The organism is Microcoleus sp. w1-18aA5, from assembly GCF_036701705.1.
Classification (GTDB): Bacteria; Cyanobacteriota; Cyanobacteriia; order Cyanobacteriales; family Microcoleaceae; genus Microcoleus.
This window is the reverse complement of record NZ_JAUPTE010000001.1, coordinates 1-57,671: the sequence shown is the minus strand read 5'-3', so window position 1 is coordinate 57,671 and position 57,671 is coordinate 1. Positions and strand designations below refer to the sequence as shown.

The window sequence follows — 57,671 nt, the reverse complement described above, 5'->3', positions numbered from 1 at the left end:
GAAATTCCGAAAAGTATGGTAAAGTTCAAAATCAGTCTTACTTGTCTTCAGCCCGGTCCAACTCTGAAATATTCAATCCCGAAATTCGGATTCGGACTTCCCTGGTAGGGGAAAACGAAGTTGCGATCGCCATTAGTGACAATGGCCCTGGCATGACTGAAGAAGTCCTCGACTGCATCTTTGACCCTTTGTTTACCACTAAATGTCCAGACACGAGCACAGGTTTGGGTCTAGCAATATCCCAGCATTTAGTAGTAGAAAAGCACGGTGGTAAATTGCACTGTGTTTCGCGTCCGGGTGAGGGAACTGAGTTGATCATTAAAATTGCGATCGGCAACGATTAATTAGCTATTTACAAATAGGAAATAAGATGGTAATTGAGTGGCTCAAATTTAAAGTACCTCAAGAAAAGTGGGAGCAGTTTATTCAGCGAGATCAGGAAGTTTGGACTGAGGGACTAAAAAATTGGGACGGTTTTTTAGGCAAAGAAATTTGGGTAGATCCGGTGGAAAATGAGGTGGTGATGTTGATTCGCTGGGAAACTAGGGAGAAGTGGAAGTCTGTGCCACAAAGTACAATAGATGAGTTGGATGCCCAAATGGGGGATTTGCACATTGCGATCGCCGAAAGTCGCGAATATCAAGTTCGCAAGTTTTTGCATTAGTTAGTCAGCAGTCAGTTGCTCGTGGTAATTTTTGAAAGATTAATCATGCGTTTTACCTTGATTTTACCGCAGACATCGATTTGGTATTTGGTGTGAAGGGCGATCGAGCAGGGTAGAATCATCGCAGTGTTGGGTATTTGGTGTTAGGGGCGATCGCACTTTCATTTTACGCGATCGGTCATCAGAAACAAGAAAGGGCGATGTTATGCGATGTTATTTTCTTTAACTTCTGCTATCGGCTCAACAATAGCTACCAAAGCAACAGGAATCGGCACGAAATAACTTGACTCTTCATCTAAGAAATCATCACCACCCATGCTGAAAGAATCTTGAACCCATTGAGAGATATCCCGCCCTGCTAATTTTGCCAGCTCGATTTCTTCGGGTGATAGAGAGACTACACCTTGAACAATTTGCGCCTCCAAGAAAGTAATCATGTCATGTACTTCAATAGCAGAAGCACCATCGGGATTGACTGGCTGACTAAAATCAGTTGTAAAAATGTAGTATGTCAAGTATTTAGCTGAGTCTGATGATTTGTTTTTCTCCAATTCTCGTAATGGATGGGTTGCAAACAGCAAGTAAGAGCAGCCTTTAATATCTGGAAAATGTTCGCACAACTTTTGTGCAGAAACCGCCATAAAATCCGCTTGTCTTTGTCTAGCAAGAGACTGGGTTAAGGCTCCAATTGGATCAATGTCAAAAAAAGGTTGATGTTGTTGTTTTGTATCTCCCTCACTTTTTTTCTGGTTCCAAGGCAACAACCCTGCTAATCGATCGGGAGTTTTTTCTTGGCTAAAAAGAGCAAATTCTGGGTCAAAGTTAAATTTTCTATCTTTTTTGTTTTTCTGCTTGATTACGAGAACTTCAGAAACTGCTGACTCCATCTCTGTTTTCTCTTCTCCAAAAACAGGACGTTGCCATTCTTTGGATTCAAAAACTAATTTATGCTTGTAAGTATCGTATTGAGTAACTTCCAAATTATGCCAATTTTTGAGGCGTTTAAGTAGCTTATCGCGATCGAGAACCTCAATGGGTTTTAGCTGTTCATTTAACTTACGAAGCTCTGTCTCCATGAGATCACTGCTTTCCTTTGCTACTTGTAGAATTTTGTCTACAGTTTGTCCATCACCACTGTCATCTTCAATAGCACTTGCAATTTTGCCCTCTTGCTTATTATCAAGCTGTCCCAAAATTTTCAATTGCATACGCGGATCTGTAACTCCTGCTGTTTCGAGACGCTTTAGTAAGGCTGTATCTCTTTTTTCGGCTAATGTACCTTCTAAAATGAGATAATAGGCAGTGACATCAGAAATTTGACCTAATCGAGCAACCCTCCCATTACGTTGCATTAAAACAGCAGGATCGGGACTGAGATCCCAATGCACAACTTTATTGGCTACTTGAAAATCTAATCCTTCGTCCGCCGCAGAAGTTGCGACAAGGATGCGGTATTTTTGGTTGCGATCGTAAAATTCCTTAACTACATTCTTTCGATCATCAGCACTCATCTCCCCAGTAAGAGCCCGACTTTGTTTAGGAAAAGTTGCGGTAATAATGGCAGTAGTTTGTAAGACCTCGGTAAAAACTAGAAAACGAGAATCGGGATGTTCTTCTAGCATAGCTCTTAGCCAGTTTAGCTTGGCATTTTCAACACTTCTACCTGATGCCAACAAGTCTAAGGCTAATTTTGTCAGTTCTAATATTTCCTCTATCGTTGCTTCTAAATCTGTATCATCGTCATCATCTCGATCATTTTTTTGTTTTGCGTTCTCCAGTAGTTTTTTCTGAAAGTCACGAATAGCAGGTATATTGCCATCCTTCAAGTGGGCAGAGTCAAATGAAAAATTACTGTCAGAAGGAAATATAACCTTTTTGGCGTATCCTGTAACTGTATCCCTCTCAGTATCAAATTTCGCTAGGTGTTTGGAAATCTCGCGAATTAATTTCCTTAAATCTTGAGTATCAGCGAAGTTATCTGTCTTATACTTGTGCTCATTTTGCCATTTTGGATGATGGCGGACACACCAACGAAATAGCCAACAAGCACCTGCAAGGGAACTACTGGTTAAACGTGTTTCAAGATGTGCTGTAGCAAACCCTCCAAAACTACCCCTATGATCTCGATAAATACGCTGTACTGTCCTTTTGATTTTTTCTAGCGTTGACAGATACTCTTCATCAGTTTTTTCGAGACTTGGCTCACCTTCGCGGTGGGGACGAACTATCCTTAATTTCGGAAATAATCTCTGATCAGACCAATTACGAATCTCATCCTGTTGCCGCCAGATGACTGCTACGGGTGAATCATCTTTTGATATTGCTGCTAAAAGTTGTTCCTGGCCAATATCGTTAGCATAGGCATTTTCCAAAGCAGTTTGGTGTACCAGTAATCGCAATAAATTTGTAAATTGATTGGCAGAGCGAAAAGGTGTAGCACTCATCAAGATAACTAGCTCTGGCGGTTCTGAGTCTTTCCAGAACTTACCTGCGATCATTTGATATGCAGTTTTATAAGCTTGTGTTGTATCAATTGCCGATTCTACATATGACTCCCCATTGATGAGGTTAGCATTGCTGGCACAGTGATGACATTCATCAATGATGATGATATTTGGTTTAACTCCTTTAGGTAGCTCTTTCTTATCATTAAGATATCGTCTAGCAGCGTGCATACTAGCAATCCGAATCCCTTTTTGACTAATGCTATCGCCATATTGTCTAAAAGAATCTACAACACTAATAATGCTTCCATCAACAGAATCTTTAATCACACTACGTAGTTTATCTCTAACATCTTCGGTTAAGCCGCCAGAAGTTAGATAAAGACAACGCAAATCCTCTTTTTGTGCAATCAGCTTGTCTCTTAATATTAAGCCTATTTCAATTGTTTTACCTAAACCTACTTCGTCGGCGATCAGAATTCGCTTAATGCGAGACTGATGATTCTTAACATACTGTTGTAATGCTAATTGATGAGGAAAAGGATCTTTGTCACTAGCGGTAATCCGCCCCGAATAGATATTTGCGAGTAGCTCTAATGCACCCAACCTTAGAACAGTTTTAATATGATGCTGATGCTTTAGCTCATTTTTTTCGAGGACGCTTTCACCTGCATAGTATGTATGGTTTTCCTTGAAACGTAACCACACGTCAGGGAATTCTTCCTTAATTTTTTTCCATTGGCGTAAGTTTTTGAAGCGGATACCTCGCCCATCTAGTATGCTGTTTTCGCTGTCAGTTGTTTCGATTGTATAGGCTAAATGGGTATAGGCATTACGATCGACACTACTGGGATCAGCCCAGACAACATCTGCATGATTACCGCTCTCAGATGGGATCTCAAACAGCCTATACGTCATGCGTCTGTCCTCAGAAGTTTTTGATTATGCACAAGTTCCCAATGCCTTTTAAAGAAGTAAGCTTATTTTGGAAAGCAGTAACTACATTTTTTGAGGGCATAGCTTCCAATCATTTCGCCAGTATCAATATCGTAAACTGGAAGTCTTTTCCCATCACGAAAAACGTCAACTGGTATCATCCCAATATTATTAAGACCAATGAAAATGCTTAGGTCTGCATCTGCGAGATTGTGAGAACCCCCAAAATTATCTAGACCAACACGATGTAGTTCGCCAGTGTCGGGGTTGAGGATATACTCAAAGCCAATTTGTTGCGCTTTCTGATAAAGGGAAAGATTTGTAAGTCTCTTGCCCAAAAGCTTTAAATTTGACATGATTAATATTTTTTGACTATAAACAAGTTTTTCAATAATTTAATACTTGTCCCATCATCCTTACAAATCCAAGATTTGTCTAGCCCAAAAATGTTCAATTTTGTGAGCTGTTTTTCACCACTTTCAATCTTTTTAATCTAGTTTTGTACAAAAATGTGGAAAAATGTATTAAACTGTTCTTAAATGTGAGCTATAATACAAAAAATTCACCTCTCCCGGCCCCGATGAACCTAAAAGAAGCTTTAAAAATCGCCGATCGCATAGTCTTCGAGAAAACGGGTCAACACCTTGACGATTTACAAGCAGCGATACTCCGGGGAACTCTACAACGCGAGACATACAAGCACATAGCCAAAGACTTTGACTGTTCGGAAAGTAGTGTTAGGCAAGTTGGTTCGCAATTATGGCAGATACTTTCAGAAGAGTTGGGAGAAAATGTTAGTAAAACAAATTTTCGATCGGCAATGGAGAGATTGCAAAACTCTAATATTTTAAACTTTGCACATAACGTGAGCGGTAGTTTCAATATCTGTGGAGAAGGTAGACAGCCGCCAGATATATCAAACTCACATAATGACGAAATATCTAACCCAAAACCAATTAAAACTCCACATCAAGATTTAAGCGAAATGCCGGAGTTGGGCAATTTCTTCGATCGCACTTCCTCACTCCAAACCCTCACAACCTGGATTCTACAACAAAACTGCCGCCTCATCACCATCACCGGTATCAGCGGCATCGGCAAAACATCCCTAGCAGTAAAACTCGTACAACAAATCAAACACGAGTTTGAGTACGCAGTTTGGTACACACTAGACGAATTCCCCACCATAGATAAATTTCAATCTAACCTAACACAGCTTTTTTCCCAGTCAGAAAACCCTGATTCATCCCCAACAAACCAGAAACGCTTACCGCTGATTAAGTATTTACAAAACCATCGCTGTTTAGTAGTCTTGGATGACGTTCACAACCTTTTTTCTAGCGGCGAATTCGCAGGAAAGTATAAACCAAAATACGAAGAATATCGCTCCCTATTCAAACAAATAGAAAAATTATCCCATCAAAGTTGCTTTCTGCTACTCGGTTGGGAACCGCCGAAAGAAGTTCCTCAACTCACCAGCGAAAATACTCCCATTCGTACCTTACAACTCACTGGTTTAGACAATGCGGCTGCACGGGAAATTCTCAGAGATAAAGGATTAACAGAAATCGATAACTGCGAAGCACTCATTCACCGCTACCAAGGCAATCCGTTATGGTTAAAAAGCGTGGCGACTTTGATTCAAGAGTTGGGAATCGGCGCGACCGAGTTATTAATAGATGATACCATATTGTTACCAGAAGATGTAAAAGATGTTTTACACGAGCAGTACGATCGCACTTCCGAACTAGAAAAACAAGTCATGTCATTGTTGGCGACAGAAAACCAGCCAGTCAACTTCGCCAAATTGCTACAACATGGACAAATATCATCATCAGATTTGCTAAACGCATTGCAATCTCTATCGCGGCGCTGCTTGCTCGAAAAAGAAGCAAGTCTTTACACTTTGTCACCTGTACTGAAGCAGTATATCAAAACTAGACGATCGCACTTAACAAACATCGACAGTGAATAAACATTTCAAACAACACCGCTTGTCAACTCTTGTTTTCTCAAATTCGGCAACAATGCCAAAACATCCAAATACCACCACCAACGCTGAGGTGTAATCTCCTCAAATTTGCGCTTCTGCATTAAATCCACAAATCTCGACAACTCCTCATAAAACTCCCTTGCTTGTTCAACTAACCGTCGATCGGCATTGGCTAATAAACCTTTCTCTTCCTCACTCAGTTGAGATTCAACTTTTGCCAACTCATCTCTAAGTTGCAACATTTCTAAATGTTCAGCCCCACTCACATCAGGAAATTCAACCATTACACAATAGTTTTTTACCAAAGTATTCATAACAAATCCTTAACTAAACCTACATAAATAAACATTGAATTAGCCAGGTAGCTTTCCGGTTCCTTTGGAGGAAAAGCCGTTTCTAAAACTCCATCCAAGCCCATCATTACCAGCCATATTGTGTTATTTACACTGCTGGTAACTGTCGGATAAAACGTTTCTTCGTAGACATACACATAAACTTTAGCATCAGCATCCCTGACAATTAAACTGATAACTCCATTATATTCTTCAAGGGTCGCATCCGGCCCTAAATGACCTAAATTAATCCTTTTGAGTAAATGAGACATTCCTTTTCCAGGTTTCCAGAAAATTCCGTCTCTCACCCGCTCAATTGCCTGCACAATCTCTAATTGCCTACCTTCATCAAAAATCAACTTTAACCTTGCATGAAAAAAAGTTAACTGCAAACAAACATATTATAACCTATAATATTTAACTGTTAACAGTCTGTGCTATCATAGAATACAAAACTTATTGAGTCGAGTTATATGACCACAATAACTACAGTCACAACAGCCTCAAAACTCGCTGATTACTACATCTGGTTCGCGAATGATGTAGGCTCCTATCTCAGCAACCACAAGCTACAAAAACTCTTGTACTACGCCCAAGCATGGTATTTAGCCTTTGAAGATACACCGCTTTTTGATGAAGATTTTGAAGCTTGGGTGCACGGGCCGACTATCCCGGCTTTATTTTATGAATACAAAGAACAATTTGACTGGAAGCCAATTCTGAAAGAAGTCGAAAAACCAGAGTTTCCCAAAGAAGTACAAGAGTTTTTAGACGAGTTAGCTGACGATTATTTCTTCCGGGACGCTTATGAGTTAGAATTGATGGTGCGACGTGAAGACCCTTGGATTAATGCTAGAGGTGAGTTGCCAAGAGATGAACCTTCTCATGCTATTATTACGAAGGAATCAATGCGAGAATTTTACAAAACCCGTGTCATCGAAGAAGCATAAAAAAAGACAAGATACAGATATTCGTCGTCAGCCATCTTCAGCACCGAGAGAGGTTGTGAAAATACAAATACCGGAAGGAGTTAGTTTTTCTTTCAGGTATTATCAGGATGACAAAGATAAGTTTTCACTAGGCGGTAGAGATGCTAAGTATCTAGCATCTTTACTGAGAAGGCTGCGCGATTTGTCACAATTGAACGCTCAAGAAATTATCAACAATCAAAGTAAAAGTCTGCGCTGTCATGGCATAGTTTGGAAAAATACTACTGAACCTAATGGCTTTGGGATTCCCAATGAAGATATCCTAATCAATATCCCCTACCAGTTTCAAATATCTGCTAATGAATACGGCAGAGTGCATGGATTTTTTAGTGAAAATGTTTTTTATATTGTTTGGCTAGACCCCGACCACAATCTTTACAGTTGAAATTATAGCCGCAGGAAGAAGGAAGAAGGAAGAATGCAATCCAAACAAGTGAAATCGTACTGAAGATGCGAGACTTCTTGAAGAAGTTGGGAATCTCAAACAGTCCGGGACTCACTCCGACTAAATAAACCGGGTTTTTTACCTGATCAGGAGGCTGCGACGAAGTATTTTTGTAAAAAAACTTGGTTTCTGAACCCCATGCGTCCAGGACTAATTTTAAGAAAATTTTGCATAGAGAGCTGAAATAAAATTAACGCTTAAAAAGCCTACTCCTAGTACAAGAATGATAAAGATACCGATACTGAAAATAGACTTTAGCCGATCGCCAATTCCGGGTTTTTCTGAGTTCATTGGTCAATTTTTGCAGTAAATTTGAGAGGGACAATTCAGAAATAGTAGATTATACCAATGGGCGAACAAAAATGCAACTCCCGACAACCTCCAAACGACGATCGCCCTGAGTAGGTCGCATTTTTTAACTTTTAATCTAAAATCTAAAATCTAAAATAGTCTTGGGCATTTTTCGGTTAGCCTGGGCAGCTATTGTCGATCGCCCGAACCCGATCGCGCTAACTCCTGTAAAATAGAGAGCGCGTTGGGGCGAACCTTTTAACAGCCGGAATTGGGCGCGATCGCCACAGGCTCCCAAATACATAATAATATGGCAGTCATCCTTAACTTACTCACAAAGGTAAAAATAGAAGAGTGCCAAGAAATAATCTAAAACATATAACTGAAAAAAGGATAGAAATCGATGCTCCACCCAATCTCGCAACCTTACCCACAACGAGTAAATACTATGACCCAAAGAGCCGTGCGGAAGCCAAAACCCTCTGTTGCAAACCACTTGAGGCAAAGTTTTCCTCAAAGACACTGGCTGGAGCTGGCAGAGTACGCCTCTCTGGCGGCCTCTGGTGTGGGTTCCCTGGCGGTGGCAGTGTCGGGTCAAGCTTTTTACGGGGTGGCTCCCCTAACTTTGGCTTTGTCGCTGAATGTTGCTAACCGGTATCGATTCGAGCAGCAAGTGCGGGTGCATCAAAATTCGGAAATGGCCCAAGTCCAAAAGTCTGTCAATAAAGTCGAAAAAACGGCGGTGACGGTAATTGTTAAATTACGCAAGCAGTTGTCAGCAGATATTGCAGCGCTGCGCCAGCAAATGGCTGCCATGCCTAGGGCTGAGGGCTTTGAGGAGTCAATGGACATCCAGCGGCAGTTGGTGAGTTTAGGAGAGTCTGTAGCTTCTTTGCAAGAAATCGTGGCCTCTGCTGTGCTCGATGTCCGCCAGCAGGTGAGCGCACAACTACAAGATTTATCGATTGGCCAACAGGCGAATCTCCAAGCTGTGGAAGAGGCTATAGAGCAACTGCAAAGCGCGACGCAAGGCTTGACAGAAACTTCTATCACCAGAGACGACTGGGAAGTAGTAAATACTAGATTTTTGGAAATCCAGAAAGTCATGGCCAATTTGCAAAGCCAACTGCTAGCTCCCGCGCACCAATCGACTGCGGATTTGTCTCTGGTCCAAGCTCAAATCCACCGTTTGGAACACGAGCAGCAAGAAGTTGTCAAACCTCACCTCAAGCGCTTAATCTCAGTTGTCAAGGAGTTGCAGCACACACCAGAGAATCGTCAGTAGTCATAAGTCAGCAGTCATTAGTCATCAGTCATAAGGAAGATTTTTTGACTCTGAGATTCTGCGACTCACGCCTGATCGAGTCCTACTTTTTCGACAACTGTGTTAAAAGATTAAAAGCTAATCTGTCTAGTTCACCTGTTTTCAACCTGTTACAAGAAAAATCAATGACTGCAACCGTAACTATTGCTGATAACCCGTTACTAATCGGTCAAGGATTGCCTCCATTTGACGCGATCGAACCAGAACACGTAGTCCCCGCTGTTACCCAACTGCTGACCGAACTAGAAGCCTCGCTAGCTGACTTAGAATCGTCTGTAGAACCGACTTGGAGCGGCTTAGTAGAACCATTGCAGCGACTCGGAGAGCGTTTAAATTGGAGCTGGAGCATTGTCGGACATTTGATGGGTGTGAAAAATAGCCCGGAATTGCGATCGGCTCACGAAACAGTGCAGCCGGAAGTAGTAAAATTTTGGAGCAAGCTCAGTCAAAGCAAACCGCTTTATGAAGCTTTTAAAGCACTGCGGGCTAGCGAAAATTGGGACAGCTTAGAGTCAGCTCAAAAGCGAATTGTCGAAGCCGCTCTCCGAGACGCCCAACTCTCCGGCGTCGGTTTAGAAGGCGAGCAAAAAGAGCGTTTTAATGCCATTCAATTAGAATTGGCCGAAATTACTACCCAATTTTCCAATCACGTCCTCGACGCTACCAAAGCATTCAGCATCACCCTCACAAACAAAGACGAAATTGACGGTTTGCCTCCGAGTTTGTTGAGTTTAGCAGCTCAAGCCGCTCGCAGCGCTGGCGAAGAAAATGCGGATGCCGAAAACGGCCCTTGGCGGATTACTTTAGACTTTCCGAGTTACGGCCCTTTCATGCAGCACAGCACCCGCAGTGACTTGCGCGAAAAGTTGTACAAAGCTTTTATCGGCAGAGCAAGTAGCGGAGAATTGAATAACTGGCCGTTGACCGATCGCATTTTAGCTTTGCGCCAGGAAAAAGCTGCATTGCTCGGGTTTAGTAGTTATGCCGAATTGAGCTTGGCGAGCAAAATGGCTCCCGACGTGACAGCAGTGGAAGCTTTGTTAGAAGAATTGCGCCAGGCTAGTTATGATGCTGCTGTCAAAGATTTAGAAGAATTAAAAGCTTTTGCTGCCGAAAAAGGCGCGGCGGAAGGTGGAGATTTGAAGCACTGGGATATTGGTTTTTGGTCGGAACGGCGTCGGGAAGAAAAGTTTGCTTTTAGTGCCGAAGAATTGCGACCTTATTTTGCTTTGCCACAGGTATTAGAGGGGTTATTTGGATTAGTAAAACGCCTGTTCGGCGTGACAGTAACTGCGGCGGACGGTCAAACTCCTGTCTGGCACAAAGATGTGCGCTATTTCCAAATAAATGATGAAGCAGGAAATACGATCGCCAATTTCTATTTAGACCCCTACAGTCGCCCCGAGGAAAAGCGCGGCGGTGCTTGGATGGACGAGTGCGTGGTGCGCGCTAAATTTGTGGAAGCCGGAAAGACAACCACGCGGTTGCCGGTGGCTTATTTGGTGTGCAACCAAAGTCCTCCGGTTGACGGCAAACCGAGTTTAATGACTTTCTTGGAAGTCGAAACTTTGTTTCACGAATTCGGTCACGGTTTGCAGCATATGCTGACAACGGTAGACTATCCGGGGGCTTCGGGCATTAATAATGTTGAGTGGGATGCAGTGGAATTGCCCAGTCAATTTATGGAAAATTGGTGTTACGATCGCGCTACTTTGTTCGGGATGGCAAAGAATTACGAAACCGGGGAAACTTTGCCGGAACACTACTACCAAAAACTGCTAGCAGCGCGCCACTACATGAGCGGCACCGTCATGCTCAGGCAAGTACATTTTAGCAGCGTTGACATCGAATTGCACCACCGCTATCGATCGGGTGGCAGCGAAACTGTGGCCGATGTCCGCAACCGTATCGCTAAAACTACGACTGTTTTGCCTCCTCTGGAAGAAGACGCATTTTTGTGCGCTTTCGGACACATTTTTGCGGGCGGGTATGCGGCGGGGTATTACAGTTATAAATGGGCGGAAGTGCTCAGCGCGGATGCTTTTGCGGCGTTTGAGGAAGCTGGTTTGGAAGATGAAAGTGCGATCGCGTCTACAGGTAAGCGCTTCCGAGATACAGTGTTAGGATTGGGCGGCAGTTTGCACCCGATGGAAGTGTTTAAAACTTTCCGGGGACGCGAACCGAGCACTAAAGCTTTGTTGAGACACAGCGGTTTAGTTGCCGCTTAATTAAGTGTGGAATAACTGGGGATTAATGCGGGTGAATTTATCTGCATTAATCCCTTTTTTTTGTTTAATAAGATTTATACATACATATCCTGTATGTTTAGGGTGCGGTGTGCATGAAGTCTTACCGCTATAATTCATATCAAATCCGGTAGCATCGGAATTATTCATCTCTCTGTTCTCTCTCTGACTCTGTGTTCTCTGTGTCCTCTGCGGTTTAATCATTCCAATTCAACCGGAATTGATATCATGCGTAAAACCACTTTTTGCCTAACTTGTGCTGAATTCAAAATGTTTGTAGTAAAAACTAAAATATTCAGATTTTTATACTAATTCCCCCATTTTTGCTAGCTAGAATCCTGCGACCATCTGTAGGAAAAAAGCACTGCAATTTCCGGCGCGAGACTAGGCAAATTTTCATAATAGTTATAAAATTGATAACTCTAGCCACACTTTTTTTATTTGTATTAATAGGACTAAAGTCCTCACTAAAAACCACTTTTATTGGTATAACACGATCCAAGAAATATCTGTAGTTTGACACATCATCCCCAATCTTTTGGTTAAAAATCGGGCAGAAAGTGCGTTAGCGAAGCCCTCGAAGAGGATCGCCAGCAGCTTTTAGTTTAAGTTGAAGGCTGATACAACCAGCATTGGCGAATATTTGCTGTCATCGATCACTGATTATACTTAAGTTTCCCTTTCCCTAAAATTAAATTTATATTTCGCAACATTTACGGTTTTTTTCTCGATACAGCTAATGCTTTTATTTGCAACTAAAAATCGACGCTTTTACCGAATCTTTAAGATAGAGTGGCAACAGCGAGCTTTTTTTAAATTTTTGATAAAGAACCGGGTACTCGGCGTCAAAACGGTAAAAATTTTAGGTAGAAACTAAAAAAATTAGTTGGGATTAATTTGAGGATTGTAATAAAAAATATTTGTATATATGATAAAAAGTAAGGATTGATAGTCAATCGTTCACCTACAGATTAAGAATTTCATGGATATTCAATTAATTAATATCGGTTTTGGTAACATTGTGTCTGCTAATCGAGTGATTGCCATTGTCAGTCCAGAGTCAGCGCCAATTAAGCGGATTATTACTGATGCGCGGGAGCGGGGACAACTGGTTGACGCAACTTACGGCCGCCGCACGAGAGCGGTAATTATTACAGATTCGAGTCACGTCATCCTCTCGGCGATTCAGCCGGAAACGGTTGCTAATCGTTTTGTGGTGAGCAAAGAAGGTCCAGGTCGGGATGATTGAGGTTTGTCAGTTGCAATTTGAGCGTTTACAGTCTAAAGTAAGCGGAAACTTAAATTGTTACACGTTTCTATTCTCAAAATGAAATCTGGTAAATTAATTGTTCTGACGGGGCCTAGCGGTGTAGGGAAAGGCACCTTAGTACGATCGCTCCTCAATCGCCATTCCGAATTGTATCTTTCGGTATCGGTGACAACTCGTGAGCCCCGTGAGGGAGAAATTGAGGGACAGCACTACTATTTTGTCAGCCGCAGCCACTTTGAAAAAATGGTTGAGGCTGGAGAGTTGGCGGAATGGGCCCAGTTTGCCGGTAATTTTTACGGTACTCCTTATTTTGGTCTCAAGCAAGGAATTGGTGAGGGAAAATGGGTAATCCTCGAAATTGAGTTGGAAGGGGCTAGGCAAATTAGGAATAATTTTCCAGAGGCGCTGCGAATTTTTATTTTACCTCCTTCTTGGGAAGAATTGGAACGGCGGCTGCGGAGTCGGGGTCAAGATTCCGAAACTGCGATCGCCCGTCGGTTGCTGCGGGCTAAAGAGGAAATTGAAGCGGCAGGGGAATTCGATTTCCAAGTTGTTAATGACGAGTTGGAAGTTGCTTTGAAAAAGCTAGAATCAATACTTAATTTGGTTGAGCTTTCAGGGGTAACTAATGACTAATGACTAATGACTAATTACCCATTTCTCCGTCCTGGCTAAAACTTCGCTACTTTGTTTGATAGCAACACAAACTTTTAAATTCAATTCCAGAATATTCAATGAAGGCGAAATTTTTCTCAACGGTTCAATTTCGCGAGCAGAACAGCCCAACATTTCCATATAAGCTAGCGTCCAGCCAATAGCTGCAATGTCCCCTACATTGCCTTCTCCGGCGCAAAGGTAACAATCCAATTCGCCCTCGGGCCCACACTCAGGACAAACCCAATTGCCCAGTTGTGAATTGGGCAGATTTATGCGGGAGGCGGATGCAATTGTTAATGCTTTAATATGATTTTGAACTACTTGTTTAAAACCTCGGTTTTGGTCGCTGCGGTGGTCGGAATTACCGTGCGATCGCCCGATTGCTACTGCTTGCTGTTGTGGCGAAGCAACAGAGGCTGTTTGGTTCTCCCTGGTTACTCTAGATTCGCCTAGATTCGCAGTTAGCTGAATACCATAGTCTTTCGACTCTTCAGTCTGAGAGTGGTTGAGTGCGCTGGAGGAATCGGGTTCGGAAGTTGTGAAGGATTGTTCTATGCGATCGGCAAAATCTTGCATTGAGAGATGATGTTCGATCGCCAAAGACCAAGTTCTTTTATGTCGGAGGTCGCCATATTTTCTGGCTTCTTCCTCAGTAATGCCGATCGCCGCAGCCTCTTGGCGCAGCACATTCATCGAAGTCATAAAAACCTCGCGGTAGCTTGGAAACCCAGTGGCTTTAGCCCTGGGAGGAAAAAGGACACGGGATACTTTAGTATCCCGTCAACAGTCTTAAAATCCATAATTGTACCCATCCTTTTGATGAATAGAAAAACAATATTTGTGATTGATTCCTTCGACTAATCCTTGGGCTGTTGACACATTAAAACTGCCAGATGAGCGGACAGCCACTCTGCCCGTATAAGTACCCATCTTTTTGCCCGAAGTAACAACGGCTTTTACAATATCCCCTGTCTGGAAACCCTTAACAAACTTAAATCTAGGAACGTACCTAGAAGGAAATCCCAATTTATCCGTGCGGCACATTTGCCTTGAACCATGCCCCGTCGCTTTGATATTTAAAGGCTGATTCGTTGATACGGAAATTTCAGGTGTATTGCCTACGCAAGCAGCATCAAAGAAGTGGGTTTTTGGCAGTCCCAGCCGTATGCGATTGAATTTAGTCAACCCGCCAGAACCTGCAATAATCTCTTTACCTGTCGCTTTTAAGCGATTAAATAAAGCCCATCGAGTCGAGTTAACAGCAGTGGCATCCTTCAACGGACGCTTAGCTTGTGCCACGATTTTTTTCAAAACATCGGTTTTTTTTGCCAAGAATATCTTGATGTCTTTAGTCCCTTTTTTTGTGTTGCAAGGTTCGCAAGCTAAGCACAGGTTAGATATTCTATTAGTTCCGCCCGACGCTCTAGGATGAATGTGTTCAACTTGTAGCGCTACATTCTCTATGCCACAGTAAGCGCACCGCCTATTCCATTTAGCAAGAAGATACTCGCGGACTTCGTAGCCTTGCAGCTCTCCTTGTTGATACTCAATCCCTGAAATCTCCGGGTTTTCCATTTTTTGTAAATCAAACCTAACCAATTCCTGAAAAATCGTCTTAACGGGTGCAAGCTTTGATAGTTTGTTGACCCAAGTTAAAGTCGTATCTACTCGGTGTTGGAGGCTGGGAGCTAACCAGGCTTTGGATCTAGTTCGGTTCAAAAATCTCGCTTGGCGATACCTTGTCTGCCGACTTCTGCGGTTGCGCCGCAGAGAACGACGCGACTCTAGCAATGCCTTGATCGTTTGCCCGCGATGGGTTAATTCGGCTACCCAGATCAGATTGGAATTCAGAAGTAGACCAAACCCAGTAACTTTTGAACCGGGGTCAATCTTTAAAGTGACAGGCTGTGGGTCTTGAGCTACCTTTTTTTTCAAAATTATAGTGAAAGGATAAAGCCTGAAAACTTTACATTTGCCAACCTTTAACAGTTTGCGTGCCAAAGATGGTTTGCATGGTGTTAGTGGTTTGCGGTTAGCATCTAGAACGAAAACGTAATTTGGTTGGATAGACATTGTTGTGTCCCTTCGATTTCTCGTAAAGTTCGCTTTGCCAATGTTATAAGGGCTTTTTACGCTTGCAACACTATTCCAGTGACCTTAGAATTGTTTAATTGCAAACAACAGAGCGGAAAACTAGCGTCGCATTTTCCGGTGTTTTGACCCCCATAACGTAGCCAGTTAAGGCTTAGGCGGGTAAGCACGGCTTCAGTTTATTTGCTGAAGCCCCGTGTCTTTAGACCGGGGTTGCTTACTGTATCTGATATCATTAGTTTGTTTGCAGTTAAAATTACGATCGCCGGCTCAGCCTACAAATAAATTACCTTAGATATACTACAATAGTCCGGACTATTTTGAGATCCTAGTCGGAAACCCTTGATTTTCCGTTAGGAAGTCGATTATGCAATCGCCCTGAAACCCTTATTTTACGCTTGGCAATCACACACTGTCCGAAGTGTTGATAGTAGCCTAAATCTAAAATCTAAAATCTAAAATCTAAAATTGGATGACTTCAATTCTTCCCGATACAGCTTTATCTGTTGCCGGACTAACATCATACCTGCAAGACTTGTTGGAGGGCGATCGCAACCTGCAATCAGTTTGGCTGACAGGCGAGGTGTCGAACGTTTCGCACCACCCCAGCGGCTGCTTTTTCACTCTGTGCGACACCGACAAAAGCGCTGCTATTCGCTGCGTGGTGTGGAATTCTCAGCGGCAAAAATTGGTGCAAATCCCGGAAAAAGGGGAACAGTTGCTGGTTTTGGGAAGCATCCGGGTTTACAAAAATCGCGGCGAGTACCAGTTGACAGTAGTGCAATCGCTACCGGCTGGGGAAGGATTGCAGGCTTTGCGGTTGCAGCAATTGCGATCGCGCTTGGATGCTGAGGGTTTCTTCGATCCCGCCAGAAAGCGCCCGATTCCCGCACACCCGCAAATTGTGGCCGTGGTGACATCAGATACAGGCGCTGCTTGGGGAGACATTCAGCGGACTCTAGCCCAAAGATATCCGGGTTTGCGGGTGTTGCTGTCGCCGACAGGAGTGCAGGGAGAATTGGCTGCTGCTGCCATTGCTAGGGCGATCGCCCGCGTAGAATTGGACGGTAGGGCTGATGTGATCGTTTTAGCGCGCGGCGGCGGTTCTGCGGAAGATTTGGCTTGTTTTAATGATGAGAGAGTTGTCAGGGCGATCGCGAATTGTGCGATTCCAATTATCACTGGTATCGGGCACGAAAGAGACGAATCTCTTGCCGATTTAGTAGCAGATAAACGAGCCCACACTCCAACAGCGGCGGCGGCTCAAGCTGTACCAATTTTAGCCGATATTTACTTTGAACACAAGCAGCGAATGGTCAATTTAGCAAACGCTGTACGGGCCAGATTTCAGGCAGAAGAAGAGCATTTACAACTATTACAAAATCGATTAAAACGCTTGCCTGCGACATCCCGAACTTTGCGGCAAGCAACTGGTAAACTGGAGGTATTGCAAGAAAAGTTATCCGCACTGAATCCGGCTGCCGTTTTGCAAAGGGGTTATGCGGCGGTAATCCAAAGTGACGGTACGATTGTCCGCACAACTGACGGTTTGGAATTGGGAGAAGAATTGACTGTGAGGTTGAGTCGGGGCGTGCTGAAAGTTAAGATTGTAGAAGTATTGGATGCGGCAGAAAAGTTATGATTGATTCGCAGTTGCGCCAGTCTGACTGGAATTATGAGGAAACGGTCGATCGAATTGAAGCGATTATCGATCGGGTGGAATCGGGAGAGTTGCCTCTAGAGGAGGTTTTCGAGCAGTTTGGGGAGGCTGTGGAGTGTTGGCAGGAGTGCGAAAGATTTTTGGCGCGGGGGAAGGAACAGATGGATTTGTCGATCGAGCTTTTGGCTGCGGAACCCGATTTTTAAGCGCAGATTAACGGGGATTAATGTGGATGAAATAGCGCGTTTTGTCGAAAGTCCGACAGCGGATTAATTCCCTGTCTAATAGCGAAAGTCCTCGCTATTAGGAGTGTTAAACTCATGATACTAAATCTGGGTTGGCTACCCCCTTTCTCCTTACCAAACGCCGAATCAGCATCGACATTCTTTGCCTAGAAACCGGGTTACTTTGCATAACTCTTTTATTTGAATCTTTTAGTCAGATTCATCTTCCGATATTGCTTGATACTCCAAAAGCTGTTCCCCTCGGATAATCCACAATTTACCCGTAACTTCTGCCGCCTCCAATCCGCGAATTAATATTTCTACTGCCGCTTGCAAATCTTGCGGTTTCGCTTGAGAAGGCAGACGCAGTAACACAACCCCAGAATAATCAGAAGGATTGTAGCGGAGGCGATTGCCAAACCCCCTATCCAAAGTCACCAAACATCTACCTTCCCTCCGACAGATATCAATCAACAATCCATCCGCTGTTGAACTCAAATTTTGTTCCCTTCCCGTACAGTCGCAACATCGTGGCCAGCTAAACGTAACAGCGAAACAACGCGGATGCTGCCCAAATTTTCATCAAGTTTTAACTTCACTTTAAAACTACCTTTTTTTCACCCACAGGAATTTCGACATAACAATCTCTTGCCAACTCAGCCCCATAAGCAATACAAGCCAAAACGTCTTCTCGTTCAATTCCCGGATATTCCTCAAGCAATTCTTCAAAAGTCATTCCACTAGCGAGAAAGTCAAGAATCAGAGAAACCCAGATGCGATGACCGCGAATACAGGGTTTGCCAAAGCAGATATTCGAGTCGATTGAGATGCGAGACAGTAAATTATTTTGAGTCATGTCTTTTCAATTACATATTTTCCATTGATTCATTTTAATGAATTTTACGATTGAGTTGCGGGGGCCCATAAACCGGGTTTGATGGACGACAATATTTCGTTTCAACCCGCAGATGTCGCCAAAAACCCGGTTTCTTCTGTCGGTGGGAATTCATAAACCGGGTTTGATGGACGAAAATATTTCGTTTCAACCCGCAGATGTGGTCAAAAACCCGGTTTCTTCAGTCGATGGGAACCCCTACAAGTCATCACCATCTCCCCAAATCTCCGCTAACTTCTCCAACAAATCTTCAGCAATCAGATTCAGTTCCGCTTTCACATCCTCCTCAATATCTGAAGCTTTCTCAACAGGTGAAGATTTATCACGAGAGAAAGATATATCTCTATTTCCCAAACCTCCACTGCTAGAACCACTTCCCGCTAAAGCCTTCCCCCCTTCATATCCCCAGTCAGATTTCTCACTACTGTGCAAAACTTTATTCAAAATTGCCACAATTTCAGAAATAGATTTGTTTTGCAAATTCTCCCGAACTTGTGCTTGTACGGGGTCATCTTCTCCCAAATCAGATAGCAACTCTTCAATTTCACCTTGCAACAGCGGAATTGCCAACTCAATCCGATCCAAATAATCCCACAATTCCTCAACTGGTTTGAGATTAGTTAGATAAATTTCTTCATTTCCCTCCTGAATTTCCACAGCCGGAATAAAGCCCAAAACTTTCACCTTATCGAAAGGTTCGGCAAACTGAACGACGATATATGCAATGCGGTTTCCTCGCACTTCCGGCAGAGAAATCGCCGATTCTCCAAGCTGAACCGGACAGCATTCTATCTTGCCAATCCCCGGCAAAACCAAATCGCCGACATCCAAAACCGCCCGCATTGCTGGATTCCAACTATCACCGCCATCAATATCGGTTTCCATTTCCATCCATTCCAAAAAATAGTTAACCGCCCAAACCGCCAGGGTGTTGAAATAAACCCGCTTGCCTTTTTGCGGATTAGCTTGCTCAGAAGCAAATTGCAGAGCTAAATTGCGGGCAGTTTGCTCCAGAGGAATTTGTAACAAATAAGTATCCATGCTATTCACCATTATTCCTCCGGTTGATATCCACATTCTTTAGCAATTCTATTGCCAATCTCTTTGACGAGTTCAAAACCTGTTCTTTTCCAGTGAGAGTTGAGCGTTTGATAGTCAATATTTAAGTCTCTGGCAATTACCGATAATTTATCAGGAGGGCCTTTCAGCAGCAATCGCACTGCCAGTATGTGACAATTGGCATCCGGTCGAGGGCGACGATTTTCGGGAGTGTTTGGCTGAGTCTTATCTATTTTTTCATTGGGATAACTGTTTCGCAGTTCTCCCGTCGGATCGTCTTCAATACACTGCCATAGTTTGCGACCGATGCGCTGCTTATTGTGAGCTTGTTCTCTCTCGATGAGTTGCTCAATCCCATTTTTTGTGGTATCGTCTATCGGTTGTTGAGCCTCAAATTTTTCCCCTGGGTTGCTCGTAATCGGAGTATCAAAACTAACAGTAAAAATCTGTTGCTGCATCCGGCGATATTGGTCATAGACCTTGTTCTTGAGAGTTTTATTGAACCGCTGAACTACTCGGGTTCGCAACACATCAACAGCGAGATTGTCGAGGTCAATTGCCCGCAAAAATACCGAAAGCGTTTTGATAAAACCGCAATAAGCTTCCTGCATCATTTCCTCTAAATCAATATTAGGATAAGGATGCTTGCGAATTCCGGGCAAATCGGGAATGAGTTGGCACAATTGATTTTTGAGTCTTTCTTTTTCCTGACTCCCCTCTGGCGAGTCTTTCAAGAGTTGTAGAAGTTGGCGTAACTGTTCGTCGGTGTTCACTGGCACGTTCGGATGACATCGAGATAATTCGATTTTCCCAGGGAAAATAGCGCTGTAACGTGCCAACAGTAACAAAGTCAACGAAATCGGTTTGAGTTCCCAACCCGTGGGTGGAAGCAACAAGCTGAAACTTGCCGCTACAGGAACTAAACCTGCTAAGGGTTCGACGGGGGTATCATGTCTCGTCATAGTCCAGTTTTTGCGTGTTGATACTCTGATATCGCAGGTTTTGGCGGCTTTATGCAGAATTGAGCAAAAATTTTTCGTAAAGGCAATGCGATAAGGACTGAAGTCCTTACTACGAAATTAATCCGGTGTAAAATTAACAATCATAGGGACTTCTCCACTGCGCTTTTGAAGGGATATCGCAGGAGTCACCCAGTTTATGCACATTCCAAAAATAAATCATATCAAACCCTATTGATACCAAAGGATTTGATATGAAGCGAATTCTATTAGCCAGGATTTGGTATAACGCAGTTTCTACAATTTGTCGATCGACCTTTTGGCTTGATCGGCCAGATTTTTCACCGCATTTTTTGCATCTTCTGCTGCGTGGCGGGCGGCAGCTTCGGCTTGTTTGGCTTTACCTTCAACCTGGTCTTTTCTGTTGCCCGTGATACTACCGAAAATTTCCTGAGCTTTGCCTTCTAAATTTTTGCCGATCGCCTTAGCTCTGTCTTCTGCACTCATAATAAGCTCCGTTTGGCAAGTTGCTATAGTAACATTGTAAAATCAACTCGCCTGCAATTGCCTTTAACTTCATATTAATTTATATTCTGCTTGACCTCGGTCTTCTTCTGATGACTTACTTAGTGCAAATTCCTCCCTCAAAAAGCGAAAGATTCCTTTTTTTTACCACTGAATACGTCGGCAAAATTCGTCATAACTGAGATGTTGCACCATTCTCCAGAACGGGCAAGATGCCCGTTCCACAAAAGATAAATTTTCTTGTGGAACAGACCGGAAAGCCTCTTCATAAAAGCCTAATTGAGAATGGTGCAAAATTAGTCCTAAAAAACTATTTCAAACTCGCCGCAGCAACTTTAATTGGTTCCAGTAATTCTAACGGCAAATGCAGCATATTCAATTGGGTGCTATCGGCTGCTTTCCTTTCAGGATCGGGGCCGTGATAATCGCTGCCACCAGTTGCCAGCAAACCGTAATGAAGACACAAATCTTTCAACTTTTGGATTTGGCTAGAACTGTGGGTGGGATGGTATACTTCAACTCCCATTAAACCCGCATCTACTAATTCTTGTAAAACTTCCTCAACACCGCCGCCGCGAAATAAATAAGGGTGAGCCCACACCGGTACTGCGCCGCAACTTTTCAGTAAATCAATGCCTTCGACGATCGAGAATTTCTCGTAATGAACATAAGCCGGGCCGTCATCTCCCAGCCAGCGATCGAATGCTTCCCGCGATGATTTCGCGTGACCCGCTTTTACAAGTGCAGAGGCAATGTGAGGCCGTCCCGGTGCCATTCCTGGGGATGTTTTTGGCAGTTCGATCGCGTATCCCATTGCTGCTAATTTTTCGACCATTTCCTGCGATCGGCGAAACCTTCCTTCCAGGCGATCGTTCAAAGGAACTCGCAACTTATTTGCATCGGGATAAAAACCTAAAATGTGCAGCGATCGGCCGTTGTGAACGGTGCTGAGTTCGAGTCCGGGGACTATTTCGATACCGTGCAAAGCAGCAGCGGCGAAGGCTTCATCCCAACCCGACATCGTATCATGATCCGTGACGGCCAAGGCGCGAACCCCCGAAGACGCAGCCGCGGCTACGAGTTCGGCAGGGGTGAGAGTGCCGTCGGAATAAGTAGTGTGACAGTGGAGTTCTAGCATTTTTTCTGGTTAGTTAAAGTCTGCGAAATCGGCAATTATTTCCCTCACTCACGCGACATATACCGTCCCTGCGATCGACAAGTTTTTGGGTTATTTCAATCTGTTAGCTGTAATAAGTTGTCGCGCCTTTAATTGGAATATTGCTGTTTATTAAAAGCTGGCGTGGGGTGGGCATCTTGCCCGCCTTTTCAGTTGAATTAAGATGCAGAACAGCTTAGCTATTTCTAGATTTCTCGCATTGGGTGAAGGACACCCTCTGGCAATTTGGTAGGAATCGGCGATATTTCAATACTTTGTATGTTGTGAACTGGGATAACTACCAGTTTATCTGCCAATTCGAGAATTATCGGGTCTGCCGTCAACATTTTGTGCAGGCGAGTGCCTAAAGTTGCTTGCTCTCCTACTGTTCCCTCTGGCGCAATGAACTGGAAGTGTTGCTGTTTGCCGTTGGTATAGTGGATTATCAGATCGATTATTCTTTCTTGGTTGGTTGGTTGCATAATTTTTTTTCCCTAACAGTCGATCGGGACTTCGCAAAATTAACAATAAATCAAAACTGGCGATCGCACCACCGTTGGAAAGCTCGTTGCAAAGCTTTTGACCAAACGAGGCTGTCGATATGAAAGTTCGCGTGCTGCTAATTTTATCACAAAAACTGTACGGAAACTCGCCAACTTACCTAGTATACAATTGGCAGTCGCGCTGTCTTTGCTCCTCAATGCGCGAGAGCCTTCGCCAGCAATATTGGGTCGATCGGGCTTTCTTCTATGCCAGTTGGCAAAGTGGCTCAATTTAGCCTCTCTAGCGACTTGACTCAAAGCGGTCTCAAGTCATACAGCAGCAGCATTTGAGCGCTTTGGCTGTCAAGGTTTTTCGAGGTGGGAACTGTGGAGGTTAGGATAGTGGCATTCTGCTGTCACTGCCGTAGAGGATTTTTTTATAAATTAATAACATAACATTCAGGTACAGCTTATGAAATCCACACTTTGTTTTCCCGAAACTTCTCTTCACTCTAACGCAGTCACTGTTAATAATAATGCTATTGACTCTTGTATCCTTACAGCTTGGATTGACTTAGTAGGAGGAGACTTTGATAATTTGGGAGGAGATGATTGGCTTCCCTTGTGCGGCGACATTGATGACGGCGAAATTTACCGCGAATGGTTTTTGTGGCAAGACAGCCAAGTAACTCAAGAGTGGGAAGCTTACGATCCCATTACTAATTATCGAGTTGTGGCACTTAGCCGAGAAATGATGATTGCTAAAATCGACCAAATAGAAGATTCCAGAAAAGTTTAGCTGTTCGGGATAACGTTAAATCTTGATGTTCAACTTTAATATAAATTCTGTAAACCCACCCGGTTTCTGTGCCTAAAAGCATTAAAGAGACCGGGTTTTTAAGACCACAACAGTAGGTTTGGGTTTATTTATACGGGCAAGACCTAATAATTTATGTCGCTACTGTTTTTTGTTTTTCTCGTTCTAATTTGCGCTGCTTCAACGCTGACAGATTTTGTTTGATTGTGTCGATCGCAAATCCAGCCTCTTGCTGTTGATATAATTCGCTGGCACGGATAAAATCTGCAACAGCCTCGTCATCCGAGCGCAAATTTGCAAAAGCTAAGCCGCGATTGTGGTAAGCTTCTGCCAAGGTTGAAACTTGTTCTACAGCGCTGGTAAATTTATCTTTTGCTTTGCGGTACTTTCCTGACTGATAAGCCTGAATTCCTTGTTGAAAATAAACGGAAGCTTTACTACCGCTGTCGGTATCGGGAAATTCTGGGTAAGTTAAAATTGGTTCTTTAAAGAGTACAGAAATGCTGCCCTTGCCGAAGTAAGCCCAAGTCATTGTTCCAAACCCAATCCCCAGCACGAGGGCAATAATGACAGACAGAGCAATAAAATTGGTGAGTTCCATAGAGCAATATTTGTTGTATTATAATATGATAAGTTAATTCTTAACTTCTGCACCAATGGCTGCGCGGATTTACCTTAACTGGAAATGGTTTTTCGGATCGCTAGCTTTAGTATTGTCGATCGGCTTAATGATTGCAACTACAAGTTCTGACGCAGCAACCAACCCGCAAACTCAAGCAGGGTGGCAATTTTTGCAGCGGGGTGAGAGGGGGTTGGTGGTAGCAATGCGACACGCGATCGCCCCAGGCACCGGAGATCCTGCTAACTTTAAGTTGGGCGACTGTTCCACCCAGCGCAATTTATCAGCACAGGGACAAACCCAAGCCAAGCAAATTGGAGCAGAATTTCGCAACCGCAACATTAAAGTTGCCAGAGTTTTATCGAGTCAGTGGTGTAGGTGTTTGGAAACAGGAAAATTGATAAATTTAGGCAAAGTCGAACCGTTCCCAGCGCTGAACTCGTTTTTTAGGGACAGCAGCACAGAAGCCAGACAAACAGCGACAATCCGCAAATTAATTGTTGACAACCGCAACACTAAAGGCGCGATTATTATGGTAACTCATCAAGTAAATATTACCGCTATCACTGATATTGTACCGCAAAGCGGCCAAGCTGTAATTCTCAAAGGAACTCCAAAAGGTAAAATTCAAATAGTCGGACGAATTGGAGGATTTTAAAGAGATAGAAAGTTATAATATTACCAATTCCCCATTACCAATTTATATGAGTTTCCAATACAGCGCCGCCCTAGTTACTTTAGCCGACCTTGATAAAGAAGTTCTCGTTAAATTTTACACAAAATTTCTCGACATAGAACCAAACCCTTACATTCCCAATACTTATGCTGAATTTCAACTCCCAGGCTTAAGACTCGGCATATTCAAACCCAAAGATTCCCACAAATCGGAATTTGCAAATCGAGCAAAAACAGGCATGAGTCTGTGTTTGGAAGTCAGCAATCTCGAAACTGCGATCGCCCGAATTTGGGCTTTAGGTTATCCGCCCAGCGGAGAAATTATCAAAGCTTCTCACGGTCTAGAAATCTATGCCTTCGATCCTGCCGGGAACCGCATAATTTTACATCAATCTCAGGAGAATGTAGGATGATGGCTAATTATTGGTGAACTCTCGCTCTTGGCTTCTTTTCCTTCGCGTCCTTTGCGTCTTCGCGGTTAGTTCAAAAAAACATCTAATTCACAACCCGCTGAGGATTGCTATATAAGTTATGCAATTGCTTCACCACCTTGGCAATCACCTTGTAAAACCCGCCTCTACCAATCAAAACGGCTTTAACTATCTAATCAGTTCAGCAAAACTATAAAAACTGATAATTAATAACAGCAAGGCTGTCAGGTGAGTTAGTTGAAATTGAGGCCGCGGGCCGATGGATTCCCGCACCAAAATTGAAAAAGACGAACCAATTATATAACTCAAAGACAGCGTTAAATACTGCCACTGCAATGTTACACTCCACAGCCCCAGCAACATCATCGCCAAAGTCAACATTACCAACTCAACAAAGCGAGGCGGATTGTGCTGAGTAGACAGAATCAAAGTGTCCAACCAATATTGCCAAGGTCTCATGTTTTAGCGATCGAGCTTTTGGATTTAGCCTTCTAGCTTAACCTACGATCGCCATTCAGTTTGTTGCTGCAAACACCTTAAAGCCTCCGCCGTCTCAACCTGCGGAAATTGCCCATAAAAGCGACTGACACTGTAAAAAGGGTGAGGAGTCTCCAGAACGATCAACTTATCGGCCATCTGGGCCAAAAATCCCATCAAATCTGCCGGGGCGACAGGCGCGCAAATCCACAAAGCCATCGGTTGCTGCGACTCCAAAGCCTTAGCCGCCACAGCCATCGTCATCCCCGTCGCAATGCCGTCATCTACCAAAATCGCCAAAGCCCCAGCCGCGCTGATATTTGGGCGTCCAGGAGACAAATCTGCCAGCAGAGATTGAGCATTATTTTGAGCCAGGGGCAATGCTGATTTTTGCAAGCGTAAATTGTGCTGCTTTTGCTTTTCCCAGAGGACGTGACCATCAGCAGTTGCAGCGCCGATCGCCAATTCTAAATTATCTGGGCGAGTAATTTTCTTCGCAACAACCACATCCAAAGGACAGCCCAAGCGGCGCGCAATCGGCACAGCAACGGGCAAACCCCCGCGTGGCAAGGCGTAAACAATCGGTTTCACCGCCTGCTGTGTCATTAAACTCAACTTGCCGAACTCGTCCACAACTGCCTCGGCCAGTTTTTCGCCTGCATCGGCGCGATCGTCAAAAAACGGGTTAGAGAACATATTTTTGCCTGTACGAGCTCAACCAAACAATTGGAGATTGTGCCAGTGTTAATTGGAGATGATACGCGAGCGTAGCTATCCCGTAGCGAATCGACAGCATCGCACACAAGCATCTAGCCAATCTCAAATCACCAAACCCGATCTAAACTATAAACTCTAGACTCCAAAATATCTCCCTAATTGTAAAATGTATGTCCAGCGACTTGCAACTCAGCCTTTTTGACAACAATCAAAGTGCCACTTTCCAAACAGACTCAATACCAGCAAATGCCAAAATTCCCATTCCTCCCGGCACTTATCAAAATATGGAACAAATCGGCGAGCACTGCAACCGCTGCTACCGCTGTGAATTGGGCAACAGCCGCACTCACGCCGTCATCGGGCGCGGCAATCCTCAAGCCTCAATTTTGATTGTGGGAGAAGCGCCCGGACAAAACGAAGACGAAACCGGATTGCCCTTCGTCGGGCGATCGGGCAAACTGTTAGATAAGATTTTAGAATCCGTGGGATTGAGTGCAGAAACCGACGTATTCATTGCCAACGTCATCAAATGTCGCCCTCCCAACAACCGCCCTCCGACAGCAAAAGAAATCGAAGCTTGCAAACCTTACTTGCTCGAACAAATCCGCATCTTAGACCCCAAAATTATTTTATTAACCGGTGCAACAGCCCTCAAAGGTTTGCTAAGCGACAAGCGACCCATTAGTAAAATCAGAGGTCAGTGGATTGAATGGGAAAATCGTTTGTGTATGCCAATTTTTCACCCGTCGTACTTGTTGCGAAATCCCTCCCGTGAACCGGAAACTCCGAAATGGTTTATGTGGCAAGATATGCAACTAATCAAGGCTAAACTAGACGAATTCAAAGAGCAATTATAATATTTTTTGTTTGTGCTTTGTATGGGCGGGTTTCACGAACAATAATTGCCTAAAACAGATAATCTCTCTCGTAAACCCGCCCCCCACGGTAAATCCCTCAACCGAAAATTCCTGGCTTTTCTGATACCTCTGTCAGGAACAGGCAAGATGCCTGTTCCACAATAAAATTATTTTCTGTCAGGAACAGGCAAGATACCTGTTCCACAATAAAAATTATGTCATGTGGGGAGTAGGGGTTGGGCGTCTCGCCCGCCCGCAAGATGGGGAGCGTGTCATTTTTGCGATGAGTATAAATACTGGTTAACCCCACCATGACTTTTTTGCCGATCATCAGTATCAATAGTCGGGACAGTTTTTATATAGCCCAATGGCTTATGCTCGCTTGACTTTGAGCCACTATGGATAATTAAATTAATGTCAGCTCCACGCCTGACTTACATTTAATTCGACTTTTTTATGATCCTTGCCCCGCGTAAGCTTGTAGTATCGTTCCAAAAACTGTCCGGAGTATTGCAGTATAATAGGGAATAATTATCATCTCTTCCCACTTGATATATAATCATGAACAACTTTATTGAAGCTATTGGTGGACTAATAGGAATCCTAGCTTTTGTGAAAGGCATTCTTGAGTTCGTAGAGCTCAATAGGATAAGTAGATATGAGAAGTTTCATGAGATGAGCAAAAGATTCGATGAGAACGAGTCAATCCAGAAAGTCTGTGAGCTTTTGCATGATAGCTCTAGCAGCATATCAGTCACAAAACAGGAAAAAGAGGTATTTATCTGCTTTTTGGAAGAGATTTACTTTATGATTATGTCTGGTATAATGAAAAAGGAAATTGCACTGTACACATTTGGCTATTATGCAAGAGAAGCAATGCACAGCCAAAGATTTTGGCACGATCTTGATAGGGGGGAAGAGTATTACACAGTATTCCATAAATTCTGTCGAATGGTCTCTATCTTTGAGCCAAGCAAACTGGGAGTCAAGGAAACGCTGAAATACTGAGCACCATGAAGATAAATTCTTAGGTCACAATGTATTTTTGACTGTTATCATTTGATTTAGAATTGAGTATTTCCTAATTTAGAAGGTCAAACATATTCGGAATTTCCAACTTATCTATTTCCAGCTCGTGATTTATTAACAGCGGACATTATACTAGATATTATAAAAAAAGGTGTTATCAAAAAAAGAGGTACAAGTAATGACACAGGTATAAGTCCTACAACCATCGGCACTCCAACCCAAGGGTTAGAACTAACAAAAGACATGAAGCCGCTCCAATCCAGACTGTTAATTAGACCCCAACCAACAACCAACCGCAAGATGCCTGTTCCACAATAAAATTATTTTCTGTCAGGAACAGGCAAGATGCCTGTTCCACAATAAAAATTATTTCATGTGGGGTGGGCGTCTCGCCCTCCCAAAAAATGCAATTTAGTTGCGAGATAACTTATTTTTTGCATGACAATCGCGCAACCACAAACGAATAGCCTCAGCAATTTCGCTTTCACTATCTTGACTTAATAAAGGACGAATATCAGCCGCATTACCAAACCGAGAAACAAGTTTTGCCAATTCCCAACCGTTTTCCGTTTTAGTTAAAAACAACCAATGATATTGCTGAACTTCTACTCGTTTTCCCCCGCGATACTGCCGTTCCAAAGTAGTAATAAAAACTTGACTAGCATTTTCAGGAAGTGCATCTTCAAAAGTTAAAGGTAACGGTTCAAACTCCGGGCGGCCGGCTAAAATTATTTGAGGCAGCGCGTAACCGGATGGTGTGTTTTTGTTAGGAGAAAAGTGCGATCGCACAATTACGCGATTAGCATAACTCGGCAAATCTTGCAACAGGCGATCGACCAAAGTTTCTAAATCAGCGGGACAGGGCGATCGCGCTAACAAACCATACCGACTGGCATTTATACTGTTAGCATGATTTGTCACAAAATTAACTGCCAAAGTCGGGGTTGCAACCGCAGATATCAGCAGATAAACACAGATGAACGCAGATACAATTCTATTGGCGTTCATCGGCGTTCATCGGCGGTAAAAAACAACATTCATATTGTTATTCAATCTCTTCACAAATACGCGCAAAAGCCGCCGCCGGATCATCCGAAGCAGTAATTGGCCGCCCAATCACCAGATAATCCGCACCAGCTTTCAAAGCAGCTTTTGGAGTCATCGATCGCTTTTGATCGCCTCCATCAGCCCATTTCGGACGCACACCGGGACAAACTAACACAAAATCATCCCCGCAACTCATCCTTAACTGTTCCACTTCTTGCGGAGAACAAACCGCACCAGCTAAACCCGTTTCCTTAGCCAACAATGCCATGTGCAAAGCATATTCCGGCAACTCCAAAGGTATTTTCAACTCAAAAGCCAACTGTCGCGAATTCAAACTCGTCAACAGAGTAATTGCAATCAACTTAGGACTCGGTTTATCCACAGCCGCCGCCCCTTCAGTCAAAGCCAACTGTGCAGCTTTCAAAGCATCTTTACCACAAGTAGAATGGATAGTCAATAAATCCACATTGTACTTAGCAGCAGCCCGACAAGCACCAGCCACAGTATTCGGGATATCGTGAAACTTCAAATCGAGAAAAATCCGCTTTTCCCGCTGTTTTAAAATTTCCAAAATCCCCGGGCCGGAACTCACAAACAGTTCCAAACCCACTTTCCAGAAAGATACTTGCGGGAGTTTGTCAAGAAGTGCGATCGCCTCTTCTTGACTCGAAACATCCAAAGCAACAATAATTCGATTATCAGCGTTCATCAGCGTTCATCTTCAGTATTCATCTGCGGTTAAAAAAGAGATTCAAGACACCAATCGCACAAACTTATTCTTCCCCACCTGCAAAACCTTACCGCATAAATCAGCAGGTGATTCAAAAGTAAGATTAACATCAGAAACCCGATCGCCCTCCAACTTCACCCCGCCACCCTGCATCAACTTCCGCGCATCACCGCTGCTTTTACAAAGCCCGCTAGCACTGAGAATATAAAACAACTTAGCCGGAAACTGCACACTTGCCAAAGAAAACTCCGCCACAGCATCAGCTTGTCCTGCAGCACCTTTAACCAGCGCAATTGCATCTTGTTGTGCGCGTTCCGCCGCTTCCGAACCGCGATACTGGCGCACCACATCCACAGCCAAAAGTTTCTGTTTTTCTCGCGGATTTTCGGGCAATCCATCAAGTGGCAAATCTGTCAATAGTTCAAAATATTGGGCGATCGAACTATCAGCAATTTTCTCCAACTTAGAATACATCGTCAGCGGATCTTCCGACAAACCCACATAATTGTTCAAAGACTTCGACATCTTCTGCACCCCGTCAGTCCCGATCAAAATCGGCATCAGCAAACCAAACTGCGGTTTCATCCCAAAATGCCGCTGCAAATCTCTCCCCACCGCAATATTAAACTTTTGGTCGGTTCCCCCCAACTCCACATCAGCCTCCAAGACTACTGAATCGTAACCCTGCATGACTGGATACAGAAACTCGTGGAGGAAAATCGCATTTTCCTGCTGCATCCTGTTATCAAATCCCTCTTTAGCAAGCATCTGCTGCACCGTCATCGTGCCTAGCAGTTCCAAAATCTTCGCCATGTCCAATTTTGACAACCACTCGGAGTTATAGCGAATTTCCAAACGTCCGGGCGTCTCAAAATCTAGAATCGGACGCACTTGGTCTAAATAAGTCTTGGCATTTTCCGCCACTTGTTCGGCTGTCAACTGGCTTCGCATCTCGGACTTTCCTGTCGGATCGCCAATTCTTGCGGTAAAATCTCCGATGACCAGTACCGCTGTGTGACCGGCATCCTGAAAAGCTCGCAGCTTGCGGAAGCAAATGCTGTGTCCCAAGTGAATGTCCGCCCCTGTGGCGTCAATTCCCAGTTTGACTCGCAACGGTCGATCGACTTTTGCCAGCAGTTGGGCTAAATTTTCGTCAGGGTTGCTAGAATCAGGTCGATCTGGAAAAATCTCGCTGACGCCGCGGTAAAGCGCTGAAAGGTTAGGAGTTATCATCGGGGAACGATCGTCCATCATATTATTTTGCCAAAGTGCAGCAGAATTAGTTACACTCACTGGTTGACGCATAAAAACATAACTATCAAGCTACTATAATCCCAAAGCTGACCGGCTTTCATTAGCTGACCCCGCCCAAAAACGGATACCAGCCCCCGACAACAGTCGTGGAGATCCCCAAATTTTAGACTCTTGTTCAAACCCCCAGATTCATCTGTGGAATAAATCTAAAATCTAAAATCTAAAATCTAGAATCGACTGACAGTCTCTAGGGTTCGCATCTAAAATAAAAAGTCTTAAACACCAAATCGAGTGAGGAAGTGAAATCCACGTGTCAACCAACGCAGTCCGCAATAACACGGAAAACTCAGCCCCCGTATTTGAGTTTGTTCAGTCAGTCAGTAAAGTGACCGCCGGAACCATACTCAGCATGACAATGCTTGCCAGTTCCGTAGTCGCTGGTGGACTGGTTGGCTTAGCGATCAGCTTCCGCAATTTGCCAGATGTTCGGATCTTGCAAACCTACTCTCCCACAGAAACTACCCACATTTACGACATCAACGGCAAGCCGCTAGCCAGTATCCACGACGAAGCCAACCGGGATGTCGTACCCCTTGACCAAATCTCCCCGAACCTGAAACGAGCTGTTCTGGCGATCGAAGATAGCAACTTTTTCACCCACAAAGGCATCAACCCCGGCGGGATAGCCCGAGCTCTGATGGTCAACCTAGAGAAAGGTAGAACCGTTGAAGGCGGCTCGACTATGACTATGCAGCTAGTCAAGAACCTGTTTCTTTCTCCCCAGTCAAAATTTAGTCGCAAGGTAGCTGAAGCGGTAATGTCTATCCGCTTGGAGCAAATTCTCAACAAAGACCAAATTCTGCAACTATACCTGAATCAAATCTACTTAGGTCACAACTTGTACGGCGTAGAGACAGCCTCTCGAAGCTATTTCAACAAGTCCGCAAGTAATTTGACTCTTTCAGAAGCAGCGATGCTGGCCGGCTTAATTTCTGCCCCCGAAGAATACAGTCCTTTCGTCAATTACAAGTTGGCAAAAGAGCGGCAAACAATTGTTTTAGGCCGCATGAAGGATCTTAAATGGATTACGCCCGCCCAAGAGACTGCTGCCCGCCAGGAAAAAATTAAGCTAGGCAAAATTACCTCTTTTGGTGGCTCTCAAGTTCCTTACGTAACACAAGCCGTAGTCCAGGAACTGACGAGGCGTTTCGGGCGAGATGCCGTGGTTAAGGGAGGAATGCGCGTTCAAACCACGATCGACCTCAAAATGCAGCGCATAGCCGAAGAAACCGTCAAAGCGTGGCACAATCGGCTTTACTACCAAGGGCTGTTTTACGATCGCGAGGAAGGTCAAATTGCCCTAGCCGCCGTCGATCCCCGCACCCACTTCGTCAAAGCAATGGTGGGCGGCGTCGATTACGAAAAGAGTCAGTTCAACCGCGCCATTCAAGCACGTCGCCAGCCCGGATCTTCTTTTAAACCTTTTATCTACTACGCTGCCTTTGCTAGCGGCAAATACAGCCCCGATTCAGTTGTCTACGACTCCCCTGTCGGCTACCGCGACGGCGACGGCTATTACTACCCTCAAAACTACGGCGGCGGCTTCTCCGGTGCAGTCAGCATCCGCAGAGCTTTGGAAGTATCTCTCAACATTCCCGCTGTCAAGCTTGGCCAAGAAGTCGGATTGAATAAAGTGATTGAGATTTGCCGCGTACTCGGCATCAGAAGTCCGATGGAACCGGTGATTTCTTTGCCCTTGGGTGCCGTTGACCTCACTCCTTTAGAAATGGCCGGAGCTTTTGCTACCTTCGCGAACAACGGCTGGCATTCTGACACCACGTTTATCGTACAAGTTACTGACAGCAGCGGCAACGTCTTGCTCGACAATACCCCCAAACCCAAATTAGTTCTCAACTCCTGGGCGGCCGCATCTGTCAACAGCGCCCTGCAAGGGGTAATTAACAGCGGAACGGCAAGGGCTGCTCAACTTGGGCGACCGGCTGCTGGGAAAACTGGTACAACTTCCTCAGAACGGGATATCTGGTTTGTGGGTTACGTGCCACAGTTGTCGGTGGCTGTTTGGATGGGCAATGACAACTATAGACCGATGAGCTACGGTGCTACTGGTGGTACTATTGTCGCCCCTGTTTGGCGTGATTTTATGAGCCAAGCTTTGGAAGGCGTTCCCGCAGAAAGTTTCAAACCTGCTTCATCTTTTGAGCGGCCTTAATTATCAGTCATTAGTAATTGGGCATTGGGCATTGGGCATTGGGCATTGGGAATACTTTCTTTTTCTTCCTTCTTCCCTCTTCCTTCTTCCTTCTTCCTTCTGACACTAGGATTGTTTTTCCAGCTCAGATTTCATCCGCTCCAGCGTTGAGTTCATTTGCTCAAACATCTGCTGGGGCGTGATGCCAAATTGATTGAGCTGTGTTTTTAACTGCTCTACAGTCATCTGAGCCATGAAGTCCTCCGACAGCTCAAAGCGCTTCATAAAAATACGGTAGCGCTCCATCATTGATTCCATCTGAGCGATGAACATTTTCTTGCCTTCGCGATCGAATTTGCCGTAATTCCCGCCTAGTTTGATGAGAGATTGATAGTCTTCAAACAACAGCTTGGCTTCTTGCTGAACAATTTCTGAATCAAAAAATCCCATAGCTTTCCTAATTTTTTAATATTCTACTAATTTTGATCTAGGCGAGAAATCCCGCTGCTTTTTCTACTATTTTATCAGTTGCCGGAGGAAGTCCCTACCCCTTAAGGCGCAAGAATAAGTAGAAATTTCCGTACAGGATAAGGCATGGGAATGGGGCATTGGGCATTGGGCATCGGGCATCGGGCATCGGGCTTGCGATGACAACAGTCAACTGTCAACAGTCAACTGTCAACAGTCAACTGTCAACAGTCAACTGTCAACTGTCAACAGTCAACTGTCAACTGACTTTAAACTTCCCCGATGCGTTCTAGAGGCCAAAACCGCACTACAGCGCGGCCGATGATATTCTGCTTAGGTAAAAATCCCCACCTGCTGGAGTCGTTGCTGTTGTTGCGGTTGTCTCCCATCACAAAGTATTCATTTTCTGGGACGCGATAAGGCCCCCACTGATATTTAGGAGGTTCGGCAATATATTTTTCGACGAGGGGTTTGTCGTTGAGATAAACTAAACCTTTTTTAACGGCGACGGTTTGACCCGGTAAGCCAATTACCCGCTTGATGAATGCTTGGTCTTGGGTAAAGCCTTGTTCTTGCAACTTTTCGGGCGGGGCAAATACTACGATGTCGCCAGTTTTGGGAGGTTCGAGGTAGTAGGAGATTTTTTCGACTACGACGCGATCGCCCACGTGCAAAGTGGGTACCATAGAATCTGAGGGTATGTAGCGCGGTTCGGCGACCAAGGCTCGAATCACTATTGCTAAAGTCAAAGCAATAATCACTATCTGAAGATTTTCTCGCTGCGACTTCCACGCTTTCTGCCACCAGCTTGCAGGCGGATTTTCTGCTACCTCTGTACCCAAATTCTTTTTTTCAGATGTCATGAAAGTCCTCGCTATATAGTTGCCACTAATTATCTGATTAAGCTCGCTCAGCATTTAAATTGCATCTCAAGAAATAATCAAACCCTGAGCGAGCTGGGCGCGCGAACCCGCCCAAAATATACAATTTAAATGCTGTCCAGCTTACCATTTAAGTATGTCGCTGTTAATTACTAGACGTGAAGTGCAGGCATTCGCAAACAATCTTGGAAAGCATCTGCGGTTGCCCTATCAATCAAAGATTTATGCCATAACTCTCCTCTTGAGATTAACTCATAAAAAAGGCAGAGAATTTAAATTCTCTACCTTTTTTATGTGAGGTTTTTGAGTTTTTTGCGATCGCGAGATTGGTTATTTCCCAACTTAACTCGCGATCGCACCTACTCAAACTTACTCAGCGCCTTGGGGCAGCAATTCCCGCTTTTGACCTTGCAGCACCTTAACAATTCCGTCCTCGCCCACATCCACAACAGCGGTGTCGCCGTCTTTGATGCGGCCAGAAAGGATTTCCTCAGCCAAGCTGTCTTCCAGCAAGCGCATAATGGCGCGGCGCAGGGGTCGAGCTCCGTAGCTGGGGTTGTAGCCTTCTTCTACTAAGCGTTCTTTGAATTTTTCGGTCACTTCCAGGGTGATGCCCTGTTCTGTCAAACGACCGAACACTTCTTTGAGCATGATGACCGCAATTTCCTTGACTTCTTCCTTGTTCAACTGGCGGAAGACGATAATTTCGTCGAGTCGGTTGAGGAATTCGGGGCGGAAGTAGTTTTTGAGTTCTTCGTTAACCAAAGAACGAATGCGGTTGTAATTAGCATCGGCTTGGTTGTCGCTGAACTCGAAACCGAGACCGCCGCCGCCTTTTTCAATCACCTTAGAACCGATGTTTGAGGTCATAATCAGCAGCGTATTTTTGAAGTCTACGGTGCGACCTTTGGCATCTGTTAAGCGGCCGTCTTCCAATATTTGCAGCAGCATATTGAAGACATCGGGGTGGGCTTTTTCGATTTCGTCGAACAGCACGACGGTGTAAGGACGGCGGCGGACTGCTTCTGTGAGTTGTCCGCCTTCGTTGTAGCCGACGTAGCCTGGAGGAGAACCGATGAGTTTGGAGACGGTGTGCCGTTCCATATATTCCGACATATCCAGCCGAATCATCGCGTCTTCGGAACCGAAGAAGTAGCCGGCTAGGGCTTTGGTGAGTTCGGTTTTGCCGACGCCTGTGGGGCCAGAGAAGATGAAACTGGCGATCGGGCGATTGGGATTTTTCAAGCCAACGCGAGCGCGACGGATGGCGCGGGAAACGGCTTTCACTGCTTCTTCCTGTCCGATCAAGCGCTGGTGCAAGGTATCTTCCATGTGCAGCAGCTTTTCGGATTCGGATTCGGTCAGTTTGTTTACCGGTACGCCCGTCCAGCTTGCCACGATTTGAGCGATATCTTCTTCGGTGACTACTGGCGATGGGTCGGTTTCGCCTGTGCGGGCCGAGTCTGTTTTTTTGGCTTGGGAAATAGCGCGAATTTCGGCTTTGATCGTCATTTCTCGATCGCGCAATTCGCCGGCTTTGTCAAAGTCTTGAGAACGCACCGCTTCGTCTTTATCTTTGAGGACTTGGCGGAGTTCTTTGTCCAGTTCTTTGGCTGCGGGGGGCAGTTGAGAGTTGATCAAGCGAACTCTAGAACCAGCTTCGTCTACCAAGTCAATTGCTTTGTCTGGTAGGAAGCGATCGGAGATGTAACGATGAGATAGTTTGGCTGCGGCTTCGAGGGCCGTGTCCAAGATTTTCAGCTTGTGGTGCTGTTCGTAGCGTTCCCGCAGACCGAAGAGAATCTCGATCGTCTCGTCAACAGTCGGTTCGCCGACCATGACGGGCTGGAAGCGCCGTTCTAGGGCTGCATCGCGCTCGATGTGCTTGCGGTACTCGTCGAGGGTGGTAGCGCCGATACACTGGAGCTCGCCTCTTGCCAAAGCCGGCTTGAGAATGTTGGCCGCATCGATCGCCCCTTCAGCCGCACCTGCACCTATCAAAGTGTGTACTTCGTCAATCACCAAAATCACGTTACCCGCAGTGCGGATTTCGTCCATGATTTTTTTGAGGCGTTCTTCAAATTCGCCCCGGTATTTGGTACCGGCAACCAGCAAGCCGATGTCGAGGGTGACAACGCGCTTGTCTTCGAGAATATCTGGAATATCGTTGTTAGCGATGCGCTGGGCCAGACCTTCGGCGATCGCAGTTTTACCGACTCCGGGTTCGCCGATGAGCACCGGGTTATTTTTGGTGCGGCGACCGAGGATTTGAATTACCCGTTCGATTTCTTTTTGGCGTCCGACTACTGGGTCTAGTTTGCCATCGACCGCCATTTGAGTCAGGTTGGCGCCGAATTCATCGAGGGTTGGGGTTTTGGTGCGGGCACCGCCGCCAGTGGCTGCGACTTCTGCGGTTTCTCCCAGCATCCGAATCACTTGGGTGCGGACTTTCGACAAGTCTACTCCCAGGTTTTCCAAGACTCTGGCCGCTACTCCTTCACCTTCGCGGATCAGGCCCAGCAGCAGGTGTTCAGTACCTATATAGTTGTGTCCGAGTTGGCGAGCTTCTTCTAGGGATAGTTCTAGAACCCGCTTGGCGCGGGGGGTGAACGGAATTTCGACTGCTACGAAGCCGGAACCGCGCCCGATGATTTTTTCCACTTCAATGCGCGCGTCTTTGAGGTTGACCCCCATTGATTTGAGGACTTTAGCTGCAACCCCGGTTCCTTCTCCGATCAGACCCAGGAGGATCTGTTCTGTCCCTACGAAGTTGTGACCCAGGCGGCGAGCTTCTTCCTGGGCCAACATGATTACTTTTATTGCTTTTTCTGTGAAGCGTTCAAACATGATTTATTCCCATCACCTGCTGCTATGTGCCCGTTTCGAGGTCACGCTCGCACAACGAGCGTTTGTGTTCGAGTGTTAACTCGTACTGCTTATTCTAGCGCGACACTCCCAACCTATCTGCCGCACTCGGCTGCGGTTGCAGATTCCAGGCTCATGTTGCAGGGTGGCTTTCAACTGGGAAGACCCAAATGGTGGCTGACCTACAACCTCCCCTAGACTGCAAGAAGATTGCTCTTCTCGGCCCGTGCCCAACCTACGACTGCGTATTGATGGATTCTAGCATAATCTTTTTGGCTGTCATGCAGGCGCAAAAGTGATAATTCTCGCAGTACAGGCCGGGTTTTGCACAAAACTTATTAGTTAGATGGTCGATCGATCCCCTAAACTCACCATTAAGCGGCAGCCCATCTCAAGAATATGTTGGTTTGGGATGGCGACAGCGAGCTGGGCTTTCTTCATCTAAAATTTTGCCCCCGATTCGTTGAAGATTTGGGTATTCTTCCTGTTGTCAGTTGTGCGATCGCTCCTGAGCAATTAGTGACTGTTGCTACACTCCGAGGAGTTTGCCTCAGACTATACTCTGCACGGTCAAAGACTTTGCTTTCGTAGCAGAGTGCTTTGGTCGTTAACTCGTCTGACTTAAAAGTTTGAAACTTCAATCGTGGAAAAGAATCTAAACCCTATTTAAGGCTTAGTGAAAGTAAATAATGAACACTAGAAACTTAGATGACCAGGTAGAAAGTACCGACAATGGATCGATCGAAGTTCCAGATAAATTCCCGGATAAAGCCACAGCAACGTCTCTGGCTTCACAAAAAGAATTGAATTAAGTTAACTGCATGATGATGCAGTTAACTTAGCCGAAAACTCCTCTCAATCATTAATTTTTCGCTCATGAACAAAAATCAACGAATTATCAACCTATCTGAGGTCTCTGTAAGCGATTTCCCTGCTTCCAGTAACTATAAATATAAATGCCATTTGCAGGTAGTTTCCGAAGAGGGACAAAGCTTATTGGAAAGGGATCTGCTGAACCGCACGCAACCCAGTTGGTTGGTGGATTTGAAAAATAAGGGAGACTGCACGATCTCCATTACCCTGCGTTACCGGGAAGGGGACATTACTCAACCTTGGCAAGATGCTGGAACGGTTGCGTTTGCCACCCAGGATTGCCTTAATGGAGAGCGCAGCGCCGAGTTAGAATTTCCCATTACAACTTGGAATGAAGCACCCCAATTGAAGCTGAAAACTCGCCTGACACAGAGTACCAGTGAGGGAAGTAGCAGCACCTTGAACATCTTGGGGAATCAGAACGTTACTCGCCGCACTTACAGCGAAGAAACTCAGCCAGAGGCCGAGTTCGAGATGCCTCAAAGCGTTCCTCTTTTGCCCCCAGAAGAAGTAATTGTCAAAGACACCTGGAACAAGCTGCGGGCATGGAAAGAAGTGCAGATGGAAAAATTCTTGAAACGCCTGTTGCTAGAAGAACCCGAACTGGAGTACATCTTCGGGGACGCGATGAACAGCATGAATGATTTCTTCTTTGAATTGTTTGATTGCTGCGTACACCAACTTCAGCCTGAAACTCAGAATATAATTGGAGAACCCTTAATGGGCGTACCTCCAGAAAAAGGGGATTCGTTTGACACGGTTGAGGATTACGGTGCGCTGTTTGCCGATATCGGGATGCGTCCCCAGCACTGGTTGAAGGCACGGCAGGTGTGGATGTGGATGCTACCATCGGTTGCTTACCTGGAAGAGTACGATCACCAGGATTTAGCAAAAGGCGCAAACTCTGCCCTTTACCGCTTCTTCAATACCCATGTAATTGTGCCGATGGTGGAGGCAGTCCGTCGCTACGAAGAAGCAATGCTTCCAGAGGTGAGGCAACGCATGGCAGACTCGTTGAGCGTACTCCAACAGAATCAGCAGGAGATTGGCCAGGCATTTTTTCAAACTCTATTTGAAAAGTACCCCTTCATCCTGCCTATCTTTGGACGGACAAACATGGATTATATGTCCTTGAACCTGTTTCAAGTGTTGGAATTCTTGGTTCACAGGTTCAATGGCGGCAGCAGAGAGCAACTAATTCAAGATATGCGGGTGTATATCTTTAATAACATTGACAAAAATGGGAGTGGAACAATCTCTATTGAGGAACTCATCGATTTCTCGCACCAGTCCGGGCTGCCCTTGTCCCTAAGCGAGTTGAACGCTCTGTTTATTCGCGTAGATATCGATGGTAGCGGCGAGATTGACTTTGAGGAATTTGAGGAGTTGATAGTTCAGCAGTTAGGATCGCAGGTGAATAGTTTTGATGATATACCCTCCTGCGCCTATCCTGCTATACAAGACAACCTGCTGGTCATGCTTGAAAAGTACATACCAGACTTCACGATAGAGTTACGGCAAGCATGGCAGACGTTAATCGCTCGCGCTATCAATGTCATCAAGCTACCCAAGCTGAATGAGGAACGATTGCTCAAAAAAGCCAAGCAGTACCTGGAGCTAATCGCCACTGAGCAGGAATGGGAAGCGGAGGACAAGGCACGACGCTGGGCGGAAATTCAAGAGGAAGTACGAGCCACCGGAACCTATACCCACACTTATGAAGAACTGGCCTATGGGGCACAAGTGGCATGGCGCAATGCTTCTAAGTGTGTCGGGCGGATTCAGTGGAATAACATGGTGGTACGCGATCGTCGCCACGTTACCGACCCTGATGAGATGTTCCGCGAAATCAGAGAATACCTACAGTATGCTACAAACGGCGGTAACATCCAGATTACCATGACCGTCTTTCGTCCCAAACATCCTAATGAACGCTGGGGGCCACGCATCTGGAATTCACAATTAGCTCGTTATGCGGCATACGAGCAACCGGATGGTAGCATCAAAGGCGATCCTGCTAACCTGGATCTGACAAAAGCGATTATGAAATTGGGCTGGCAACCCCCTGAACTACGCACGGAATACGACATTTTGCCTCTAGTAATTGAAGTTCCCGGTATGGAACCGAAGATGTACCACTGGGATAGGGAGGAGATTCTGGAAGTGGAAATCGAGCATCCCACGATTCCAGAATTCAAGTCATTAGGCTTGCGTTGGGTTGCCGTCCCTGGCATTGGCGCCTTCTCGATGCACGTTGGCGGCATCAACTACGGCTGCATCCCCTTTAATGGCTGGTTCATGGGTACCGAGATTATGCGGGATTTCCTGGATGAGTACCGCTACAACAAGATGGAGGACATCGCCAAAGTTCTCAAGCTCGACACCAGTTCCGAGCAGACATTATGGCGCGATCGCGTAGCATTGGAAGTCAATGTTGCCATCCTGTACTCGTTCCAAACAGCGAAGGTGACGATGGTAGACCATCAAACTGCCTCTCGTCAATACCTAGCCCACGACTTGCGAGAAAAGAAATTGGGGCGTGAGTGTCCGGGAGATTCGGGTTGGGTCGTACCCTCATCAGGGGGAAGTGCTTGTCCGGTCTGGCACCACCAGATGCGCGACTTTTACCTGGAGCCAGCCTATCACCATGCTGCCGATCGCTGGGCAGTCGAAGATGGTATGGATCTGGAAAAATTCATCACCACTAACGACGAGGACGACAACAAGCAAGACCGCATCCTCATTCTCTACGCTTCCGGGACTGGTACTGCTGAAGGCTTTGCACGGAAAGCCAGTCGTCAACTCCAGCGATTCCGTCCCAAGGTGATGGCGCTGGATGAATACAACACGGACACCCTGGCATCGGAGAAACTCCTACTCATCGTCACGTCCACCTTCGGCAATGGCGAAATACCTGAAAACGGCAAGAAGTTCCTAGAGTGGTTGAAGGACCAACCTGCGGGTTCCCTCGACGGTTTGAATTACTCCGTTCTGGGCATTGGTAGTACCGTTTATGAGCATTTCTGCGCTGCCGGAATTTCGGTAGATAAGGCACTCGCCAAGGTGGGAGGTAACTGTATTGTGCCACTCCACAAAGGTGATGAAATCAAGGGACAAGCCGACACCTTCAAACAATGGTTAGGACTGGTTTGCCGCGTTTTGGGTGAGGATGCTACCTCGGCAGATGCTACAGCCGCAACCGCACCTAAACTGAACGTTACGTTCTTGAGTGAGGCGGAAGCTGCAAATCTTTCACCAGTAGAAGTGAGTGGAGACAGAGGGGTCGAAGTACCTCTGGTTGCCAATACCGAACTGCTCAAAGAAGTGATTCCTGGTAGCCGTTCTACTCGCTATCTGGTCTTTGATATTTCTGGTACCGATATGCAGTATGAAACAGGCGATCATGTTGCAGTTTATCCTTGCAATCCGACGGAGTTGGTGAATCGGTTGTGCGATCGGCTCTCAGTATCCCCCAACACCTATTTCACAGCTCGTTATCTAATGCCCGATGGTACGGAATTGGAAGAAAAACCTCCTGTTACCGTTCCCACAACGATCGGACAGGTTCTCTCCGAAGACCTCGATCTCGCCTTGCGCGAACCATTCAACGAGCTGCTGACCTACCTGTACTCGGTAGCACAAAATCCCCAGGATAAACAACGCCTAGAAACCTGGTTGGAAATTCTCCGCCAAGGAGAGGACCATCCCGACAGTATCACGCTCAAGAAAACCATCACGGACAACTTCATGAGCGTTGTCGATTTGTTCAATGAGTTTCCTTCTGCCCAAATTACACTGGAAGTCCTGCTAGAGTTGTTGCCTAAGCAAAAGCCACGTCTCTACTCTATTTCCTCCTGTGCTCCGCTTCATCCTCAGCAGCTCCAAATCACAGTAGGAGTGCTGCAAGTTAAAACGGATGCAGGTAAAACCCGTCAGGGACTTTGCTCCAACTACCTTGCCGGACTTGAAACGGGGGCAAAGGTTCGCCTCAGTGTCCGCACGTCTAGCTTCCGTCCACCCGCCGATCCACTCGCGCCAATGCTTATGGTTGGGCCGGGTACGGGGGTAGCGCCTCTGATTGCCTTCCTCCATTATCGGGAAGCCCTATTGCAGCAGGAAACACAATTAGGTGATGCTTCCTTGTATTTCGGCTGTCGCGATCGCAGTGACTTCCTCTATGAGGAGCAACTTGCAAGCTGGCAGAATCAAGGCGTGCTGTCTGGGTTAGAAGTTGCTTTCTCGCGGATGACCGACAAGAAAGTCTATGTGCAAAACTTGATGCAAGAAAAAGCTCAAGAACTCTGGCGAATACTCAGCCATCCGCAATGCCACTACTATGTCTGTGGCGATGCCAAGATGGCAGACAATGTATTCGAGGTGTTTATGGCGATCGCCAAAACGGAAGGTGGACTCTCGGACACTGACGCTGTTAATTTCTTCGACCAAATGAAGCTAGAAAAACGCTTCTTCAGCGATGTTTGGGGTGTGGTGCTGAACTTCAAGGAATCCATCAAAGAGGTACAGCATGACAACTACTCTAAAGCCGAAAAATGGCTCGATCGTATGCAGGAATCTGCTGATAGTCCCGCCGTTGAGGAGGAATTGCAACCGCTAACTATCTAAAATTGGAATTGCAAGCTTTAGATAGGGGAGTCAGGAGGTGGAATTTATCACTTTTCTGACTCCTAATTAGTATTTAAGTTGAGTATCAGGATAGGAGTATTATCCCTCTTTTGTCACTTCGCGGACAGTATAAAGCTATGCAACAACCAAATTCGTAACTGCTCGAACATTAAAAAGAGTCCGAAAATCATTCATCTAATAGATGAATTTGCACAATACTCGTCGCCGACCAGGAATCTCACACACTTCTAACCAAGGTCTAATTAAACTAGGAATTACGCATTGACAGAATAACAAAATAGTGCATTTATAAATATGGGTCGTCTACTTTCTAGGTATCGGACAATCAGAGAAATTATTAAACCATCCACAGCACAATGGAATAAAGACCTCTACACCTTTGATACCAATTGGGGAATTGAAACCTTTCACAGAGCGATAAAACAAGTATGTGAAATTTGTCGGTTCATGGTTAGAGATTCCTATGCAATCAAGACTCATATATGTTGTTCACTTCAAGCTTTTGTCAGATTGGAGTTTATGCGCTCTGAAAAGATAATTAGCAATTGGTATGAAGTCCAAAGGAATCTGTTCACTTTAGTTGTACGTGAGCTTATTTTTGCCAACCTTGGCAGTGATGGCATTATCTAGAATACATAGAAGATGTTTTTTGTCAATGCGTAAGTCCTAAGATTATAGAAACTTGATGAAAAGCATTAGTAAATTCCAACATACCCAGGGCATCCTACTGCTTGTTGCGGTAACCATTTTCTGGGGTACAACCTTCCCCCTGGTTAAGGAAACAATCGTTAGCCTTTCCCCAGGAGCGCTGATTGCCATCCGTTGCGCCTTGGCAGCACTAGGTTTTGCCGTGCATTTGCGTGACTTGAACAAGCATTCGCTCCGAGATGGGGCAATCTTGGGACTGCTGTTATTTGGCTCTTTAGCTACCCAAGCGATCGCCCTTGAGACTATCTCTGCCAACCGAGCGGCATTCATAGCTAGCCTGAACGTAATCCTAGTCCCCCTCTTGGGACAGCTACTGGGTCAGCGTGTACTCGTTACGACTTTCCTCGCCGCCGGACTTGCTGTGGGTGGTGTTGGCGTAATGTCCTGGGAGGATGGAGTCTTAAGCGTCGGCGATCTCTGGATGGCAGGTGACGTTCTCTGTTATACGGCCTACATAATGAGGCTTGAAGTCGTCACCCCACGCCACCCACCCTTGGTACTCACCGCAGTCCAAATCTTGATAGTAGGAGTGCTGGCAACCGTCTGGTCAGCCCCCGAATTAATTGGACAGTTGAAGGCGCTCTCAACGAACTATACGAACTTGATTCCGATTGTCTACCTAGCTTTAGTTACCGCCGCCACCACTTGGCTACCAGCGATCGCTCAGAAATCGGTTTCTGCCCAGGAGACGGCGATCATCTACACCTTCGAGCCTGCGTTTGCAGCAGTATTCTCGTTTTGGCTGCTAGGCGAGAAGCTTGGAGTACGTGGCTGGGTTGGCGCTGGGATGGTGCTAGCTGCCATGATTCTCAGCCAGATTCCCATGAGCAATTCCCCAATCAAAATCGTACCTCTTTCTCAAGAACAAGCAAAGGCTCAAGAAGAGGTGAGTGAGTCCTATGAAATGTTGGGGTTAGAGCCTTCAGTGTCATTAGACTTAATTAATAGTGAGTCCTCTGAAATGTTGAAGTTAGAGCCTTCAGTTCGATTAGAGTTAATTAAGGTAGCCACTAAAATAGCAGAGTAGAAAAACTAACAATGATGATGCAATCAAATTTAATTACGAGCGAGGTTTTTAGTTATAGGGAAATCATTTGGAAAGAAATTAAGGAAACGCTACTTGATTCACACATAACTATTGCAAACATACCGCTGAATAAAATAGTGATCGTCGTCACTATCATCCCGCTCATACAACTGTTGAGAGGATTATTCTTTTCGATTGTCATCAACAGAATCAAACATTTTACTAGCGCAACGGATACTACACTGGACGATGAGTTAGTCGAGATTATGGAGCAACCATTAGGGTGGCTGATTTTCATCGCTGGACTTTGGATAGTGCAGGTGATTTTGGCAGAGAATCTAAAGCCTCAAGTGAGCGAGATGCTAGCTAAGATTCTGAGTCTGAGTGCTATAGTTACGGTTGCATATATTGTTTACCGCGCCTCTCCACTGTTGGGAGAGATACTGAGAAAACTGACGCTGAACACCAAAACCGAACTAGACGACTTGCTTGTACCCTACGTGCCTCGTCTGTTTCAGACGGCGGCACTCGCTGTTGTAGTGTTAAAGGCGGGTGAGGTGTTGTTAGGAGCATCTGCAAATGCGCTCATTGGTCTATTAGGTGGAGCGGGAATCACGTTCGGTTTATTGCTTAAGGACATTATCTATGACTGGTTGTGTACCATTATTATTTACACGGATAATCTATATCGACCTGGTGACTGGGTGATTGTGGATGGAATAGATAGTAGTATTCAAGTCCTAGAAGTCGGCATCAGAACTACAAAGCTTCATCTCACCAAATGGGATTCTATCAAAAAGATACCCAATTCCAAAATGATTACTGGGATTGTCGAGAATTGGTCGCAAAATCCTGGTAAAGAGGAGTCATTTGGCATTAACTTAACTCTCAAAATTGACAGTATTTCGGCGGAGAAAACTGCGATAATTTGTCAGGCTCTTGAGAAGATACCTAAGTCTATTGATTCTTTACACGACCGATCTGATGTTTGGTTGGACAGACTTGAAGAGAATGCACGCATCATAAATATTCGAGCCTTTAATAATAATATGGATTTATACTTTGCCGCTTGTCAAGAATTGAACCTAGGAATATTGGCACTACTGGAAAAAGAGGGTATAGATACCCTACACGTAGAATTTAGAACATACCTCGAAAGCTATAAGGAGACTTGGGAAAGAAGTAGTAAGATAAATTGACCTTGCACTTTTCCCGGAAAAATGGAGCGCGATCGCTACCTGCCTTGCCAACTGAAGTATCGATTTCAAGGTTCCACTCGCATGAAGTCAACAAAGAAGCAATCCTGTTTGCAAATTAAGCTTACCGCACTATTCATGACGCCATTGTTCCGTATCGGCACATCATAGCTGGCAGCGCTCTATCATTGCCGCTCCAAATGCCAGATGCCAAATATCAATTATTCAAATAAGAATGAAAACAAAAACTAAAAACTGGTTTAAACTTGCTTTCCAGTTCAGAGGCTCAGTTATTTTAGCCATTTATCAACGAGTTATTGGGTTTGGTCTGTTTAGTTTTATTGTTTCTGTACTTTACTATTTCAACCTCCCTGTATCCCAACCTATTTTGGGAAGTATTATTCCCAGCATCGTCTTAGGCTTATTACTGGTATTCCGAACTAATACGGCTTACGAACGGTTTTGGGAAGGTCGTAGATTATGGGGAAATTTAGCCAACGACGCCCGTAACATGGTTTGGCAAATTGGCGCAATGATGAACGACATTGAACCAGAAGATCGAGCCAAAAGAATTGCAGTCATGCGCCTCGTAGCTGCTTTCCCCGTAGCGTGTAAATTGTATCTTAGGTCAGAACCTGTAAATAGTGAATTAGAAGAATTGATGTCTCCATCTCAGTATTTGCAGCTCAAGACAATCCACAATCCACCGCTACAGATAGTCTTTTGGGTAGCAGATTATCTACAACAGCAGTATCAACGTGGTAACGGTGTCTTACATTACAGTCATGTGGTTTTTATGCAAACTACTGTGAAGAGTATGATGGAGTCTGTAGGACACTGCGAACGCATTTTAAGAACGCCCCTCCCCCTAGCTTATTCCATTCATCTCAAGCAACTGCTATTAATTTACTGCCTGTTATTACCTTTTCAGCTAGTTAAAGATTTGGGATGGGGGACAGGCTTATTTGTTAGTTTGATTAGTTTTACTTTACTTGGCATTGAAGAAATTGGTCTGGAAATAGAAAACCCGTTTGGGTACGATACCAACGACTTGCCTCTTGATGCTATTTGTAACACAATCAAATACGACATTGAAGAGTTTCTCACTTGTAATCCCCACCTCAACTCTAAGTCAGAGAAAATTTACCAAGAAGATTGGTATGATAAACAACTGTAAGAATTCGAGGTCTAGAAGAAAAAAATGAATTTTGAGGTAATATAAATTTTTAGGAGTTATGCACAGACTCTACACATATTTTGTTAGGTCGTTTCTTAGCCGATAGAACTTCTGAAGATCCGCTGGTATCAAAAGACCTATTTGCCTCAGATAGTAGTGTTGAAGGGCGAGACACCAACCCTTTAGAAAAAGTCCTCCCTCAATGATGTCTCATGAGAGAAATAAAGCAAATAATGTCAGGAAAAATCCTATGCAATTCGTGAATCAATTAAGTATCAAGACAAAACTCATAGTTATGTTGCTGGTAGTCAGCCTTTGCGCTATGTTCGCCACCACCTATATATGCTCTAGCAGTGGGAAAGCTACTCTGACCGCAAAAGTCTTCAACCAATTAACCAGCCTGCGGGCGGCCAAAACTGATCAAATCCAAGATTATTTTCAAAGCCTTTACCACCATAGCCAAACCTTAAGCGAAGACCTGACAGTCGTCGGTGCCATGCAGGAGTTCAAGACAGCCTACCGCCAACTTGAACAATCAACAATACCAGCGGATTTTGACGCAAAAATTGATACCTACTACCGGACAGAATTTTTAACCAAACTAACGCGAACTAACGAGGGCACGCCAGTTCTGGCATCCTACACGCCAAAAACAACTGCTGCCCGTTACTTGCAGTACCACTACATCGCTGCTAACCCCAACCCCGTTGGCAAAAAACTTCTCCTTGACAATCCAGGCGACGCCAGCGCTTACAGCCGCGCTCACGCCCGCTACCACCCTATTTTTCGCAATATAGTTGAAAAATATGGTTACTACGATATGTTTTTGATCGATCCCGAAGGAACTGTTGTCTACACGGTTTTTAAAGAAGCTGACTTTACCACAAACTTCACCAACGGCCCCTACAACGAGAGTAACCTAGCATTCGCGATCGCCGCGGCACGACAAGCAAATGGAAAGGCCTATGTGAAAATAGTAGATTTCAAACCCTACAGCCCTTCCTACGGTGCGCCTGCGGCTTTTATCGCTGCCCCAATCTTTAACGGCTCCCAATTCATTGGTATTTTGGCGTTCCAGCTTCCCGTTGACAAAATTAACAATGTGATGACTGCCAACAAAAATTGGAAAAAAAATGGTCTGGGCGATTCAGGAGAAACTTATCTGGTTGGGTCGGATTATTTAATGCGGTCTGCGTCTCGTTTTCAGATTGAAGACCCAGAAGGTCATGCAAAAACTCTACGCTCGATCGGCACTGATGAAAAGACTGTCAACAAAATCAAAGAGTTCAATACTACGATTCTACTACAGGAAGTGCAAACAAAAGCAGTGAAGGAAGCGTTGTTTGGAAAACAGGGTACGCAGGTTATCGACGATTATCGTCATATTCCTGTTTTGAGTTCTTATGCTCCCCTAGATATTGATGGATTGAGGTGGGTGATGTTGGCGGAGATTGATGTTTCTGAAGCCTATGCCTCAATTCACTCGTTTGAAAAAAAAGTTGTGATTGGAGCTACTATAATCATCGCGCTAATCACGCTTGTGGCGATCTGGCTGACCTCAATTTTTGTCAAACCCATCAATACTTTAATCAAAAGCGCTCGTAAGGTGGGAGCTGGGGATTTTGACGCGGTTGTGAAATCGGGTTCGCAAGATGAATTTGGAGACTTAGCTAAGTCATTTAACCAAACGATAGGCATCCTTCGTACCGAAACTAAACTAATCGAGCGCGAAAATCGCGAAAATGAAGCATTAGTCTTAAGTATATTTAGTCCCGCAATCGCCAAACGCCTCAAACAGGGCGAACGAGAAATTGCCGAGCAGATTTCTAATGTCTCGATCTTGTTTTCCGACCTCCACCAATTCACCAAGATGACTCAATCAATGTCCCCTCAAGAGGTTGTTCGCTTGCTGAATGAACTGGTAACAGGTTTTGATGAAATGACAGATAAATACGGTCTAGAGAAGATTAAAACTATTGGTGACGGTTACATGGCTGTATGCGGCATTGGTATGCCACGTCTGGATCATGACAAACGCACGCTAGATTTTGCTTTGGAAATGCTGTCGTTTGTCCGCCGATTTAGTTATGAAAAAGACTTACATCTAGACCTGCGGATCGGCATCAATTCAGGAGATGTGGTTGCAGGGGTGATTGGTAAAAATAAATTGCAATACGACGTTTGGGGCGATAGTGTAAATATTGCCAATAGATTAAAGTCGGCTTGTCCGCCGGGAGCAATCTTAGTTTCTCAAAACCTCTGCTCGCGCCTGCACGATCTCTACGATTTTGAGCTGTTTGGTGAAATTCAAGAACCTGGAAAAGAAAAGTTAGTGGCTTGGCAAGTCAAAACTTCTAAGCTGACCGTAAGTGTTCGAGAGGAAGAAGTTTATGAGTAATTTAAGCTTTTCAAATGACTGGCAAACCTGGGCGGTAATTGTCGGATTAGGGTTCCCACTCCTGGTCGTTTTACTAGGAGAGGTTATTTATCATCTACAAAGGCGCGGTAGACCGCTGGCGGCTACGCTGCGGGTTGTAAAAAACCTCGTCCTGCCCGTCTTAATGCTGATGGTTTTAATCAGGAATGTCGTGAGGCTTGACGTTGACGGGAATTTTGCCAAGCTCGTCGCAACGCTGTTTTGGATATCTGTTATCTACGCTTCTCTCTCGCTGTTTAATGTGATTTTGTTTGAAGAAGCTGAGGCCAATACATGGCGCGCACGGATGCCCAAACTGCTGATCGACCTTTCTAGGTTGTTTTTGGTGCTTGTGGGAAGCGCGATCGTGCTGGCGGCAGTGTGGGGTGCAGATTTGGCGGGTCTTGCTACGGGATTGGGCGTGAGTTCGATCGTGATCGGTTTGGCGCTTCAGGACACATTGGGTAGCATCATGTCGGGCATTGCGCTGCTTCTAGAACGCCCCTTCAGTGTGGGTGATTGGTTGCGAATTGGAGATATCGAAGGGCAGGTAATTGATATCAATTGGCGCTCTGTTCGCCTGCTTACTCTCCAGCGGCAGGTGATTATCGTTCCCCATCAATTTGTTGGAAAAGAAATAATTCATAATTACAGCCAACCAGAACGCATTTACAACCAACGTATCAATATTGGCTTTTCCTACGATAGCCCCCCTAACCTGGTGAAGCAGGTACTGCTAAGTACAGCTTTGGCTACACAGGGGATATTAGCCGAACCCGAACCAGAGAGCAAAACCACATCCTATGATGAGACTGCAATTATCTATGAGGTGGAGTTTTTTATCGAAAACTTTGAGGATATGGAGCAGATACTCGATCGATTTATGACACGAGTCTGGTACGCAGCGCAGCGAAACAACCTGACGCTATATCGCTACCGATACTCCTATGCTGTGGAAGCTGCTGATAAGGCAGATAGCGCTTCAAGTAAGTTAGCCCAAAGCCTGCACTCAATTCCCGGATTTATGCCTTTAGCTAGAGAGCCGAAAAATTTGGATGACTTAACTAAGGGAACTATTTTACAGAAGTTTGGTGCGGGAGAGAAAGTCATCCGGCAGGGCGAGCCTGGTAATGCTTTGTACATTATCATTGCGGGTCAGGCTAAGGTAACAGTCACGAACAAGTTGGGCATGGAGTTGGAGGTAATGACTATCTTGAGTGGTGAGTTTTTTGGCGAGATGGCGCTGTTTAGTGGGGAACCGAGTCCGGTATCGGTTGTCGCCGTTGACGATTTGCAGGTTCTTGTCGTCTACTCAGATGCTGTAAATACGATGATTGAACGTCAACCAAGCTTGGGGCGCGAGATCGGTCAAATTATCGAAGCGCGAAGCAAAGCGGTAAGTATGGCCGGGCAGGCAGATGTTTCGTCAAGAGCTGAGGTTGATTCTATATGAGGCTTTTGAACTAAAGTGATATCGAGTAACCAATTATTTGTCAAAACCAGTTAAATACGCAACAAATTACACTCAAAAATCAAAAATATCGATCGCCAAATGCCAGTTTTCCTGATGCAGCCGATCGCAAATTTGCACTTTCTCAACCGCCAAATATTGCTTAAATTCTGGTTTTTCTATGCCGTTGCGCCACATTACCAGAGCATCTTCTCCGGTGTCTTCGTAGTATCGTTTCCGCCGCCCTGCCTCTTTAAAACCAAATTTGTGGTAAAGAGACACTGCGGCTAAATTAGATTCCCGCACTTCTAAAGTTGCCCGTTCTAATGGTCTATAGTGAGCCTTTTTTAGTAAAGCCCAAAGCAGAGCTTGTCCTAAACCTTGACCTTGGAAGCGAGGATGAATTGCCAAAATTGTAATGTGAGCTTCTTCTAAAATTGCCCACAGGCAACCCAAACCGATGAGAATTGGGGGAATAATCTGTAGGGGCGATGCCCCCGTGGCCGCCAGGTTTTGAGCTGATTCACAGTCCTCGGTTTCCCATGCCCACAAACCCAGTAAATCGCTGTTAGGACTGCCTAACTCACGCCCATAGCCTTCTAAAGTCCAAAGTCCGCCAAAACAGAGCTGATCGAGTTCGACTGCACTGTTGAGGTCTTCTGCGACGAGATGTTTAATTTGTAGAAAACGCACAGCCGATTTTAAATTTTAGATTTTAGATTTTAGATTTTAGATTTGATCATTACTCACTGCAAGGATGCTCCAGTTCGAGCGAGTCTCAGTCAGTCAGCCTGCTTGCGGAATGAATCTGGGGGCAACTGACCCAATTGCTTGCCGTCAATTGTACACTGGGAAAGACCGTAAGGATAGTTATTGCGCGATGGTATCAACTCAATCTTTCGGGGTGGAATCGGGACTTAAGTATCTGTCTGAGTCTCAACAAGCCCTGCAAACTCGATCGCCCAATCAAGAACTGTTACCGCTGACAGCCAGTGTTAACAGCAGCGATCGGTTGGAAATCGGAGGCTGCGAGGTGACAGCTTTGGTGGAGCAATTTGGCTCGCCGCTGTATATTTTAGACGAAGAAACGCTGCGGGCGGCTTGTACCCAGTACCGGGATGCTTTTAAGCGTTACTATCCGGGCGAATCTCAAGTGCTCTATGCTTCTAAAGCTTGGAGTTGTTTGGCAGTTTGCGCGATCGCCGCTTCGGAAGGTTTAGGGATAGATGTGGTATCTGCAGGAGAAATCCACACAGCACTACAAGCTGGTGTGAATCCCGACAAAATCTACTTTCACGGGAACAACAAATCCCGCGAGGAAATCCAGCTAGCTGTCGAAAGCGGCTGCGTTACCGTAGCCGACAATTGGCTTGATTTGGAGACTCTAGCAGAGTTGGGAAAATTGGGTGTCAGCAGCAAGACAGGCGGGCCGACACGAGTTATGGTGCGGTTTACTCCTGGAATTGAGTGTCACACCCACGAGTACATTCAAACGGGTCAAATCGACAGTAAATTTGGCTTCGATCCCAATTCCCTCGATCGAGTTTTTGAATTCATCAGCCAACAATCGTCGTTATTTTGCGTGGGAGTACACGCTCACATCGGCTCTCAGATTTTTGAACTGCAACCCCATGACGATTTAGCTGAAGTCATAATTCAGGCCTTGACAAAAGCACAGAGTTATGGTTTACCAGCGACAGAAATTAATATTGGCGGCGGGTTGGGCATTCGCTATACTGAAGCGGACGATCCTCCCAGCATAGAAGATTGGGCTCGTACAATTTGCTCCGCAGTGGTAGCAGCTTGCGAGCGGCAGCAATTGCCATTACCAAAATTGCTTTGCGAACCGGGTCGATCGCTCGTCGGTACAGCCTGTGTCACTGCTTATACTGTTGGCTCTCAAAAAGTCATTCCGGAAATGCGGACGTATCTAGCTGTGGATGGAGGTATGTCGGACAATCCGCGTCCAATTACCTACCAATCAGTTTATCGAGTTCTCGCAGCCAATCAAATGTCTGCTCCCTTAACGGAAACAGTGACAGTTGCTGGCAAACACTGCGAATCAGGCGATATTCTGATTAAAGATGCTAAGTTGCCAGAGTGTAAGCCTGGAGATGTCCTCGTGGTGACGGCTACGGGAGCATACAATTACAGCATGGCTTCTAACTATAACCGAGTACCCAGACCAGCAGCGGTTTTAGTGAGAAATGGGGAAGTTAACACGATTATACAGCGGGAAACTTACCAGGATTTGCTAAGGCTTGACCGCCTTCCTGAACGACTCGGAGCTCAAAAGTAAAAACTTAGAAGTTAAAAGTTAAAAGAAAGATAATCCATGTTTACTTAGTGATGATTGCCTTTTCACTTTTAACTTTTGCCTTGTTCAGTCACACGATTGGATTGACACTCCCCGGTCTAAAAACACGGGGATTTTCAGCGTATTCCTTATAACAACTGTTCATGGTTCACGGGTTCGAGTGCATCACGGTTCGCGGTTCACAGGCGGTAGCGTTCGATGAACCATGAACAATCAACAATCTGGCTTTGACTTGGCCCTGGTTCAGTCCTTATTGATTCAAGGGATCGATATTGGACTGGTTTTTGCCCTTGCGTATTTGGTGCTCGTCATTGTTGGCGAGCGCAGAACGCTGTGGATGGTACGGGGATTTATTATTTTGATGCTGGCGGCGGCGGTGAGCAACTGGGCTGGATTGAGGCTGTTGCACGTTGCCCTCAACAGCTTGGTGACTGGTTCTGCTGTGGCAATGGCGGTAATATTACAGTCGGAGTTTCGCCGATTTCTGGAACAATTGGGTCGGGGGGAATTTCGGCAACTGTTTGGACGCGATCGCCGACCCAATCCCGAACCGGACAGCGTAATAGATGAAATTGTGGACGCAGTAAAAGAACTTTCGCAAAACCGCACGGGCGCTTTACTAATTATAGAAACAGATTCTCCGATCGACGATCGAGATTTTTCTGTGCCGGGATTAAAGCTAAATGCTGAAGTTTCTAAAGAATTGTTGCAGACTATCTTTCAGCCGCAAACTTTGCTGCATGACGGAGCTGTTTTGATTCGAGGTTCGCGGATCGTGTCGGCGGGGGTAATTTTGCCTTTGTCCGATCGCACTGCGTCGCGGCAGTTGGGAACCCGCCACCGGGCGGCAATGGGGATTACGGAACGGGTGCAAGCTTGCCTGTGCGTGGTGGTGTCCGAGGAAACTGGTTCTATTTCTTTAGCCCAGATGGGACTTTTAAATCGACCTTTGACTAGCAACAAACTTAAGGAATTGCTGGAAGCAAAGCTGTTTCCCTCCGAGGGAGAAAGAGCTGTGGCTCCAATTCCGATCGGCAATCTCGGACGCCAGATAGGATTGAAGGGAGTGACGCTATTAAAACGGATACTGCGCCGTTAGTCGGGTAATCGGGAGAAACCATGAGTCAAGGAATTTGCTTGGAAAAGTTGCCGGAGGATCTGCAACAGGAACTACTGCCTAAGCACATAGCAGTGATTATGGACGGGAACGGGCGCTGGGCTCAGAAGAAGGGGTTGCCGCGGATTGCGGGGCACCGCCGAGGAGCTAGCACTCTGAAGGAACTGCTGCGCTGCTGCAAAGATTGGGGGATTCCAGCTTTAACGGCCTATGCTTTTTCGACGGAGAATTGGGGGCGGCCGGCCGGGGAAGTGGATTTTTTAATGAGTTTGTTTGAGGGTAAGCTGCGGCAAGAATTGCGGGAGATGGTGGACGAGGACGTGCAAATTCAATTTATGGGGAATTTGCAGGCTTTGCCGAAGTCTTTGCAGGCGCAAATCGAGCGTTCAGTGACGGCAACTCAGCACAATCAGGGGATTTTGTTTACGGTGGCGACGAATTACGGGGGGCGTCAGGAGATTGTACAAGCTTGTCGGGCGATCGCGACTCAGGTGCAAGAGGGCAAGTTGCAGCCGGAGGAGATTGATGAGGTTTTATTTAAACGCTATTTGTATACTGCTGATGTTTGTGACCCGGATTTGCTGATCCGGACGAGTGGGGAAATGCGGTTGAGCAATTTTCTACTATGGCAAATGGCTTATTCGGAAATTTACATTACTGAGACGCTGTGGCCGGATTTTGATCGATCGGAGTTTCACCGGGCTTTGTCTGATTATCAGAAGCGCAGCCGCCGATTTGGCAAAGTCTAACGATTTTGGATTTTGGATTTTGGATTTTAGATTTTAGATTTTTTGGTTAATTTTTCAGTTTCCAAGTAGGGGTGGATTCTGAGGGAGCATCTCCATAAAAGTAAAAAACGTTTTTACGCCACCTGTGAGCGTCCTGCACAGCAAAATAGAGCGACCGGGACGATCGCAATTCCATGTAAATGCTTGCAGGGTTGATGCTTTTTACCTGGATGCCCCATCTAAAATCTCATACCAATTTCACTCATTTCCTGCTCAACATAACGATTTTAGATGTGAGATTGGAGGACAAATCTAAAATCTAAAATCTAAAATCTAAAATCTAATTAGGGGCCGGAGAAAACGGCAGCTTCAATGTCCTGACGTGAGAGGGAGTATTTGAATGCTCGTTGAATGTCTTGGCCGTCGGCTCCAGCATCGATGTAGCGGACGGTGAGTTGGTCGATATCGAGGGAGAGTTCTGCTTTCCATGTAAGTTGCTCGATCTGCCAGCAGTGAAGTTCTCGCTGATCTTGCTGGCAGCCGCGGCTTTTGAGCCACTGCTCGATTTCCGGGAGTGGATGGTTGTACAAAGGAGTGTCAGCGGAAGGAAGAGTCATGGGATTTTAGATTTTAGATTTTGGATTTTAGATTGGGGATTTCGGATTGGGGATTGCCGATTGAGGATGGGGGATTGGGGATTTGAGGCTTTAATTGCCGCGAATTAAGCCGATCGCGATCGCCAGTACCAAACATCCGATTAAGCTAGCTCCCATGATAAACAGAGCGAACATTTCTCCGGGGGAAAGAGGTCGCTCCGTGGGATCTAGGTAAGCGGAGTTGGAAGTTTTTTTGCCCGATCCCGAAACCGGAGTATTGAAGCCTGGGGGTGGCCCAATCACGTTCAGGCGAGAATAGCCTATTTTGAGGTCGTAGGCGAGGCGACGTTCTGGGTTGCTGAGGGTGGCGTAGGCGTTGTTGAGCTGCTGAAATTTGGCGGTGGCGACTGCGGGTGGCAGCTCGGTGGTATCGGGATGGTAGAGTTTGCTCAGTTCCCGGTACGATCGCCGAATTTCGATCGGCGATGCGGAAGGATGCAGCCCTAACAAGCCGTAGTAACTAGAACCCAAGGGGGTTTTGCCGGGTATTTTCTGACTTTCGCTGTTTGCCGTTCCCTTGTTAGGAGTCACCTCAGCGCCTCTGGGCTTGTTGTTTATAATTTTTGATTATTTTAGAGCAGATTTGAGGGTAGCGCCACTATCTGCGATGTCGAGGGGTTGAGGGTGGGCGATCGGCTCAAGGTACGATCGCCCACTTTAAACTATGAATTGGTCGAGCGCAATTTCTGCACATCCTCAACGCTAAGCCCCGTAACTTGGGCGATCGTGGCATTATCTAGCTGTGAAAGTAATTGTCTGGCGATCGCTAGCGTTTCTTTTCGTATTCTTTCCTGTCTTGCTGCCTGTCTTGCTTCTTCAACAGCTTTAATAATTACCCCCTGTTGATCGTGAATAAACTGTTCCCTGCGTTCCAAAACTTCTACTTCTTCCCGACTTAACCGGGCTTGATTGGCAAGATCGAATGCTTTGTGGATTTCCGGTACGCTATCGATTGTTTCGGGAACTTCTGAGAGAATTCTGGCATATTTCATGAAATATATCCATTTATCTGTCAAAGTTTCTAGTTGACTTGCTTCTTTATGGAATTTAGGTAATTCTATAAAGACTAAATTCATGGCATCTTCGGGATAGTTTAAATTGCTTTTAACTTCTTTATACACAAATCTCGAAATTAAGTTAGGGCTGTTGCGAAACATTTCAAAATCTGTAATGGTTAAAGCTATTAATGGCTTGAGCATTCGATAGCCTTCTCCTCTTTGCAATTGAAATGCGTAGGTTGTGGCTGCATTGTACAACACCCGATTGCCCGAATATTGAACGTTGAGAACTAGAATTTCAATAATGACTAAAGTGCCATCGTCTAGTTTGGCTGTGACATCGAGGTAAGTATCTTTTAAACTTTCAAGTTGCCTCGGCAGATTCTGGTTGATAATTTCTAAGTCTTGAATGGTGGGATTTCCTTCATAAATCAAGGCGTTGAGAAAGCTAATTAGAATCTCTTTGCTTTCTGAGGAAGCGAATATTTTTTTGAAGAAGGCATAATCCGTTTTAGGGTTGATAAATATCATGGTTGTCAGCTGGGGGGGTGACAACCCACCTGAAACCAATAGCTAGTAAGGATTGAGCCAACTTGTGGTAAAAAAAGATAGGCAGCAGAGTTGTTACACGCTTGCCTATCCAAAA

Annotated in this window: 55 protein-coding genes and 1 pseudogene (1 of these 56 running past the window's edge); 29 read left to right on the top strand and 27 right to left on the bottom strand. The window is 45.3% G+C overall.

Features of this window, described 5'->3' with window-relative positions; genetic code table 11:
* Positions 1–344, top strand: partial view of a PAS domain S-box protein gene (locus tag Q5691_RS00280; protein ID WP_333210947.1) — the 3' portion only. The gene continues 1,867 nt to the left of window position 1, outside the view; 344 of the gene's 2,211 nt are visible here — the last part of the coding sequence; its start codon lies off the left edge, out of view; its stop codon occupies positions 342–344.
* A 26-nt stretch (positions 345–370) separates the two neighbouring features.
* On the top strand, positions 371–664 hold the full coding sequence (locus tag Q5691_RS00275; RefSeq protein ID WP_333309966.1) for a TIGR03792 family protein: 294 nt from the start codon (positions 371–373) through the stop codon (positions 662–664).
* 203 nt (positions 665–867) lie between these two features.
* Here the strand turns inward: Q5691_RS00275 and Q5691_RS00270 are convergent, their stop codons facing one another.
* Entirely contained in the window at positions 868–4,026 is a 3,159-nt protein-coding gene (locus tag Q5691_RS00270) for a helicase-related protein (RefSeq protein WP_333343704.1), read from the bottom strand.
* Positions 4,027–4,088: 62 nt separating this feature from the next.
* The gene (locus Q5691_RS00265) at positions 4,089–4,400 is read right to left on the bottom strand and encodes a hypothetical protein (RefSeq protein WP_333343703.1); all 312 of its coding nucleotides are present in this window, start codon (positions 4,398–4,400) and stop codon (positions 4,089–4,091) included.
* A gap of 224 nt (positions 4,401–4,624) precedes the next feature.
* Between Q5691_RS00265 and Q5691_RS00260 the strand changes: the two genes are divergently transcribed.
* Positions 4,625–6,019, top strand: a complete 1,395-nt coding sequence (locus tag Q5691_RS00260) for an NB-ARC domain-containing protein (protein WP_333343702.1) — start codon at positions 4,625–4,627, stop codon at positions 6,017–6,019.
* A 5-nt stretch (positions 6,020–6,024) separates the two neighbouring features.
* Here the strand turns inward: Q5691_RS00260 and Q5691_RS00255 are convergent, their stop codons facing one another.
* Together Q5691_RS00255 and Q5691_RS00250 are read right to left on the bottom strand one after the other, a co-directional pair.
* Positions 6,025–6,321, bottom strand: a complete 297-nt coding sequence (locus Q5691_RS00255; RefSeq protein ID WP_333292716.1) for a hypothetical protein — start codon at positions 6,319–6,321, stop codon at positions 6,025–6,027.
* A gap of 26 nt (positions 6,322–6,347) precedes the next feature.
* Positions 6,348–6,761 (bottom strand): hypothetical protein, encoded by a 414-nt coding sequence (locus tag Q5691_RS00250; RefSeq protein ID WP_333343701.1) that lies wholly within the window; start codon positions 6,759–6,761, stop codon positions 6,348–6,350.
* Positions 6,762–6,842: 81 nt separating this feature from the next.
* On the opposite strand from Q5691_RS00250, the gene Q5691_RS00245 reads away from it, so the two are divergent.
* Positions 6,843–7,319 carry a type II toxin-antitoxin system antitoxin SocA domain-containing protein gene (locus tag Q5691_RS00245; RefSeq protein WP_333343700.1) on the top strand — a complete coding sequence of 159 codons (477 nt, stop codon included), beginning with the start codon at positions 6,843–6,845 and terminating at the stop codon, positions 7,317–7,319.
* Positions 7,320–7,374: 55 nt separating this feature from the next.
* On the top strand, positions 7,375–7,743 hold the full coding sequence (locus Q5691_RS00240; protein ID WP_333343699.1) for a hypothetical protein: 369 nt from the start codon (positions 7,375–7,377) through the stop codon (positions 7,741–7,743).
* A gap of 487 nt (positions 7,744–8,230) precedes the next feature.
* On the opposite strand, the gene Q5691_RS00235 is transcribed toward Q5691_RS00240, so the two are convergent.
* On the bottom strand, positions 8,231–8,398 hold the full coding sequence (locus Q5691_RS00235) for a hypothetical protein (protein ID WP_333210959.1): 168 nt from the start codon (positions 8,396–8,398) through the stop codon (positions 8,231–8,233).
* A gap of 144 nt (positions 8,399–8,542) precedes the next feature.
* Here Q5691_RS00235 and Q5691_RS00230 point away from each other — a divergent pair, with 144 nt between their 5' ends.
* The 4 genes from Q5691_RS00230 to gmk all read left to right on the top strand — a co-directional run bounded on the left by Q5691_RS00230 (position 8,543) and on the right by gmk (position 13,570).
* A complete protein-coding gene (locus Q5691_RS00230; protein ID WP_333210961.1) occupies positions 8,543–9,379 on the top strand; it encodes a hypothetical protein in 837 nt (278 codons plus the stop codon).
* Between the two features lie 164 nt (positions 9,380–9,543).
* Positions 9,544–11,646, top strand: a complete 2,103-nt coding sequence (locus Q5691_RS00225; RefSeq protein ID WP_333343698.1) for a M3 family metallopeptidase — start codon at positions 9,544–9,546, stop codon at positions 11,644–11,646.
* 1,000 nt (positions 11,647–12,646) lie between these two features.
* Positions 12,647–12,913, top strand: coding sequence for an extracellular matrix/biofilm regulator RemA (gene remA / locus Q5691_RS00220; protein ID WP_333343697.1), 267 nt, complete (start codon positions 12,647–12,649; stop codon positions 12,911–12,913).
* Between the two features lie 78 nt (positions 12,914–12,991).
* Positions 12,992–13,570 (top strand): guanylate kinase, encoded by a 579-nt coding sequence (gene gmk / locus Q5691_RS00215; RefSeq protein ID WP_333343759.1) that lies wholly within the window; start codon positions 12,992–12,994, stop codon positions 13,568–13,570.
* A gap of 3 nt (positions 13,571–13,573) precedes the next feature.
* Here the strand turns inward: gmk and Q5691_RS00210 are convergent, their stop codons facing one another.
* Together Q5691_RS00210 and iscB are read right to left on the bottom strand one after the other, a co-directional pair.
* Positions 13,574–14,293 carry a hypothetical protein gene (locus tag Q5691_RS00210; protein WP_333310000.1) on the bottom strand — a complete coding sequence of 240 codons (720 nt, stop codon included), beginning with the start codon at positions 14,291–14,293 and terminating at the stop codon, positions 13,574–13,576.
* A gap of 87 nt (positions 14,294–14,380) precedes the next feature.
* Positions 14,381–15,664, bottom strand: coding sequence for an RNA-guided endonuclease IscB (gene iscB, locus Q5691_RS00205; RefSeq protein ID WP_333210970.1), 1,284 nt, complete (start codon positions 15,662–15,664; stop codon positions 14,381–14,383).
* A gap of 490 nt (positions 15,665–16,154) precedes the next feature.
* On the opposite strand from iscB, the gene xseA reads away from it, so the two are divergent.
* Both xseA and xseB read left to right on the top strand, forming a co-directional pair.
* Complete coding sequence (gene xseA, locus Q5691_RS00200; protein ID WP_333343696.1) at positions 16,155–17,324, top strand: exodeoxyribonuclease VII large subunit; 1,170 nt, start codon at positions 16,155–16,157, stop codon at positions 17,322–17,324.
* Positions 17,321–17,548, top strand: a complete 228-nt coding sequence (xseB, locus tag Q5691_RS00195) for an exodeoxyribonuclease VII small subunit (protein ID WP_333310006.1) — start codon at positions 17,321–17,323, stop codon at positions 17,546–17,548. Before xseA ends, xseB begins: the two co-directional genes overlap by 4 nt.
* A gap of 228 nt (positions 17,549–17,776) precedes the next feature.
* Here the strand turns inward: xseB and Q5691_RS00190 are convergent, their stop codons facing one another.
* From Q5691_RS00190 to Q5691_RS00160, 7 genes are all read right to left on the bottom strand, one after another.
* Complete coding sequence (locus tag Q5691_RS00190) at positions 17,777–18,064, bottom strand: DUF5615 family PIN-like protein (RefSeq protein ID WP_333210975.1); 288 nt, start codon at positions 18,062–18,064, stop codon at positions 17,777–17,779.
* Between the two features lie 97 nt (positions 18,065–18,161).
* Positions 18,162–18,422 (bottom strand): DUF433 domain-containing protein, encoded by a 261-nt coding sequence (locus Q5691_RS00185; RefSeq protein WP_332943370.1) that lies wholly within the window; start codon positions 18,420–18,422, stop codon positions 18,162–18,164.
* A 237-nt stretch (positions 18,423–18,659) separates the two neighbouring features.
* On the bottom strand, positions 18,660–19,514 hold the full coding sequence (locus Q5691_RS00180) for a DUF1822 family protein (RefSeq protein WP_333210978.1): 855 nt from the start codon (positions 19,512–19,514) through the stop codon (positions 18,660–18,662).
* Complete coding sequence (locus Q5691_RS00175; protein WP_333343695.1) at positions 19,514–20,482, bottom strand: hypothetical protein; 969 nt, start codon at positions 20,480–20,482, stop codon at positions 19,514–19,516. Before Q5691_RS00175 ends, Q5691_RS00180 begins: the two co-directional genes overlap by 1 nt.
* 294 nt (positions 20,483–20,776) lie before the next feature.
* Complete coding sequence (locus tag Q5691_RS00170) at positions 20,777–20,986, bottom strand: CsbD family protein (protein WP_333215835.1); 210 nt, start codon at positions 20,984–20,986, stop codon at positions 20,777–20,779.
* A gap of 328 nt (positions 20,987–21,314) precedes the next feature.
* Positions 21,315–22,142: a PHP domain-containing protein gene (locus Q5691_RS00165; RefSeq protein WP_333208107.1), complete on the bottom strand. Its 828-nt coding sequence runs from the start codon at positions 22,140–22,142 to the stop codon at positions 21,315–21,317.
* Between the two features lie 224 nt (positions 22,143–22,366).
* A complete protein-coding gene (locus Q5691_RS00160) occupies positions 22,367–22,642 on the bottom strand; it encodes a hypothetical protein (protein ID WP_333343694.1) in 276 nt (91 codons plus the stop codon).
* A gap of 119 nt (positions 22,643–22,761) precedes the next feature.
* Between Q5691_RS00160 and Q5691_RS00155 the strand changes: the two genes are divergently transcribed.
* Positions 22,762–22,938 (top strand): hypothetical protein, encoded by a 177-nt coding sequence (locus Q5691_RS00155; RefSeq protein ID WP_333215839.1) that lies wholly within the window; start codon positions 22,762–22,764, stop codon positions 22,936–22,938.
* Positions 22,939–23,114: 176 nt separating this feature from the next.
* Positions 23,115–23,441, top strand: coding sequence for a hypothetical protein (locus Q5691_RS00150; RefSeq protein ID WP_333343693.1), 327 nt, complete (start codon positions 23,115–23,117; stop codon positions 23,439–23,441).
* A 151-nt stretch (positions 23,442–23,592) separates the two neighbouring features.
* Here the strand turns inward: Q5691_RS00150 and Q5691_RS00145 are convergent, their stop codons facing one another.
* Complete coding sequence (locus Q5691_RS00145; RefSeq protein WP_333310014.1) at positions 23,593–24,060, bottom strand: hypothetical protein; 468 nt, start codon at positions 24,058–24,060, stop codon at positions 23,593–23,595.
* A 55-nt stretch (positions 24,061–24,115) separates the two neighbouring features.
* Between Q5691_RS00145 and Q5691_RS00140 the strand changes: the two genes are divergently transcribed.
* A complete protein-coding gene (locus tag Q5691_RS00140; protein ID WP_333215845.1) occupies positions 24,116–24,736 on the top strand; it encodes a histidine phosphatase family protein in 621 nt (206 codons plus the stop codon).
* A 46-nt stretch (positions 24,737–24,782) separates the two neighbouring features.
* Complete coding sequence (locus Q5691_RS00135; RefSeq protein WP_333215847.1) at positions 24,783–25,166, top strand: VOC family protein; 384 nt, start codon at positions 24,783–24,785, stop codon at positions 25,164–25,166.
* A 186-nt stretch (positions 25,167–25,352) separates the two neighbouring features.
* Here Q5691_RS00135 and Q5691_RS00130 read toward each other — a convergent pair whose 3' ends face one another.
* Positions 25,353–25,643 (bottom strand): hypothetical protein, encoded by a 291-nt coding sequence (locus Q5691_RS00130; RefSeq protein WP_333164903.1) that lies wholly within the window; start codon positions 25,641–25,643, stop codon positions 25,353–25,355.
* 42 nt (positions 25,644–25,685) lie between these two features.
* Positions 25,686–26,357 carry a phosphoribosyltransferase family protein gene (locus tag Q5691_RS00125; protein WP_333215849.1) on the bottom strand — a complete coding sequence of 224 codons (672 nt, stop codon included), beginning with the start codon at positions 26,355–26,357 and terminating at the stop codon, positions 25,686–25,688.
* Between the two features lie 191 nt (positions 26,358–26,548).
* Between Q5691_RS00125 and Q5691_RS00120 the strand changes: the two genes are divergently transcribed.
* Entirely contained in the window at positions 26,549–27,235 is a 687-nt protein-coding gene (locus Q5691_RS00120; RefSeq protein ID WP_333343692.1) for a uracil-DNA glycosylase, read from the top strand.
* Positions 27,236–27,796: 561 nt separating this feature from the next.
* Complete coding sequence (locus tag Q5691_RS00115) at positions 27,797–28,243, top strand: hypothetical protein (protein ID WP_333082147.1); 447 nt, start codon at positions 27,797–27,799, stop codon at positions 28,241–28,243.
* Between the two features lie 432 nt (positions 28,244–28,675).
* Here the strand turns inward: Q5691_RS00115 and Q5691_RS00110 are convergent, their stop codons facing one another.
* From Q5691_RS00110 to tyrS, 3 genes are read right to left on the bottom strand one after another with little or no spacing between them, the layout of a single operon-like run.
* Positions 28,676–29,272, bottom strand: coding sequence for a hypothetical protein (locus Q5691_RS00110; RefSeq protein WP_333215855.1), 597 nt, complete (start codon positions 29,270–29,272; stop codon positions 28,676–28,678).
* A 37-nt stretch (positions 29,273–29,309) separates the two neighbouring features.
* Positions 29,310–30,020, bottom strand: a complete 711-nt coding sequence (gene pyrF / locus Q5691_RS00105; protein ID WP_333343691.1) for an orotidine-5'-phosphate decarboxylase — start codon at positions 30,018–30,020, stop codon at positions 29,310–29,312.
* A gap of 42 nt (positions 30,021–30,062) precedes the next feature.
* Entirely contained in the window at positions 30,063–31,295 is a 1,233-nt protein-coding gene (tyrS, locus tag Q5691_RS00100; protein WP_333343758.1) for a tyrosine--tRNA ligase, read from the bottom strand.
* Between the two features lie 310 nt (positions 31,296–31,605).
* Between tyrS and Q5691_RS00095 the strand changes: the two genes are divergently transcribed.
* Entirely contained in the window at positions 31,606–33,525 is a 1,920-nt protein-coding gene (locus Q5691_RS00095) for a transglycosylase domain-containing protein (protein ID WP_333215857.1), read from the top strand.
* 105 nt (positions 33,526–33,630) lie between these two features.
* Here Q5691_RS00095 and Q5691_RS00090 read toward each other — a convergent pair whose 3' ends face one another.
* From Q5691_RS00090 to Q5691_RS00080, 3 genes are all read right to left on the bottom strand, one after another.
* On the bottom strand, positions 33,631–33,954 hold the full coding sequence (locus Q5691_RS00090) for a DUF1825 family protein (protein WP_006632589.1): 324 nt from the start codon (positions 33,952–33,954) through the stop codon (positions 33,631–33,633).
* Between the two features lie 287 nt (positions 33,955–34,241).
* A complete protein-coding gene (lepB, locus tag Q5691_RS00085; protein WP_333215859.1) occupies positions 34,242–34,835 on the bottom strand; it encodes a signal peptidase I in 594 nt (197 codons plus the stop codon).
* 387 nt (positions 34,836–35,222) lie between these two features.
* Positions 35,223–37,700, bottom strand: a complete 2,478-nt coding sequence (locus tag Q5691_RS00080; protein WP_190733781.1) for an ATP-dependent Clp protease ATP-binding subunit — start codon at positions 37,698–37,700, stop codon at positions 35,223–35,225.
* A gap of 707 nt (positions 37,701–38,407) precedes the next feature.
* Between Q5691_RS00080 and Q5691_RS00075 the strand changes: the two genes are divergently transcribed.
* The 8 genes and pseudogenes from Q5691_RS00075 to Q5691_RS00040 all read left to right on the top strand — a co-directional run bounded on the left by Q5691_RS00075 (position 38,408) and on the right by Q5691_RS00040 (position 51,212).
* A complete protein-coding gene (locus tag Q5691_RS00075; RefSeq protein WP_333343690.1) occupies positions 38,408–38,530 on the top strand; it encodes a hypothetical protein in 123 nt (40 codons plus the stop codon).
* A gap of 64 nt (positions 38,531–38,594) precedes the next feature.
* Entirely contained in the window at positions 38,595–43,214 is a 4,620-nt protein-coding gene (locus tag Q5691_RS00070; protein WP_333343689.1) for a nitric oxide synthase oxygenase, read from the top strand.
* Between the two features lie 402 nt (positions 43,215–43,616).
* Positions 43,617–43,865, top strand: a pseudogene (locus Q5691_RS00065) (IS701 family transposase); the annotation flags it as partial.
* Positions 43,866–43,920: 55 nt separating this feature from the next.
* Positions 43,921–44,970, top strand: coding sequence for a DMT family transporter (locus Q5691_RS00060; protein WP_333216759.1), 1,050 nt, complete (start codon positions 43,921–43,923; stop codon positions 44,968–44,970).
* An 11-nt stretch (positions 44,971–44,981) separates the two neighbouring features.
* A complete protein-coding gene (locus Q5691_RS00055) occupies positions 44,982–46,169 on the top strand; it encodes a mechanosensitive ion channel domain-containing protein (RefSeq protein ID WP_333216757.1) in 1,188 nt (395 codons plus the stop codon).
* 232 nt (positions 46,170–46,401) lie between these two features.
* Positions 46,402–47,343, top strand: coding sequence for a bestrophin family ion channel (locus Q5691_RS00050; protein ID WP_333343688.1), 942 nt, complete (start codon positions 46,402–46,404; stop codon positions 47,341–47,343).
* 250 nt (positions 47,344–47,593) lie between these two features.
* A complete protein-coding gene (locus Q5691_RS00045) occupies positions 47,594–49,741 on the top strand; it encodes an adenylate/guanylate cyclase domain-containing protein (protein ID WP_333216753.1) in 2,148 nt (715 codons plus the stop codon).
* Positions 49,734–51,212, top strand: coding sequence for a mechanosensitive ion channel family protein (locus tag Q5691_RS00040; RefSeq protein WP_333216752.1), 1,479 nt, complete (start codon positions 49,734–49,736; stop codon positions 51,210–51,212). Before Q5691_RS00045 ends, Q5691_RS00040 begins: the two co-directional genes overlap by 8 nt.
* Before the next feature lie 72 nt (positions 51,213–51,284).
* Here Q5691_RS00040 and rimI read toward each other — a convergent pair whose 3' ends face one another.
* Positions 51,285–51,902: a ribosomal protein S18-alanine N-acetyltransferase gene (gene rimI, locus Q5691_RS00035; RefSeq protein ID WP_333311894.1), complete on the bottom strand. Its 618-nt coding sequence runs from the start codon at positions 51,900–51,902 to the stop codon at positions 51,285–51,287.
* A gap of 187 nt (positions 51,903–52,089) precedes the next feature.
* Here rimI and lysA point away from each other — a divergent pair, with 187 nt between their 5' ends.
* The 3 genes from lysA (at position 52,090) to Q5691_RS00020 (ending at position 55,392) form a co-directional block, all read left to right on the top strand.
* Complete coding sequence (gene lysA / locus Q5691_RS00030) at positions 52,090–53,508, top strand: diaminopimelate decarboxylase (RefSeq protein WP_333216561.1); 1,419 nt, start codon at positions 52,090–52,092, stop codon at positions 53,506–53,508.
* Positions 53,509–53,731: 223 nt separating this feature from the next.
* Entirely contained in the window at positions 53,732–54,625 is an 894-nt protein-coding gene (gene cdaA / locus Q5691_RS00025) for a diadenylate cyclase CdaA (RefSeq protein ID WP_333216556.1), read from the top strand.
* A gap of 20 nt (positions 54,626–54,645) precedes the next feature.
* The gene (locus Q5691_RS00020) at positions 54,646–55,392 is read left to right on the top strand and encodes an isoprenyl transferase (RefSeq protein ID WP_333216554.1); all 747 of its coding nucleotides are present in this window, start codon (positions 54,646–54,648) and stop codon (positions 55,390–55,392) included.
* Between the two features lie 323 nt (positions 55,393–55,715).
* On the opposite strand, the gene Q5691_RS00015 is transcribed toward Q5691_RS00020, so the two are convergent.
* The 3 genes from Q5691_RS00015 to Q5691_RS00005 form a co-directional block, all read right to left on the bottom strand.
* Positions 55,716–55,988, bottom strand: a complete 273-nt coding sequence (locus Q5691_RS00015; RefSeq protein WP_190661245.1) for a DUF3143 domain-containing protein — start codon at positions 55,986–55,988, stop codon at positions 55,716–55,718.
* Positions 55,989–56,078: 90 nt separating this feature from the next.
* On the bottom strand, positions 56,079–56,558 hold the full coding sequence (locus Q5691_RS00010) for a J domain-containing protein (protein ID WP_333343687.1): 480 nt from the start codon (positions 56,556–56,558) through the stop codon (positions 56,079–56,081).
* A gap of 131 nt (positions 56,559–56,689) precedes the next feature.
* Positions 56,690–57,556, bottom strand: coding sequence for an Rpn family recombination-promoting nuclease/putative transposase (locus Q5691_RS00005; RefSeq protein WP_333311899.1), 867 nt, complete (start codon positions 57,554–57,556; stop codon positions 56,690–56,692).
* Between the last annotated feature and the right edge of the window lie 115 nt (positions 57,557–57,671).

Coding starts and splice junctions, on each gene's coding strand:
- Q5691_RS00275 (WP_333309966.1), top strand. CDS start 371: ATGGTAATTGAGTGGCTCAAATTTAAAGTACCTCAAGAAAAGTGGGAG.
- Q5691_RS00090 (WP_006632589.1), bottom strand. CDS start 33,954: ATGGGATTTTTTGATTCAGAAATTGTTCAGCAAGAAGCCAAGCTGTTG.
- Q5691_RS00005 (WP_333311899.1), bottom strand. CDS start 57,556: ATGATATTTATCAACCCTAAAACGGATTATGCCTTCTTCAAAAAAATA.
- Q5691_RS00145 (WP_333310014.1), bottom strand. CDS start 24,060: ATGGAACTCACCAATTTTATTGCTCTGTCTGTCATTATTGCCCTCGTG.
- Q5691_RS00210 (WP_333310000.1), bottom strand. CDS start 14,293: ATGACTTCGATGAATGTGCTGCGCCAAGAGGCTGCGGCGATCGGCATT.
- Q5691_RS00245 (WP_333343700.1), top strand. CDS start 6,843: ATGACCACAATAACTACAGTCACAACAGCCTCAAAACTCGCTGATTAC.
- Q5691_RS00265 (WP_333343703.1), bottom strand. CDS start 4,400: ATGTCAAATTTAAAGCTTTTGGGCAAGAGACTTACAAATCTTTCCCTT.
- Q5691_RS00080 (WP_190733781.1), bottom strand. CDS start 37,700: ATGTTTGAACGCTTCACAGAAAAAGCAATAAAAGTAATCATGTTGGCC.
- Q5691_RS00260 (WP_333343702.1), top strand. CDS start 4,625: ATGAACCTAAAAGAAGCTTTAAAAATCGCCGATCGCATAGTCTTCGAG.
- xseB (WP_333310006.1), top strand. CDS start 17,321: ATGATTGATTCGCAGTTGCGCCAGTCTGACTGGAATTATGAGGAAACG.
- Q5691_RS00135 (WP_333215847.1), top strand. CDS start 24,783: ATGAGTTTCCAATACAGCGCCGCCCTAGTTACTTTAGCCGACCTTGAT.
- Q5691_RS00070 (WP_333343689.1), top strand. CDS start 38,595: ATGAACAAAAATCAACGAATTATCAACCTATCTGAGGTCTCTGTAAGC.
- Q5691_RS00155 (WP_333215839.1), top strand. CDS start 22,762: ATGAAAGTTCGCGTGCTGCTAATTTTATCACAAAAACTGTACGGAAAC.
- Q5691_RS00045 (WP_333216753.1), top strand. CDS start 47,594: ATGCAATTCGTGAATCAATTAAGTATCAAGACAAAACTCATAGTTATG.
- lepB (WP_333215859.1), bottom strand. CDS start 34,835: ATGACATCTGAAAAAAAGAATTTGGGTACAGAGGTAGCAGAAAATCCG.
- Q5691_RS00115 (WP_333082147.1), top strand. CDS start 27,797: ATGAACAACTTTATTGAAGCTATTGGTGGACTAATAGGAATCCTAGCT.
- Q5691_RS00165 (WP_333208107.1), bottom strand. CDS start 22,142: ATGCTAGAACTCCACTGTCACACTACTTATTCCGACGGCACTCTCACC.
- Q5691_RS00225 (WP_333343698.1), top strand. CDS start 9,544: ATGACTGCAACCGTAACTATTGCTGATAACCCGTTACTAATCGGTCAA.
- iscB (WP_333210970.1), bottom strand. CDS start 15,664: ATGTCTATCCAACCAAATTACGTTTTCGTTCTAGATGCTAACCGCAAA.
- tyrS (WP_333343758.1), bottom strand. CDS start 31,295: ATGATGGACGATCGTTCCCCGATGATAACTCCTAACCTTTCAGCGCTT.
- Q5691_RS00230 (WP_333210961.1), top strand. CDS start 8,543: ATGACCCAAAGAGCCGTGCGGAAGCCAAAACCCTCTGTTGCAAACCAC.
- Q5691_RS00180 (WP_333210978.1), bottom strand. CDS start 19,514: ATGGTGAATAGCATGGATACTTATTTGTTACAAATTCCTCTGGAGCAA.
- Q5691_RS00140 (WP_333215845.1), top strand. CDS start 24,116: ATGGCTGCGCGGATTTACCTTAACTGGAAATGGTTTTTCGGATCGCTA.
- Q5691_RS00015 (WP_190661245.1), bottom strand. CDS start 55,988: ATGACTCTTCCTTCCGCTGACACTCCTTTGTACAACCATCCACTCCCG.
- Q5691_RS00130 (WP_333164903.1), bottom strand. CDS start 25,643: ATGAGACCTTGGCAATATTGGTTGGACACTTTGATTCTGTCTACTCAG.
- Q5691_RS00160 (WP_333343694.1), bottom strand. CDS start 22,642: ATGCAACCAACCAACCAAGAAAGAATAATCGATCTGATAATCCACTAT.
- Q5691_RS00255 (WP_333292716.1), bottom strand. CDS start 6,321: ATGGTTGAATTTCCTGATGTGAGTGGGGCTGAACATTTAGAAATGTTG.
- cdaA (WP_333216556.1), top strand. CDS start 53,732: ATGAACAATCAACAATCTGGCTTTGACTTGGCCCTGGTTCAGTCCTTA.
- Q5691_RS00150 (WP_333343693.1), top strand. CDS start 23,115: ATGAAATCCACACTTTGTTTTCCCGAAACTTCTCTTCACTCTAACGCA.
- remA (WP_333343697.1), top strand. CDS start 12,647: ATGGATATTCAATTAATTAATATCGGTTTTGGTAACATTGTGTCTGCT.
- Q5691_RS00175 (WP_333343695.1), bottom strand. CDS start 20,482: ATGACGAGACATGATACCCCCGTCGAACCCTTAGCAGGTTTAGTTCCT.
- Q5691_RS00120 (WP_333343692.1), top strand. CDS start 26,549: ATGTCCAGCGACTTGCAACTCAGCCTTTTTGACAACAATCAAAGTGCC.
- lysA (WP_333216561.1), top strand. CDS start 52,090: ATGGTATCAACTCAATCTTTCGGGGTGGAATCGGGACTTAAGTATCTG.
- pyrF (WP_333343691.1), bottom strand. CDS start 30,020: ATGAACGCTGATAATCGAATTATTGTTGCTTTGGATGTTTCGAGTCAA.
- Q5691_RS00060 (WP_333216759.1), top strand. CDS start 43,921: ATGAAAAGCATTAGTAAATTCCAACATACCCAGGGCATCCTACTGCTT.
- Q5691_RS00270 (WP_333343704.1), bottom strand. CDS start 4,026: ATGACGTATAGGCTGTTTGAGATCCCATCTGAGAGCGGTAATCATGCA.
- Q5691_RS00075 (WP_333343690.1), top strand. CDS start 38,408: ATGAACACTAGAAACTTAGATGACCAGGTAGAAAGTACCGACAATGGA.
- Q5691_RS00020 (WP_333216554.1), top strand. CDS start 54,646: ATGAGTCAAGGAATTTGCTTGGAAAAGTTGCCGGAGGATCTGCAACAG.
- Q5691_RS00050 (WP_333343688.1), top strand. CDS start 46,402: ATGAAAACAAAAACTAAAAACTGGTTTAAACTTGCTTTCCAGTTCAGA.
- gmk (WP_333343759.1), top strand. CDS start 12,992: ATGAAATCTGGTAAATTAATTGTTCTGACGGGGCCTAGCGGTGTAGGG.
- Q5691_RS00235 (WP_333210959.1), bottom strand. CDS start 8,398: ATGTATTTGGGAGCCTGTGGCGATCGCGCCCAATTCCGGCTGTTAAAA.
- Q5691_RS00125 (WP_333215849.1), bottom strand. CDS start 26,357: ATGTTCTCTAACCCGTTTTTTGACGATCGCGCCGATGCAGGCGAAAAA.
- Q5691_RS00055 (WP_333216757.1), top strand. CDS start 44,982: ATGATGATGCAATCAAATTTAATTACGAGCGAGGTTTTTAGTTATAGG.
- Q5691_RS00040 (WP_333216752.1), top strand. CDS start 49,734: ATGAGTAATTTAAGCTTTTCAAATGACTGGCAAACCTGGGCGGTAATT.
- Q5691_RS00185 (WP_332943370.1), bottom strand. CDS start 18,422: ATGACTCAAAATAATTTACTGTCTCGCATCTCAATCGACTCGAATATC.
- Q5691_RS00170 (WP_333215835.1), bottom strand. CDS start 20,986: ATGAGTGCAGAAGACAGAGCTAAGGCGATCGGCAAAAATTTAGAAGGC.
- Q5691_RS00110 (WP_333215855.1), bottom strand. CDS start 29,272: ATGAACGCCAATAGAATTGTATCTGCGTTCATCTGTGTTTATCTGCTG.
- xseA (WP_333343696.1), top strand. CDS start 16,155: ATGACTTCAATTCTTCCCGATACAGCTTTATCTGTTGCCGGACTAACA.